Below are 56,911 nucleotides of genomic sequence, written 5' to 3'. Positions count from 1 at the left end.
TGGCGCTCGTATCCCCCCAGGACATCGGCTGCGGACCGCTCACCCGTCCCTTCGGTGCCGGCATGCCGGAAAGCTCCTTCCTGCTGATGCACACGGCGCGGTTCCGTCGTTGCCGGAGGCTCCACTGGCGACGCAAGGGGCGCTGGCCGCGGCCCCGCTTTGACGTCGACTTCCACGCCCCCCACATCACCCACCACCTGCCCCAGGAGCTCCAGAGGCAAAAGCTCACCTGGGTGCCCATGGACGTCTACGTCTCCAACCGGGCCAGCGAGCCGCTGTTCACGCCCGCCTCCCCACCGGCGGTCTGGAGCGAGGAGCTGGCCTACCTGCGCTACGGCCTCGGCAACTTCTACGGCCTCGACGGCACGATCACCCACTACCACAACTGGTACGACCGGATCGCCGCCCGGGAGAAGAGCGAAACGGCGCCGACCCCGGGCCGCAAGGATTTCCCGGTGGACTTCATCCGCTCCTACACGCACCGCCTGCTGGAGGACTACGGCTCCGGCAGGCTGGAGCTGCCCACCGACCTCAGCACCACCCGCACCCCCCGAGCGCTTTAGCCCCATCCCTTCCTCCATGACCGGTCCCTCCTCGCCACGGCCGATCGCCGCCCACTTCCTGCTGGTGCCGGAGCTGCTGCATTCGCCCCCCAATGAGGCGATCATCTCCGCCCTGCTGGAGAACGGCTACGATATCCATGTCTTCGCCCCCGGGCCCTGCGGCAGCACCGCCCCCTACGGCGAAAGGGTCAGCACCCATCCGGTGGCCTATTCGATGCGCTGGCTGCTGGGCCAGGCCTGGCGCCCGCGCTGGCGCCGCTACAGCTGCTTTTCGGGCACCACGGAGGATCCGATCGCCGTGGTGGGGGTGCTGGCCCGCCTGCACCGCCGCCCCTGCTTCGTGCTGGGCGATGAGATCCGCGCCGGCAGCTACCGCGGTCCCCGCTCGAAACGCTGGAAGCAGCTCTGCCTGGACGCCTACCGGCGGGCGCGCTTCACGATCGTCAACGACACCCACCGGGTGCCGCTGGTGCGCGACTACGCCGGCCTGCCGCCGGCCCAGGCGGTGCTGGTCTACCCGGGCTGCTTCCGCAATCCTCCGGAGCGGGATCTGGCCCTGCGCCAGCAGCTGCGCCAGAGCTGGGGCCTGGCGCCGGACGCCCTCACCCTGGCCATCTCCGGGGGGTTCAACCTCACCGCCGGCGCCGACTGGCTGCTCGACGCCCTGCACGAGGATCCGGCCCTCTGCGCCGTGATCCAGCCCCTGGGGGTGGATCCCCTGGCCCTTTACCTGCTGCGGCGCCTGAGCCTGGGGGGCCGGCTCCACATCGAGACGGGCCGGCTGTCCTGGCAGGAGGCCTGGCGATCGGCCGTCGGCTACGACATCGGTCTGGCCGTCTACACCAATCCGGCGCCCCAGTTCCAGGCCATGGGCGTCAGCTCGAATCGGCTGTGCATGTACCTGGCCATGGGCGTGCCGGTGATCTGCAGCCGCCAGCCCAGCTTCCAGTTCGTGGAGGACTTCGGCTGTGGCGTGATGGTGGACGATGGCGCCGGCTTCCTGGCGGCGGCCCATCACCTCGGAGCCGACCTGGACGCCCGGCGTGAGGACTGTGCCCGCTGTTTTCACGATCACATCCGCCCCAAGGAGCGCTACCGCGCCCTTGTCGAGGCGATCGGCGCCCTGGGGCGCCCCTGAGGGAGCACCCACCACCGCCGCCATGAACCGCTCCTCCCTCAACCTGCGCCTCTACCTCGCCGCCCGGGCCGTGGTGCATGGCGGCCGTCGCCGCATCCCCAGAGTCCTGCTGCCGCCGCGGCGGCCCCTGGGGGATCGCTTCACGATCGCGATCACCACCTTCGAGGCCCGCTACGAGAGCTACTTCCGCCCCCTCTGCCTCGCGTTGCGACGCAGCTTCCCGGAGGTGCCGATCCTGGTGGCCGTCAACGGCCACGGCAATCAGGCCAGCCAGGGCCGTTATCTGGAGAGGATCTGCGCTGAGCTGGCCAACGGCGAACCGCCCCATCGCCGCTTCCTGCTGCACGATCGGGTGGTGGGGCTCTGCCAGCTCTGGAACGAGCTGCTCCAGGCCAGCCCGACGGCCACCACCCTGGTGCTCAACGACGATCTGCGCATCGACCCCTTCCTGCGGCGCTGGGCCGAAGCCATGGACTGGGAGTCGGTGGACCTCAGCCTGCTGAACAACACCTGGTCCCACTTCGCCATCGGCCGCCGCTGCTGGGAGCGGATCGGCGCCTTCGACCAGAGCTTCAGCGGCATCGGCTTCGAGGACATGGACTACACCGCCCGGGCCTGCCTCGCGGGGGTGCGGATCGGCGGAGTGGCCTGTCCCTATCTGCACCATGCGAACGACCAGCCCGCCACCACCTCCTTCGACGGTCAGTCGGAACGGGTCTGGGGCAAGTACACCTCCGCCAACCAGGAGAGCTTCTTCCGCAAATGGGAGGGCTGCCCGGCCCCGGAGGGCACCTACATCCGCCAGCTGGGCCACCACGTGCGCGCCGTCGCCCCCCTGACGCCCCTGCCCGTGCCGCCCCTGAACGCCGGTGGGCCTGGGATCGTGTACCTGGACCGAACGCCATGAAGGTGCTGGTGCTCGCCCCCTCCGCCTACCTGCTCGGTGGCGTTCAGGACTGGCTGGCCAACCTGGTACCGGGGCTGCGGGCCGGCGGACTCGACGTGACCGTGGCGGTGCCCGACGGCGACCATCACCGCCATGGCCCCTACGCCCGGGCCTATCCGGCCCTGGCGGCCCAACCGCTCACCAACCCCAGCGGCAGCGCCGAGGGCAGGATCCGTGCCATCGCGACGCTGCTGGAAAGGCTGGATCCCCAGCTCGTGCTCGGGGTCAATCTGGTCGATCTCTACCCCGCGGTTCAGCGGGCCCGGCGGCGCAGGAGGTTCCACGGACGGGTGGTGATGACACTCCACGCCCTGCAGACGGAGTACTTCGACGACCTGCGGCGCCACGGCGCCGGCATCGATGCGGTGATCGCCACCAATCAGCTGGCCTGCCGGCTGGCGAGCGAGCGGGGCGGCATGACCCCCTCCCGGGTGCTCTACGCCCCCTACGGCGTGCCGGTGCAGCCCTGGCGGCCCCCCGACGGCGATCCGGCCACCACCTTGAAGCTCGCCTGGGTGGGCCGGTTGGAACAGGCCCAGAAACGGGTGCACGATCTGCCGCTGCTGCTGAGGGAGCTGCAGACCCTGGCCATCAACGTGGAGCTCAGCATCGCTGGTGACGGCGAGGAGCGCCCGGCCCTGGAGCGGTCCCTGGCGCCCTGGATCGAGGGCCGCAAGGTGCGATTGCTTGGCCACGTCGACCAGCACAGGCTGGCGGACGAGATCTACGGCCATCACCATGCCCTGGTGATCACCTCCGCCTGGGAGACGGGCCCCATCGTGGCCTGGCAGGCCATGGCCAGCGGCATGGCGGTGGTGAGCAGCCGCTATGTGGGGTCGGGCCTGGAGGGGGCCCTGGAGCACGACGTCACGGCCCTGCTGTTCCCCTGCGGCGATGGGGCCGCCGCCGCCACCCAGCTGGCTCGGCTGCGTCAGCCGCAGCTGCTGGAACGGTTGTCCAGGGCCGGTCATGCCCTGGTGGCCGGGCGCTACAGCGAGGGGGCCTCCCTGGAGGCCTGGCGGCAGGCGCTCGTGCAGGCGATGGCGCTCCCTCCGCTGGCGGCGGGCCCACCGGAACCGACGCCGGCCCCGGCCGGGCGGCTGGATCGCTGGCTGGGTCAGCGCCGCGGCGAGGATCTGCGCCAGCTGTTGGGGCAACGCTTCCGCCATGGCAGCGCCGGCAGCGAATGGCCCCATTCCGGTGGGGCGGGCGATGGGGCGGCGGAAGCGGAACTGCTGGCGGCGGCGGGCCGCCTCGATCATCCCGATGATCCCCATGGCTGAAGCAGCAGGAGCCTCCCGGAAGGAGCGGCTGGGCGTCTGGCTGAAGGAGCGGCTGCGCTACGAGTGGTTGCTGCGCCGGCCCGCACCGGCCCAGCTGGCGATCGCCAACCGCAACGAGCGGCTGGAGGCGGCCCCCGATGGCGAAGGCCAGGCCTGTCTGTGGCGCTTCACCTCCCGCCTGCATGCGCCACGCCTGCAGCCGGAGCTGGGCAGGCGCCTGCTGGAGCGCTGCCTGGCCGCCGCGCCGGTCCGGCGCCGCAGCGCCCCCCCCTGGGACGAGGGCCCCCCGGAGCTGAGTGTGCTGATCGGCCACCGGGGCAGCGAGCGGCTGCCCCTGCTGCTGGCCACGCTGGAGTCCCTCGCCGCCCAGGAGGACGTGCGGCTGGAGTGCCTGGTGATCGAGCAGGACAGCGAGCCCCGCATCGCCGACCGACTCCCCTCCTGGGTGCGCCACATCCATGGCCCCCTGCCCGACCCCGCCGCCCCCTACAACCGCTCCCACACCTTCAACCTCGGCGCCCGCGAGGCCCGCGCCCCGGTGCTGCTCCTGCACGACAACGACATGCTCGTGCCGGCCGGCTACGCCCGCCGCCTGCTGGAGCGGATCGCCCGTGGCTACGCGGTGGTGAACCCGAAGCGGTTCGTTTTCTATCTCGATGCGATCCACAGCGCCTCGGTGCTCGCCGGTTCGGACAACTACGCGGAGCAGCCCGCCGAAGCGATCGTGCAGAACCTGGAGGCCGGGGGCTCGATGGCGATCACCGCCGAGGCCTATGCCGCCATCGGCGGCATGGACGAGGGCTTTGTCGGCTGGGGCGGCGAAGACAACGAGTTCTGGGACCGCTGTCTCACCCGGCCCACCTGGATCTGGGGCTACGAGCCGATCGTGCACCTCTGGCACCGCGGCCAGCCCCTCAAGCACCGAAATGACAACCCCAACCTGGAGCGGGCCCGGGCGGTGATGCGCCGGCCTGCCCTGGAGCGCATCGCCGCCCTGCGGCCCACGCCGGTGCCCGGGCTGGTGAGCACGATCATCCCGGTGCACAACCGCTCCGCCCTGCTGCGCGAAGCCGTGGACAGCGTGCTCGCCCAGGACCACCGTCCGATCGAGATCGTCATCGTCGACGACGGCTCCAGCGACGACACCGGCGCCGTGGCCGATGGCCTGGCCACCGCCCATCCGGCGCTCATCCGGGTGATTCACCAACCCAATGGCGGGCCCGGCGCCGCCCGCCAGCGGGGGCTCGACCACAGCCGCGGCGAATTCATCCAGTACCTCGACAGCGACGACCTGCTGCTGCCCGGCAAGTTCTGCGCCCAGGTGGCGGCCCTGGAGGGGTCTGCCGGAGCCCAGATCGCCTATGGCCCCGGCCTGGAGGAGGACCATTCCCGGCGGCCCGTCGAACGGCGCGGCCCGATGCGGGCCACCGGCCAGCACCTGGAGCGGCTGTTTCCCCGGCTGCTGCTGGAGCGCTGGTGGACCACCAGCTGTCCGCTGTATCGGCGCGAGCTGATCGATCGCATCGGCCCCTGGCAGCCCTGGATCAACGAGGAGGACTGGGAGTACGACGGCAGGGCCGGCGCCACCGATGCTCCCCTGGTGTGGGTGCCGGTGCCGGTTTCGGTGCGGCGGATCCATATGGGAGACGATCACCTCAGCGACCGGGGCCACCTCGACCCCCGCAAGCTGGGGGACCGGGCCAGGGCGCAGGAGTCCCTGCTGAGCAGCGCCCTGGCCGCCGGCGTCGACCGCCGCAGCCCCGAAATGGCACGGTTCTCCCGCTCCGCCTTCCTGCTCAGCCGCCAGTGCGGTGCCGCCGGAGCGGAGCAGGCCTCCCACCGGCTGTTCCAGCTCGCCCGACGGACCGGGGCCTGGCAGCGACGCCGGCGGCTGGAATTCGTCGGCTACAGGCTGCTCGCCGCCGCCCTGGGATGGGGCCGGGCGGCACGCCTGACCATGGGGGTCCGGACACGGCTGCTGGCCAGGACCCCGCCCAGGGAGGAACATGACCTGAGGTGATGCAGCAGCCTGTGGAGCATGAATCCGTCACGGCACCGCTGGTGTCGGTGGTGATGGGGGTTCGCAATGGCGGAGCCAGCCTCGCCGCCACCCTCGATTCCCTCACCAGCCAGGAGGGGGTGAATCTGGAGATCGTGGTGATCAACGACGGCTCCAGCGACGACACCGGCGTCCTGCTCGCCGCCCGTGCCGCCGCCGAGCCGCGCCTGCGGGTGCTGGAGCGGCAGGGCCGCGGTCTCACCCGCTCCCTGATCGAAGGCTGCCAGGTGGCCCGCGGCCGTTTCATCGCCCGTCAGGATGCCGGCGACATCTCCCTGCCGGGCCGGCTGCTGCGGCAGGTGCGCTGCCTGGAGGAGAACCCGGACGCCAGCCTCTGCTCCACCCATGTGCGGCTGGTGGTGCCGGAAGGGGCCACGGTCCGGGTGAACGCACTGAAGCCAGAGGAGCTTGCCGATGGACTCACCGGTCCCGCCGCCCACGGCTCAGTGATGCTGCGCCGCAGCGCCTACGAGCTCGCCGGAGGTTACCGGCCGATGTTCTACTTCGCCCAGGACATCGATTTGTGGAGCCGGATGGTGGAGGTCGGCAGCCACCTCGTGGTGCCAGAGGTGCTCTACGAGGCCACCCTCTCCCCCGGATCGATCAGCGGGTCGCGGCGCCAGGAGCAGGCGGCTTTCCACGCCCTGATCGTGGCGGCCACCCAGGCGCGCCGCAGCGGCCAACCGGAGGCGTCCGTCCTGGCCGAGGCGGAGGCCCTGAGCGACCGCTGCCGCAGCTCCAGGGCCCAACCCCGCCGGCAAGCCGATGGGGCCTACTTCATCGGTGCCTGCCTCAGCGCCGAGCGTCCTGACCTGGCCCGCCTCTATATGCGCCAGGCCCTCGCCCTCAACCCTTGGCACCTCAAGGCCCGGCTCAAGCTGGCCGCCTTGCCATGACCCTCAGCGTCGCGATTCCCACCTACGGCCGCGATCAGGTGCTGGTCGACAGCGTCGCCGCCCTGTTGGCCCTGGATCCACCCCCTTTCGAGCTGCTCGTCGTCGACCAGACGCCCCGCCACGATCCCGACTGCGAAGCAAGGCTGGGCGCCTGGCAGGCGGAGGGACGGATCAAGTGGCTGCGGCTGCCGGCCCCCTCGATCACCGGCGCCATGAACGTGGCCCTGCAGGAGGCCCGCGGCGAGCGGGTGCTGTTCCTCGACGACGACATCCTGCCGGACCCGGAGCTGCTCAACGCCCACGAACGGGCGGGCGGAGCCGACCCCAACGCGATGCTCGCCGGCCGGGTGCTGCAGCCCTGGCACCAGGGCCAGAGCGATCCGGAGGACGGGCCATTCCTGTTCAACAGCCTGCGGCCCCGCTCCGTGGAGGAGTTCATGGGGGGCAACGTGGCCATTCCCCGGCGGCTGGCCCTGGAGCTGGGGGGGTTCGACCAGAACTTCGTGCGGGTGGCCTACCGCTTCGAGGCTGAATTCGCCTTTCGCTGGCGCCAGGCCGGCCATCCGATCCAGTACGTGCCCGGCGCCCTGATCCACCACCTCAGGGCCGAGCGGGGCGGCACCCGGAGCTACGGCAAGCACCTCACAACGGTGAAGCCCGACCACGCCGTGGGGCGCTACTACTTTCAACTGCGCACCCAGCCCCTGCCGGCGGCGCTGGCAGGTTGCCTGCGGGGCTGGCTGGGATCGGTGCGGAGTCGTCACCATCTGCGCCATCCCTGGTGGATCCCCCCCACCCTGGTCGCCGAAGGACGCGGCCTGCTCTGGGCCCTGCGCCTGCAGAGGAAAGGGCCGGCCCTGCTGCCGACGCGCCGGAGCCGGCTGCTGATCGCCGGCAGCCATCCGATCCAGTACCAGACACCCCTGTTTCAGGCCCTCAGCACCGCCCCCGGCGTACGCAGCGACGTGCTCTATCTCACCCTTCCGGACGCCCGGACCCAGGGGCTGGGATTCGGGGTTTCCTTCGAGTGGGACGTGCCGCTGCTGGAGGGTTACGCCTGGCACGAAGCCACCAGCGGCCGGGGCCGCGGCATCACGTCCGGCTACCGGGGCGTCTGGCTGGCCCGCCCCCTGGGGGAGCTGGGGTTCGGTCCCGGCCGGGAGCGGCCCGATGCCCTGCTGCTGACCGGCTGGCACTTCCTGGGGATGGTGCAGCTGTTCAGCGCCGCCCGCCTGCAGGGCCTGCCGGTGCTGCTGCGCATGGATTCCAACGCCTTCCGCCCCAGACCCTGGCCCCTGACACTCGCCTACTGGTTCCTGTTCCGGGGGGTCTCGGTCGGCCTTCCCGTCGGCACGGCCAATGCCCGCTGGTACCGCCAGTTCGGTGTCCCCCAGAAGCGACTGGTGCCCTCCCCCCACTTTGTGGACAACGCCTACTTCAGCGAGCGGGCCGGCGCCCTGCGCCCCCGCCGGGAAGAGCTGCGCCAGCGCTGGTCCATCCCCCGGGAGGCCTTCTGCTTTCTGTTCGCCGGCAAGCTCCAGCCCAAGAAGCGCCCGTTCGACCTGCTCGAAGCGCTGCGGTTGCTGCTGGTGGATCCCCTGGCCCCGCCGGTGCATCTGCTGCTGGTGGGCACCGGTCCCCTCGAGGAGGGCTGCCGAGCACTGGCCGCCCAGCACCGCCTGCCGGTGAGCTTCGCCGGCTTCCTGAATCAATCCGAAATGCCGTCGGCCTATGCGGTGGCCGACAGCCTCGTGCTGCCCTCCGACCACGGCGAGACCTGGGGCCTGGTGGTGAACGAGGCCATGGCCTGCGGGCTGCCGGCGATCGTGAGCGACCAGGTGGGATGCGCCGAGGATCTGGTGATCGAGGGCCGCACGGGCCTGGTGAGCCCCGTCGGCCAGCCAGCGGCCCTGGCCGCCGCCCTCGGGCGGATGGCCGCCGATCCCGCCGCCGCCGCCCGCATGGGGGCAGCGGCCAAAGAGCTCGTCCAGGACCATTTCAGCGTGCGGAACGCCGCCGAGGGGATCCTGGCGGGGCTAGCCCTGCTGGAGCAGCGCTGAGATGGCCAGGACCCTGATCCTCTCCCTGCAACCCCCGGGGGGGGGCGGCGTCCAGGCCCGCCGCTACGCCAAGTTGCTGCCCCATCTGCCTGCGGCGGGCTGGGAGTTCCATGTCGTCGGTCCCGACCCCCGGCTGGATGCCGTCACACCGGAGCCCTTCGCCGGCCAGGAGCAGTTCTGCCACTACAGCCGGTGGGTCTCCCGTTCCCGTCGCTGCGCCATCCGCAAGAACCGCCGCAGGGCGGGCACCCCGCTCCATCTGTGGTTCGGCCTGCGCCAGCTGATCCACCTGAGGCTGGAGGGGCTGGACGGCCACAACCCCCAGACGCACGCCCTCGAGGGCCTCAGGGCCATGGCCCTGGAGACGGCAGCAACGATCCCCTTTGATCTGGTGGCCGGGATCTGCCCGGATTTCCTGGTGCTGGAAATCGCCATGGAGGTGGCCGGACAACTCGGCAAACCCTTCGTCGCCATCTATGACGATCCCTACGGCCACCGGGAGAAAGGCCTCTTTCATCCGGCCCACCCCGAGCGCCAGCGGGCCGTGCTGGCCGCGGCGGCGGGGGCCGTGTTCGCCTCGCCTCTCACCCTGGAGCGCTATCGGCAGCAGGGGCTGCTCGGATCCACACCAGCCCGCTTCCTGCCCGACTGCTTCGAGGAGGGCGCCCAGCCCCCCCCACTGACCGCCCCCCCACTGACCGCCACCAGGACAGCTCCGGCGGCCCCCGTGGAGCCGATGGCGGAGACCGGCGCCCCACTGACGCTCTTTCACCCCGGCAACCTGGGCCCCTGGCGGCCGATTGAGCCCCTGCTCGAGGCCGTGCGGCGATGGCAGCTCGAGGGGAATGGGGCGTTGCGAATCCTCCTCTACGGCTATCTCTACGAAGCGGCCAGAACCACCATCCGCAGCGACCCCTACCTGCGCAACGTCATCAGGGTCGAGGCCGCGGTGAGCAACGAACGCTCCCACCAGTTGGCCGAGGCCGCCGATGCCCTGCTGGTGCTGATCGGGCCACGCCACACGGACAACCTGCCCTCGAAATTCTTCGAATACCTCCCCCACGCCACGCCGGTGCTGGTGGCAGGACCGGCGGGCAACCCGCTCCAGGGCATCCTCGAGGACCTGCACAAAGGCCTCTACTGCGACATCGAGAGCAGCACGGCCATCTTCGACGCCCTGGTGGCGTTGCAACGCCAGGCCGGCGGGTACCGGGAACGTCACCCCCACAACCGGGACAGCATCGGCGCCTACGCCGCCCCCCAGGTGGCCAGGGCCTGGGGGGTGGCCTTCGATCGCTTCCTGGCTGATCGCCGCACGCCATGAGGGTCCTGCACGTCATCCCCTCCATCAGTCCGCTGCGGGGGGGGCCCAGTCGGTCCGTGATCGACATGGTGGCGACCCTGCGCCTCCAGGACGTGGACGCCGCCATCCTCACCACCAACGACCATGGCCCTGGCCTGCATCCGGATCTTGTCACCGGGCGCTGGCAGTGGCACCAGGGGGTGCCGGTGCTGGCCTTTCCGCGCTGGAGTCCGCCGGTGGCCGCCCTGCGGGAGTTCGCCTTCAGCCCCGCGCTCAGCCTGTGGCTGGCCAGGAATCTGAAGCGGTACGAGCTGCTCCACATCCATGCCCTGTTCTCCTATCCCTGCACCAGCGCCATGGCCCAGGCCCGCTGGGCCGGTGTTCCCTACATCCTGCGCAGCATCGGCCAGCTGAGCCCGTGGAGCCTGGCCCAGAGCCCCGGCCGCAAACGCCTGATGCTGAGGCTGATCGAGCGACGCAATCTGCAACGGGCGGCCCTCCTGCACTTCACCACCAAGGCCGAACGGGACGAAGCCGCCTGCCTTGGCCTGGTGCCGCCAAGCCTGGTGCTGCCCCTGGGGGTGCGCGGCCCTGACCTCCCGGCCCAGCCGGCGGATCACCTGGGCCCTACGGCTCCGGTTCATTTCCTGTTCCTGTCGCGGCTGCACCCGAAGAAGCAGCTGGAGAACCTGCTGGACGCCCTGGCCCTCCTGCAGCGGCGGCGGCCCCAAGCCAGCTGGGATCTGGCCATCGCCGGCGACGGAGAGCCCCGTTATGTCGCCGCCCTGCAGGAACGCGCCAGGGGGCTGGGCCTTGGGGAGCGCTGCTGCTGGTTGGGGTTCGTGGCGGGGGAAGCCAAGTGGCGGGCCCTGGAGGCGGCCGACTGGTATGTCCTGCCATCGGCGGCGGAGAATTTCGGCATCGCGGCCGTCGAAGCTCTCGCGGCCGGCACCCCCGTGATCCTGTCCCCCGAGGTGGCTGTGGCGGCCGACGTGGCCCGTGCAGGCGCCGGCCTGGTCAGCGCCAGCGACCCGGAAGCCCTGGCGCTGACCCTGGCCACTGCCCTGGAGCGTCCTTCCCTGTCAAGGCGAGCTGCAGCGCTTAACCTGGCGGAAAAGGCTTTTTCCTGGAGCACGATCGCCCTTCAGCTGCGTGACGCCTACCGCCAGGTGCTGACCTCTTCCGCCGGCCGATGACCATCCTGCTGCTGATCGTGCTCTTCGGAGCCCTTGCCGCCGTGCTGCTGGACGGCGACTGGCGCGCCGGCCTGATGGTCACGCTGATCATCGGCTTCGTACAAGATCCCCTGCGCAAGATCACGCCTGATCAGCCCAGCTACATGGTCGGCCTGGTGCTGATCGGGTTCGCGCTCTGCGGCGTGGTGCTCCTGGAGCGTGCAGGGCGCTTCAACCTGCGGGCGATGTTCTGGACCGTGCCGCAATTCGATGGCTGGGTGACGGTCTACTTCAGCCTGATCGCGCTCCAGAGCCTCAACAGCTTCGCCCGCTTCTCCGACATCCAGCTCACCGCAATCGGAGCCGCCTTCTATCTGGCGCCGGCCCTCGGGCTCTGGGTGGGCTTCCAGGTGGGATGCAACCTGCCCTTACTGAAACGTCTGCTGACGCTCTATCTGGTCGGCTCGGCGGTGATAGCGGTCACCGTGTATCTCAGCTTCCAGGGCATCGACCATCCCACCCTCAAGGAGGTGGGCGAGGGACTGTTGATCACCTTCCGCTATGGATTCTCGGCCCAGGGGGCCTCGGGGTTCTGGCGCACCAGTGAAATCGCCTCCTGGCAGCTTTCGGCCGCCGCCTGCATCGCCGCGTCGATGGCCATCGCCAGCCAGAAACCCACCACCCAGTTCAGCTTGTTGTTGATGGCGGCTGGCTTTGCCTTCCTTACTCTCCTCACCGGGCGCCGCAAGGCCCAGGTTCTGATCATGGCCTTCGTGGCCATCTATCTGCTGCTGTTCAGCCGCCGGGCCAGCCCCGCCTCCAAGGAGCGGGTGATCACCAGTGTGCTCGGCGTGGCAGGCATCTCCTATCCCCTCTATGCCTTCATTCTTTCGGAGAATCTCGGCGAGAACTTCGGCGAATACACCAACCGCTCGCTCACCATCCAGCAGGATCTGGTCGAGCGCTTCGACACCCAGGGCATCGGCGCCACCCTCAGGGCCATCCAGGTCTCGGATGGCATCGGCATGGGGGTGGGTGCCGGCGCCAGCACGGGCGGCCTCATCCAGAATGCCTCCCGCAACGCCATTCAGAGCATCGGTTTTGTCTCCGAGGGTGGCGGGGGGCGCCTGATCCTGGAACTCGGCATTCCAGGCATGGTGATCCTTGGGGTGATCCTGGCGCTGCTGGGCTTGGTGCTGCTGCGCAACTTCCGGCTGCTCAAGCAGCTGCCCCAGTCCACCTCCGCCCTGCTGATGGGCCTCATGTCCTTTGCCCTGGCCAACGTGCCGGCGTTCTTCTCCGCCGCCCAGCTCTACGGCGACCCCTTCGTGCTGATTCTGATGAGTCTTTGTCTGGGGTCGTTTCTGGCCATTCCCAGCCTGGTGTCCCAACAACAGCAGCAGTGGGCCCTCTGGCAACACCAGCAGCAGCGCCAGCTCCTGCTGGAGCAACGCTCCCAACCCCTGGCATGAGCCTGCCCGAGGCTACACGAGATCAGCTGACCGCCCTGATCCTGACCTACAACGAAGAGGCCAACATTGCCCGCACCCTGGATCACCTGCGCTGGCTGGATTCCATCCTGGTGATCGACAGTGGCAGCAACGACGCCACCCTTTCGATCCTCGCCAACCACGCCAGCGTCCGGGTGCTGCATCGCCCCTTCGACAGCTTTGCTGACCAGTGCAATTTCGGCCTGGATCAGATCGACACCCCCTGGATCCTCAGCCTGGATGCCGACTACCTGATCCCGCCGTCACTGGCGAGCGAGATCCAGACAGTGATCCGGGATCCCCAGAACGCGCCGGTGGCAGGCTTCTCCATCCCCTTCCGCTACTGCATCGGTGGCAGCCCCCTGCGCAGCGGGCTGCTGCCGCTGCGGATCAGCCTCTATCGCCGTGGCCTGGGCCGCTACCGCAACGACGGCCATGGGCACCGCATCATCCTGTCGGGCCCCGTCAAACAACTGCGGCAGCCGATCTTCCACGACGACCGCAAACCTCTGCAGCGCTGGCTGGCATCCCAGGGGACCTACCTGGCGATCGAGGCGGCCAAGCTGCGCGCCACTCCGTCACGCGAGCTGTCGCTGGCAGATCGCCTGCGCAAGCACACACCGCTGGCCCCCTTTGCCGCGCTGCTGTTCTGCCTGCTTTGGAAGGGCGGCGTGCTGGAAGGCTGGCGCGGCTGGGCCTATGCCCAGCAACGCATGTATGCCGAACTGCTGCTGCATCTGATGCTTCTGGAAGATCACCCCAGCCTGTCAACACCGCCTTGACAGGACACGCGATTCCGCAGGATCTGGATGTTGCCTTATGGTCCGCCCTGACTGACGGAGGCGTTCCCGCTCCTCCGCTCAGCCATATCCTTCGCGATCGAAAGGCTCCCCCGCCCGCCCAGTCCCCGACGTTCCCCCCGCCTCCAACTTTTCGATGCCTTCGATCCTGATCACCGGCGGCGCCGGTTTCATCGGCGTCAACGCCGCCCAGCACTTCGCCTCCCTGGGGTGGGAGGTGGCGATTCTCGACAATCTGTCCCGTCGGGGCACGGAGGACAATCTCCGCTGGCTGCTCAGCCAGCATCCCGCCATCGCCTTCCATCGCGTCGACATCCGCCAGGCGGACGCCCTGGCCGAGGTCGTGGCCAGCCTGCGCCCCTCGATGCTGCTGCACCTGGCGGCCCAGGTGGCGGTCACCACCTCCTACACCAACCCCCGGGAGGATTTCGAGATCAACGCCCTCGGCACCTTCAACGTGATGGAGGCGGTCAGGCTCCATTCCCCTGAGAGTTTCGTGCTCTACGCCTCCACCAACAAGGTGTATGGCGGCATGGAAACCGTGGCGGTGGAATTGACACCCCATGGCTACCGCTTCCGGGATCTGCCCGCCGGTGTTCCCGAAAGCCAGCCCCTCGACTTCCACTCCCCCTATGGCTGCTCCAAGGGGGTCGCTGATCAGTACACGATCGATTACGCCCGCATCTACGACCTGCACACCTGCGCCTTCCGCCAGTCGTGCATCTACGGCACGCGCCAGTTCGGCATCGAAGACCAGGGCTGGGTGGCCTGGTTCAGCATCGCCGCCCTGCTAGAGCGGCCGATCACCCTCTACGGCGACGGCTGGCAGACCCGGGACGTGCTCGACGTGCGGGACCTGGCCCGGGCCTACGCCGCCGCCTGGGACCATCGCGACACGATCAGCGGCCAGGCCTTCAACATCGGCGGGGGCCCCGTCAACACGCTCTGCCTGCGCGACCTGCTGCGCTTCCTCGAAGAAGAGCTGGCGATCACGCTCAGCCCCCTGAGCGGCCAGTCCCGGCCCGGCGACCAGCCTGTGTTCATCTGCGATGTCACGAAGGCCGCCGAACAGCTGGGCTGGGCACCGGAGATCAGTGTTGATGCAGGCGTGCGCCATCTGATCCGCTGGGTCCGCGACAACCGGGACCTGTTCGGCTGGTTGAAACAATGAGCCTGCCGCGGGCCCTGATCAGCACCATCGAGCCGGTGGATGGGGGCGTTCCCGCCATGACCGCCTGCGTCGCCAGGATGCTGGAGGAGCTCGGCATTGAACCCGTCTTCGCCTGGTATGCCCCCTGGAGCACCCATCCGAAGCTGTCGGTTCCCCTCCATGCCGTCCCCAGCGGCCGGCGGCCCGGCCAGCTGCAGCGCCGCGTCTACGGCGACCACGAAGGCCATGGCCTGGGGGTCTGGCTGCCGGAGCTGGAGTTCACCCACTACCTGCCCAGGCGCGCCTGGCGGCAGTTGATCGCCGGCTGCGACCTGCACCTGTCGGTCACCGGCAATCCCCTCTGCGCCATCCCCTATGCCCGCCTGGGGATCCCCTTTCTGGCCTGGGTGGCCACCCCCTGGCAGGACGACCGGGTCGACCGCGTCAAACGCTTCTCCAGGCCGCGGCGGCTGCTCGACCAGGGCCTCAACGGCCCGGTGCTGAAGCGGCTGGAACGCCAGGTGCTCCAGGCCCCCCGGGGGCGCATTCTGGCGTTGAGCGGCTACACGGCCAAGGCCCTGGAGTCCATCGCCCGCCGCCCCATGGACGGGGTGATGCGCATGCCGGTGAATCCCGCCATCTTCTTTCCTGCCCCTGAAAGGCTTGTGCCCTGGCGCATCGGCTTCGCCGGCCGTTACGCCGACCCGCGCAAACAGATCACCCTGCTGCTGGAGGCCGTGGCCAGGCTCGCGGCGCAGGGTCATCCGGTGCAGCTCGTGCTGGCGGGCGAGCAGGATGTCCATCGGCTGCAGGGGCCCCTGGCGGCGATGGGACTCGAAGGACGGGTGCAGTGCCACCCCTGCCTTGGCCCCAGCGCCCTGGCGGAGGTGTTGCAGGGTCTGGATCTGTTCGTGATCCCTTCCCACCAGGAGGGCCTCTGCATTGCGGCCCTCGAGGCGATGGCCTGCGGGGTCCCTGTCGTCAGCACCCGCTGCGGGGGGCCGGAGGATTACGTGATCGACGGCCTCACGGGCCAGCTGGTGGCCAGTGAGCCCACCGCCATGGCGGCGGCGATCGCAGCGATCGGCTCCGATCGGGGCCTGCGCGAGCGCCTCTCCGCCGGGGCGCTGGCCTGGGTGCGGGAGCAGGCCAGCCCGGAGGCGGCCCGACGCACCTTCCTGGCCCACCTGGAGGCCTAGAGACGATGTGCGGCATCGCGGGCCAGCTGGGCCGGGAACCGGGCGACTTCGCCGCCAGGGTCGGCCCTCGGCTCGCCCACCGGGGACCCGATGACTCCGGCGTCTGGCAGGACGCCGGCGCCTGCCTGGTGCACCGGCGCCTGGCGATTCTGGATCTCTCTCCCCTGGGCCACCAGCCGATGGCCTCCCGGTGCGGCCGCTGGCAGCTGGTGTTCAACGGTGAGATCTACAACCACGCCGAACTGCGCCGCCGGTTGGAAGCGGAGGGGCAGCACTTCCGGGGCAGCGGCGACACCGAGGTGCTGCTGGCCTGGCTGGTCCGCTGGGGTCGGGACGGGCTGGCGGCGTTGCGCGGCATGTTCGCCTTCTGCCTGTACGACAGCCGGGAGCGCAGCGCCCTGCTCGCCCGCGATCCCCACGGCATCAAGCCCCTCTACCTGCGCAGCGGACCGGAGGGCTCCCTCGCCTTCGCCTCGGAGCTGCGGGCGCTGTTGGCAGCTGATCCCGGTCACCCCAGCCTGGATCGCCAGTCCCTGGCCCGGTTCCTGGCCACCGGATCGGTGAGCGAGCCCGCCACCCTGGTGGAGGGCGTGCAGCGCCTGCCCTGCGGCCACGCCGCCAGCTGGCGCCAGGGTGAGCTGGCCGTGCATCCCTGGGGGGCCCTGCCGGAGTGTCTCGCAGGGGCCGCCATCGACAACGGCATGACGACGGCCGAGGCCGTGGCCCTCACCCGCTCGGCGCTCGAGGACTCGGTGGCGGCCCACATGGTGAGCGATGTGCCGGTGGGGCTGTTCCTCAGCGCCGGGCTTGATTCCGCTTCCCTGCTGGCGCTGGCCCCCCGGGGCCTGCACACCTTCACCATCGGCTTCGCGGCGGCAGGGGCCGGCGGCTTCGATGAATCCGGGCCGGCGGCCCGCATCGCCGCCCACTTCGGGGCCCATCACACGCCCCTGAACCTCACGGCCGACCAGGCCCGCCAGTGGCTGCCGTCCTTCCTGGCCAGCCAGGACCAGCCCTCGATTGACGGGTACAACACCTGGTGCGTGGCCCGCCTGGCCACGGAGCACGGGCTGAAGGTGGCCCTCTCCGGGCTCGGCGGGGATGAGCTGTTCGGTGGCTACCCCAGCTTCCGGATGGTGCCGAAGCTGCGGCGCTGGCGGAGCCTGATCGGCCCCGCCGGCCCGCCGGCGGCCTGGATTCTGCGCCGCCTGCCCCAGGGCCGCCGCGCCAGGATGCAGCGGATCACCGGGTTGCTGGAAGCCCCCGCCGACCTCGGCCGGGCCTACGGATGTTTCCGGGGTCTGTTCTCGCCCACCGAAATCGATCGCCTGCTGACGCACTGGGGGCTCAGCGCCTCTGGGGACTCACCGGCGGCCGTCGAGTCCTGCGGGGATGGGGCGCCGGCGGGACGGGAAGGGGTGGCCTGGCTTGAGGGCACCCGCTACCTGCGCAACCAGCTGCTGCCGGACAGTGACGTGATGGCCATGGCCGCCGGACTGGAACTGCGCCTGCCCCTGGTGGATGCGCAACTACAGCGCAAGCTGGCGCCGATCCCCGCCGGCCTGCGGCTGGCGGAGGGCAAGCAGCTACTGGAGAGCAGCGTGCCGGAGCTCCCCGACTGGTTCCTGAACCGCCCCAAGCAGGGATTCCGATTCCCGTTCCAGCTGTGGCTCGACGACCCGGCCTCACCCCTGGCCCTGCGGCTGCCCTCGACACCCCGGGGGATCGACCTGGCCCCCTGGTACAGGCGCTGGAGCCTGATGGTGCTGCAGCACTGGCTGGAGGTGCACCTCGGGGTGAGCCTGTCCGCGGCCCCGCGTCGATGAACGCCACACCGCGGCGCTTCCCAGGGTTACCCCAGGACATGTCCCCTAGGATCAGGCGGCGACTGGACACCCAAGCCGCCCGACCACCGGCTCCTCTGTTTCGTCCATCCGTTAGGGGCTATCGAGGCCGATCCGACCCTGAGAGCCACTCTCCCGGCTCCATGACCTTGAAACGGTGCGTGGAGCCTCGGACCCTTCCGAGGCTGGCCGATGCCACCAGCGCCCCCCCCCCCCCGCCAACCGGTTCTCCAGCTTCATGACGCTCATCCTGGGCATCAATGCCTTCCACGCCGATGCGGCCGCCGCCCTGGTGAAGGATGGCGTGATCGTTGCCGCCGCCGAGGAGGAGCGCTTCCGCCGCATCAAGCACTGGGCCGGCTTCCCCACCGAGGCCATGGCCTGGTGTCTGGCCGATGCCGGCGTGGGGCCTGCCGACCTCGACCACATCGCCATCAACTCCCAGCCGGGTGCCCACCGCTGGCGCAAGGTGGCCTACACCCTGGCCCGCCGCCCCGATCCCCGCTTCCTGGTTGCCCGCTGGCGCAACAAGCGCGAAAGGGCAGGCCTGGCCCAGCAGCTGGCCCTGGCCTTCCCAGGCGCGGAGATCGGGGCCCGACTGCACTTCGTGGAGCACCACCGGGCCCACCTGGCCTCGGCCTTCTTCGCCTCCCCCTTCCAGGAGGCCGCCGTGATCTCGGTGGATGGCTTCGGCGACTTCGCCAGCGGCGCCTGGGGCCATGGCCAGGGCAACCAGCTCAGCCTCGATGGCCAGATCTGGTTCCCCCATTCCCTTGGCGCCTTCTACACGGCGATCACCCAGTACCTGGGCTTCCCCAACTACGGCGACGAGTACAAGGTGATGGGGCTGGCGCCCTACGGCCAGCCCACCCGCATGGAGGCCATGCGCCGTATCGTGCGGCTCCAGGACGACGGCACCTACCGCCTGGATCTGCGCTACTTCCTCCACGCCACCCAGAAGCTGCCGCACCAGTGGAGCAACGGAGCCCCGGTGGTGGGCGGCCACTGGAGCCCGGAGCTGGAGTCCCTGCTCGGCCCTGCCCGGCAGGCGGATGAGCCGCTCCAGCAGCAGCACATGGACATCGCCCGCTCGGCCCAGACGATGTACGAGGAAGCGTTCTTCCACCTGCTGCGGGCCCTGCACCGAAGCCACCCCAGCGACCAGCTCTGCATCGCCGGGGGCTGCGGTGCCAACTCGGTGGCTAACGGCAAGGTGACCCTGGCCACCCCGTTCCAGCGGGTGTATGTCCAGGCGGCCGCGGGTGACGCTGGAGGCGCCCTCGGTGCGGCCCTCGATGTGTGGCACGGGCTGGGCCGGTCCCGTTCCGCGCCGATGCGCCATGCCTACCTGGGCAGCCAGCCGGCACCTGGAGAGGTGGAGGAGTTGCTCGCCAGTCCAACCACCCGCGCGGCCCTGGAGCAGGCCCAGTGCAGCCTGGAGCGTCCGGAGGAGGCTGCCCTCTGCCAGCAGGTCGCAGCGGCGATCGCCGAGGGGCTGGTGATCGGCTGGTTCGATGGCCGCATGGAGTGGGGCCCTCGGGCCCTGGGCCACCGTTCGATCCTCGGCGACCCCCGCCGTGCCGACATGAAGGACATCCTCAACCTCAAGATCAAGCGGAGGGAATCGTTCCGTCCTTTCGCCCCGTCGGTGCTGAAGGAGGCCGTGGGCGACTGGTTCAGCCTCGATGGGGAGGTGCCCTTCATGATGCAGGTGTATCCGATCCGTGAGGAGCAGCGGGCCCGCATCCCGGCCGTCACCCATGTGGATGGCAGCGGCCGTCTCCAGACCGTGAACGCCGCCGACAATGGCCGCTATTACCACCTGATCCGGGCCTTCGCCGACCGGACCGGCGTGCCGATGGTGCTGAACACCTCGTTCAACGAAAACGAGCCGATCGTCTGCACCCCCGCCCAGGCCCTCGACTGCTTCCTGCGCACCCGCATGGACCTGCTGGTGCTGGGTGACGTGCTGATCCGCCGGCAGGGGTGAGCTCCACTGCTGCCGCAGGTGCCGCCCTGCCCCCCGGAGCCGCCAACGGGCTCAGCCTGATCGTTCCAACCCTCGATTCCCACCTGCTGTTGCCCCGGCTGGCCACCTCCCTGCAGCGCCAGAGCTGGCCCCACTGGCGCGTGCTGTTCATCGATGGCCCCAGCAGGCCGGAACACCGGGCCTGGCTGGACGCTGTCTGCCACCGGGACAAGCGCTTCACCTGGCAGCCCCAGGACCCGGCGTTTCCAGGCATCTTCGGCGCCATGAACCAGGGCTTCCTCGCCGCGCCCCCGGACCACTGGCTGCTGTTCTGGGGCAGTGATGACTGGGCACCCGGCCCTACCGTGCTGGAGGAGGCGCTCAAAGCGACCCGGCCGGACAGGCCAGGGGGCGACCCGCCGGATCTGGTGGTCTGCCGCGGCCGCTACGCCGGGACCGGCAAGGACGGGGCGATCCGGCTGGGACGCTCAACCACCTTTTCCAGCTGTGGGGCCTACCGCCTCAGCCTGTTTCTGGGCTCCACCCCACCCCACCAGGCCACCCTGATCGGGCCGGGGGCCCGCCGCCGCGTTGATCAGTTCGCCGCACCCTTCCGCCTCTCCGCCGACCTCGACTACTTCCTCCGCCTGAGCGCCTGCGCTGACCTCTCGGCGCGGGGGGTGGATGTGGAGCTGGTGCACATGGGCGAGGCGGGTGTCAGCGGCCAGCAGACCCGCCGACGGCTTCAGGAGGTGAGGCTGGCCTATGGCCGGGCTTTCGGCTGGCGCTGGTGGATCCCCTTCAGCCTGCGCTACGTCCGGAGGGTCTGGAGTCGCCTTCCCGGGCCGAGGCAGGCGCGAAACCCCAACAGACAGGACCGATAAGCTGGCTCAAGCTTGCGCATCGATTCCCTTGCCCGAGGAGGAGAGGCCACCAGGTGCTGACCTGCAACCACGGCGGGAACGGGTCAGGAAAAAAAACCAACGGCAGAGGCAGGGCTCGTGGCTCCAGCGCCTCTGGTCGAACCGGAACACCCGTCTGGGCATCGTGGCCCTGGGCGTTTCGGCTGGCCTCGCCTGGTTCTTCGCCCCCGCCTGGCTGGGAAAGCGGGCAGCCTCCCCTCGGCCCTCACGGGAGGTCGTCCGCACACTCCCCGGGGGCGACGGGACGGGAACCCAGGTGATCTCCGCCTTCATCGAGGATCCCTGGCGCAGCCAGTCGGCCCTGCTGCTCTGGCGGGAGCGGCCAGGCGCACTGCTGGTGCTGCAGGGAAACGCCGAGTACCAGGCCATCACCTACAACCATCTCCGCAACCGACGGCTCTGGCCCCGGGACACCTCGAAACTGCTGCGCCTGCTTCGCGGCTGCGACACGGTCGGACAGGTGACCGCCCTTGCGCAACGGCTGGAGACCAGGCCCGGGCAGGGCCGTCTCACCTTCGTGACCGCTGAAACCCACATGGCCCGTACACTCGCCATCGCCCGGATCGTCTATGCCGGCACCGGCTGGCAGGTGGAAGGCTCCGACGCCCAGACCGGGGATCTGCGGCCCGAATCCCAGCTGCGGCTCTGGCGCGACCAACTGCGCGCCTCCCTCTGGAGACTGACGGGGTGGGATGGTCGTCTCGACGGCAACGACTGCGTCTGATCCCCCCTTGACCCTCCCCTCAGCTGTCCCGATCACGCTCTTCGGAGCCACCAGCCCGAGCGGTCAAGCCCTGATCGAGCTGGCCAGGGGGCGCCCGCTCATGGTGGCCGGCCGACGTCAACCTCTGGTGCCGGCCTGGGGCGGCGATCCACCGCCTTTTCTTCCCTGTGATCTGGAGCAAGCCGGCGGGACGGGCCCGGCACCGCTGGGGTTGCTGATCAGCTTTGCCCCCATCTGGTCCTTCGCACCCTGGCTGGCCGGCTTGGCCGCCAGGGACCCTGCTGGCGTCGGCGCCCTGCAGGGGGTGGTCGCCTGCTCCTCCTCCTCGGTGATCACCAAACGGTTCGCCGCCAATGGCTTCGACCGGGATCTGGTGCAGCGGCTGCGGCGGGCGGAGGAGCAGCTGACGCTGACCTGCGCGGCCCACGGCCTGCCGCTGCGCATCCTGGCGCCCACCCTCATCTATGGCCAGGCCGGCCTCCTCGGCGATCGCAACCTGAGCCAGCTGCGCCGATTGCTGCGCCGCCTGCCCCTGCTGCCCCTGCCCGGCCAGGGGGGTCTGCGGCAGCCCATCCACTGCCGCCAGCTGGCCGCCGTGGCCCTCCACCTGGCCGACCGCCTGCCCCTGGCCGGAGACCATCCATCCGAGCCGGTGCACCTGCCCCTCGGCGGCGATGACACCCTCCCCTACGCCACCATGCTGCGCCGCCTGCAGGACGCGACCGAGCCCGGCGATGCGGCCCGACGCTGCCGGCTCCTGGCCCTGCCGCCACGCCTGTTCCAGACCCTGGCCGCACCGCTGCTGCTGCTCTCGCCAAAACGGTTTGAGGCGGTGCTGCGCATGGGTGCCGACCTGGCCGGTTTCACCCCGGCCCATCGCCTTCTGGGGGGACCGCCCGAGCCCTTCCCCGTGCTGCCGCTGGTGCCATGACCGCCCTGCATGGCCCGGCTGTTCTGCTGCTGGGCGGGGGCCTGGGGGCGCTGCTCCTGCACCTGCTGCTGCCGCTGCTGCGGCGCGCTCTGGTGGATCAGCCCAACGCCCGCAGCTCCCACCAGCGGCCCACCCCCCGGGGCGGGGGCCTGGCCTTTGTTCTGGTCGGCAGCGGCCTGGCCCCCCTCGCTGGCGGAGGCTGGCCGGCCTGGATTCCGCTGCTCTGCCTGCCACTGGCCCTGGTGGGCCTGCTGGATGACCGCCTCAAGCTGTCGGCAGCAGGGCGCTACGGCATCCAGATCGCCACAGCCGTCGCCCTGGTGGCGATCACCCCCCTGCCCCTGGTGTGGTGGCTGATGCCCGTGGCCTGGTTCGCTGTCACGGCGGTGATCAATTTCGTCAACTTCAGCGATGGCCTCGATGGACTCGTCGCCGGCTGCGCCTCCGTGCTGCTGAGCGTTGCGGCGCTGGCGATGGCCCCCACCGGCGGCAACGGCGTGCTTCCCCTGATCGGGGCCCTGCTGAGCTTCCTGGCCTGGAACTGGAGTCCGGCCCGGGTGTTCATGGGGGATGTGGGCAGCACGTTCCTCGGGGCGGTCATCGCCGGCATGGTCCTGCAGCAGGCCACCCCGGCCATGGCCCTGGGTCTGCTGCTGGCTGGCTTTCCCCTGCTGGGAGACCCCTGTCTCTGCGTTCTGCGCCGCTGGAAGGCCGGACAGCCCATCTTCCAGGCCCATCGGCTGCACCTCTACCAGCGCCTGCATCAGGCCGGCTGGCCCCACAGCCAGGTGGCACTCCTCTACATCGGCGCCACCGCCCTGCTGGGCGGGGCCCTCCTCGTCCAGGGCCTGGCCCTGGAGCTCGGCCTGCTGCTGGTGCAACTGGCCATTGGCCTCTGGCTGGATCGCCACCACGCCGTCCCCTTCCCACCTTGAAATGGCCGTAAAGTGGGATCCAACAGTCCAAGCCAGGCCAAGCCCATGATCCATTCCTCCATCCATCATTGTTGGATAGGAATGGCGATGCCCGCGCTACTGACTAGCGTCAATACCATGCGTTCCATCACCGCCAAAACATCAGATCCTCCTTAACCACCACCCCGTCTTCAAGCTTCCTGGATCCGCCATTCAACTTGCCTTCAGGTCCTTCCACAATTGAAGTTTCCCTTCTGATTTGTTCCTAGGGTGCCTTCACCCTAAGGCCTTTACCTGATGCCCCGATTCCCGTCGATCTGAACGATTGATTCCCCAGTTCTCCGTTCTTCGTTATGTGCAAAGGCAGCTGCTTGCCCGAAGGCTGCTGCTGGTTGTCTTTGATGGTCTGATGATCATCGCGGCCTACCTCGGGGCCTTCATTCTGCGATTGCCAGACACCACGTCCCTCAGGGGGTTTCTGCCAGCCACGATTCTGCTGTTGCCCCTGGCCGTGATCACGGGCGTGCCCGTGCTCGTGGTCTCCGGCTGGTACCGGGGGCTTACCCGCTACGCCGGCAGCCATTCCCTCTACGGACTGGTGCCCCGCTCAGGTTCGATGGTGCTGATCCTTCTGCTGATCAGCACCCTGATAGGGGGCCCCCAGCCACCGCGATCCTTCTGGATTCTCTACTGGCTGCTGTTCACCGGAGGGGCCATCGCCAGCCGCATCATCCTGCGCGACGTCCTGGTCCATCACCTTGACCAGCGCGACAATCACTCCCAGGGGGGCTCCCAGGGTGAGGCCACCCTCATCTACGGGGCCGGGGCCGCCGGGATGGGTCTGCTGCTGGCCCTGCGCAACGACCGCCGATTCCGCATTGTTGGTTTCCTGGACGACGACGAGGGGATTGAGGGCCGCACACTCCAGAACATGGCCATCCACACCCCCCTGCGGCTGCCCGGGCTGATCGAACGCCACGGGGTGCGCAAGGTGTTGCTCGCCATGCCGGCCATGTCCAGACGCCGCAAGCGTCTGCTGGTCGACCAGCTCACCCACAGGGGTCTGGAAGTGCTATCGATCCCCTCACTCGCCCAGATGGCCAGTGGCCAGAGGATCGTTTCCGACCTGCAGGCCGTGGCGATCGAAGATCTCCTGGGACGGGAGCCCTCCAACCCCGACCCGGTGCTGCTCAAGGCCGGTGTCAAAGGGAAGGTGGTGATGGTGACGGGTGCCGGTGGATCAATCGGCAGCGAACTCTGTCGCCAGGTCGTGGCGCTCGGTGCCACCCGGCTGTTGCTGCTGGAACGCAATGAGTTCGCCCTCTACGCCATAGAGCGGGAGCTGAGCTCCAAGACGGGCGCAGTCGAACTCCATGCCGTCCTGGGCGATGCCTGCAACGCCTCCCGCCTCACCCTGCTCTGCCGGCAGCACGGTGTGGAAACCATCTTCCATGCCGCCGCCTACAAACACGTCCCCCTCGTGGAGGCCAATCTCTGCGCAGGCATTGCCAACAACATCGGCGCCACGGAGGCCGTGATCGCCGCCACCCGCGCCTCTGGGGTCAGCCGACTCACCCTGATCTCCTCTGACAAGGCCGTGCGACCCACCAATGTCATGGGGGCCAGCAAGCGGATCTGCGAGCTACTGATCCAGGCGGCCGCCGCCGAGGTCGAAACGGGCGGCCCGATCCTGTCCATGGTCAGATTCGGCAATGTGCTGGGCTCATCCGGCTCGGTGATCCCCCTGTTTCACCAGCAGATCACCACAGGCGGCCCCGTCACCGTGACCCACCCGGCCATTACCCGCTACTTCATGACCATTCCGGAGGCCGTCCAGCTGGTGCTCCAGTCCACGGGCATGGCCATCGGCGGCGATCTGTTCCTTCTCGACATGGGAGAGCCTGTCAGGATCGCCGACCTGGCCAGGCAGATGATCGAACTGTCGGGCTTGCGGGTTCGGGACGACCACAACAGTGATGGCGACATCGCCATCCGCTACACCGGTCTGCGGCCAGGGGAAAAGCTCTACGAAGAGTTGCTGATCGGCACCGACGACCAACCCACCCAGCACCCGCTGATCCGCAAGGCCACCGAACCCAGGCGCGAGAGCGCGCAACTGTTGCCCCTGATCCAGCAGCTGCATGAAGCCCTGGCCAACTGGGACGAGGCGACGACCGCTGTACTCCTGCGCCGACTGGTGCCGGAATACGATCCAGAACAAAGGCTGGGTGCCCCACCTCTGGTCGACCCCCTGGCCCGATGAGCAACATCGCCAAACGTCTGATCAATGCGCTGCTCCTGAAGCTTCCCCCGTCCTGGCGGGCTTCCATTCCTGCCGTTCCCCCTCCGACGCCCCGCAATCTCTGGCTGGCCCTGGCCGCGGCTGTGGCGATCCAGAACATCGCCGTTTTCCAGAGCAGTCAGAGCGAGCACATCACCGTGTTTGCCGTGCTGGTGTGGGGGGGAGCGGTGATCTGCATGGAGGATCAGTTTGAGAACCTCGAACCCCGTCCCGCCGCCTGGGGGTTGATCATCGGCACCGTGCTCCTGGTGTGGGTGCTGGCCCGCTCGGCGGTGATCGTGCACTGGGACGGCCTGCTGTTCGGCCTCGCGCCGATCGGTGGTCTCGCCCTGGGCCTGATGGCCGAGAAGCCCGCCAACCTGGGCCGTTTCCGCGATCCCCTGCTCTGCCTGATGCTGCTGCCTGGCTTCGCCCTGTTGATGCGAATGCTGCCGGAAGAGCCCATCAGCCTGCTCACCGCCCAGGTCTCCGGTCTGTGGCTGAGTGTCCTGGGGCTCGATGTGATCGTCAACGCCCGCAGCGTACTGCTGCCGGGGGGGGGCGTGAAGGTGCTCGGGCCTTGCAACGGCGTCGACCTGATGGCCCAGATCCTCTGCGTCGGCGTGATCTTCCTGTTGGCCTTCCCGATCCGTTCCTGGAGTAGTCGCTGCCTCCTCTTTGTGATTGCGCCGCTGATCGGGCTGATCAGCAACACCTTCCGCATCGCCCTGCTGGCCGTCTTCGCGGGCAATGGCCACTCCAAGGGAAGCTGGTGGTTCGATTTCTTCCACCAGAGCACGGGATCCCTCGTCTTTTCCGGCGTGGCCGTCCTGATGTTCGGCATGGTCTACATGCGCCTTCTGGAAAGGGAACTGCCGCCGCTTCCCGCCCCACCGCCCAAGGAGAGCAGAACGTGATCACCCCTCCCCTGCTGGTGCGGTGGTATGCCACGTTGGCCACCGTCAGTGCACTCCTTGCCGCCCAGGCGATCGTTTTTCCACGCTGGCAGGCGGCTCCCGTCCCCCTGCCCACCAAGCAGCTGGAAGCAGGGCTGCAGAAGGCTAAACTCCTGTCTCCAACGAATCGCCCGTCCTCCACGACCCCCTGGCCGGCAAAGCGCCGCTATGAACTGGCCACCTCCGCACCCGTCGTTTTCCCCCTCCAAGGAGGGTTTGAACTCACCCTGATGAATGGGAGCGTGCGCCAGCGACTCAACTTTCAGACCAGCACCATGGGACTAGCTCAGCCAAGCCTGAAGCTCAGCAAGCGTCGCCTCATCGACACGCCTGTCCCGACGGCGAGAGGCTTGGCTGAGGATCGACCGGTCTTCCAGACCTGCCTGGTGAGAGGACCTGGATTGGTTCGTGCCTTTGGGGTGACGAGTGAGCAACTCGCCGCCAATGCCGACCAGCTCTCCAGCGGCATCGATTCCGCTGTCGCGCGTGTGATCGGACTCGAGCCCAACCGCACCTATGCCTGCACCTTGATCAGTCTGCGCGGGTCCAAAGGGGAGCCACCCTCTGATCGCCTGTGGCGGCGTGTGCTCGACCTGGTGGAGCCGGTGCTTCGATCCCAGGGCTAGGCCTGGGGGAACCACCTGCCGGTCCGGCAACCGCCCCGCCAGCTTCACGATACCCATCTCACGACGCCTCCTTAGCCATCACCCTCACACCCACTACGCGCTGCCTTCTTGGGGCCGCCCAGCACCCTGAAAGGGCGTCGACGCCGCCTGAGGCCGGCACCAGCGCTCAGGTGATCGTCTAGTAGTGGGCATCCTGCGGCGGATTCTGCAGAGCCTCAGGGAGGCGGAAAGGCCAGCCCAGCCGGCGCTGGAGCGCTCCCTGCCCTGCAGCTGGGTTCTCAGCAATCGGCTGGCGATCGGTCCGATGCCACGCAGCGACAGACACTGGCAACAGCTGGAGCAGGCCGGTTTCCGCAGCCGCTTCAGCTGTTGCTACCCGGAGGAAGAAACCGGACTGATCCTGCCGCCCGGGTGGTCGAGCGACCGGATCTCCCTTCCCGACCATCGGCGGCAGGAGCCGATGCAGGCAGGCAGGCTGGCCCTGGCCTTGGCAAGGGCCGAAGCCCTGGTGAACGAGGCCTCTCCCGTCTACCTGCATTGCATGGCGGGGTACGAACGCTCACCCCTGCTCGCCGTGGGACTCACGGCCCGCCTGCGCGGCATCGACCTGCTCGCCGCCCTGGCCTGGGTTCGACGCTGCCACCCCATGGCCATGCCCATCTACGACCACCTGGCGATGCTGGATGGACTCCTGTCCTCCAGTCCAGGGAAGACGGATGTCCGTCAGGGGTGAATCGGCGCCTCAGCCCCTGTTCCCGAATCGCTTCCTCAACCAACTGATCGGGCTATCCCCACCGGATGCATCGTCGTCCTGGCGATGGCGGCGGGATGGGACGCTTTCGGCAGGAGACACGGAGCCGCTGCCGGTGCTGGGGAGGTTGCCCCCGTTGGAGGGGGATGGCCCGGAGGGTTGCCCCTCTTCGTCCCGATAATACGTCTTGACGTCGGATTCTCCCTCGTTGTACCGGGCACTCACATAAGAATTCGTGGCGGCGCCTTTCATGTAGCTGTCGCGATAGCGCTGGACATAACTGCCGAATCTGCCAGAGGAGGGCTCGGTTGCACTCTTCGCGTACCCGGACTCCGACGCATAGGCGTAGTGATAGTAGTAACCGTATTCGTAGCCGTAATCGTTGAGGCGGCTCGGTAAATTCACCTGGTTGCAGATGATGCCCAGCACATCGACACCGGAAGCCCTGATGCGGCGGCTGGCCTGGGGGGCCAGTTGGCGGCTCACCTTGCCCAGTCCGACAAGGAACAAGATGCCATCCAGCTTCTCCCCGAGGAGAATCGGGTCAGCCAGCATCAGGCAGGGGGGTGCATCCACGATGACGATGTCGTAGCCGGGGAGGGCACGAATGTCCTCTATGACATCCTTGCAGCGGCTGGAGTTTAGCAGCTTGGCGGGATCTGGCGGCTTCGGACCCGCAGGAAGCATATCCATGTTCTCGGCAACGGAGTGAATGAACTCCGTAGGCTTTCGAGAGGAATCGGACAGCAGGGTGGACAGGCCATCCCCCTGCTCCACGCCCAGATACCTGGCCTGCATCGGCAGACGCATGTCAGAATCGACGACGAGCACCTTCAGGCCAAGGTCGGCGAGAGTTCGGGCAAAAACGGAGACAGCGGTGGATTTACCCTCCCCCTGGGTGGAGGAAGTGACCCCGACCAAGCGGATGTTGCTGTCGGCGCGAAGCAGCCGGAAGGTGGTGAACAGACTGCGCAGGGATTCCTTGATCGCAAACCTCTCGCTGGAGGACATCTTGGAGATGCTGGTGGCGATGTCGACACCGGGATCCAGGGGGAGATAGGGGATCAGGCCCAACACGGGCAGCTGGAGTTCCTTTTCCACCTCCATGGGGGTATGAAAGACGTTGTCCGTCTTCTCCCTGAGGATCGCTGCACCAAGCCCGGCCAGCAGGCCGATCATGATGGCGCGCAGCAGATTGCGTTGGATGTTGGGCTCCACCGGGCTGCCGCCGAAATCTGGAGGGCCGATCACTTCCCAGGGTGTGATCGAACGGGCCATCTCGAGCCGGTAGCGCTCCCTGGCCTGGATGTAGGAGGAGTATTGCTCCCTGGCGATGGACAGACGCTGGTTGATGCTCTCGAACTCCGCCATCTTCTGCGGATTGTTCCGGAAGTTCTCACTGAGAAGCAGGATCTGACGGTTGATTTCATCCTGCTGGGCCACATTGGAAAGCAGCCTGGCCTTCACGGCATCCGCGGCTTGGCGCTGGACCACGGGCAGCAGTTGGTTGCGTCTCGCCAGCAGGGACTGAACAATCGGGGAGTTCTCCTTAAACGTCCCTTTGGCGGTGGCCAGTTCCTGCTCGAACTGGTTGAGCAGGTCAAGGGGGGTGGCGATTTCCCTGGCGGCCTCGGCGCCGGAAGAGGCCCGGCCAGGCACGAGAACGCTGTTGCGGCCGAGCTGCTGGAGGGCGGTAGGGGCTCCACTGGGGGTGAACTGGAGCTTGCCTGTCTGGATTGATGTCAGTTGACTGTCCAGTTGCACCTGCTCGTTCTGGAGGGTGCGCAGCTGGTTGACAAGCTCTTCCCGGGCTCCGAGGATCTGGCTTGCTGCGGTGGCGGGGTCGACGAAGTTGTTGCGTTCGCGGAACTTGAGCATCTCCAGGGAGAGCTTCTGAACCCGGGACTCGATCGCCGGGGCCTGTTCATCCAGGAATTGGACACCGGAGTTCATGGCAGCCTGACGCTGGGTGAGCGAAAAGGCGGTGTAATCCTTCGCCAGCTGACGCAGAATCACCTGGCCCTTGGTTGGATCGGGCCAGCGCAGGGAAACATTGAGAACGTTGTCAACTCTCGCGGACTCCTGGTCGATGGAGAGGTTGCTTTCGAGAGCGCTCAGCGGCACACCCTGACGCTGGGCGACGGGTCCGAGCAGCAGGGGACTGCGCATCAGGACGATGAGACTGGGCACGTCTATCCTGATTTCAGAACGGGCGATGCTTTCCACAGATCCGCCGCCACCGCCACCGCCGCCACCGGGAGTATCGAAGGGATTGCTGATCTGCATCTGGAACCCGCCCTGGTAGACGGGTGAAAAGATGCGCTGCCGCAAGGTGTTGATCGCCAGGACACCGGTAACAACGGCGAAGGTGACCAGGAAGACGGACTGGCGACGCTTGATGGTCCGCACAAGACCGCCTAACCCCACACCTCCTGACTGGCCCTCGCCAGTGGGGTTCTGGGGACTCTGGAGAGACGGGTCGAAAGACTGGGCAAAGCTGGGCCCAGAACCGGTCGTGGGGGGAAGGGACAGCGGGCGCTGCGTTCCACCCGTAAAGGTCTTAGAAGGAACTCCCGTCGTTGTCAAGTTATGAACTGCGTAGAGAGTCCAGGAATGATAATGGCAGCCGCCCGAGAATGTCCCCTTGACTTGGCCGTCTATGGTGGAAATCCGATTAATGACCGTCGTTGGCTTTTCATCCCAGATCATCTGTACCCCAGAGGACCGATGCTGGCTCAGGCCAGGCCGCTGAACGGTTGACCACCGCTCGAAGCCTTCCCCTTCGGCCCATCCGGCGACGCCTTTCCGCCCTGGGCCTTGTGGGTCTCACCGGTCTGGTGTTCGCCCCGGCCGGCCTGAGGGCTTCGGTACCCCCGGGGCTCTCCCCCCAGACCCCGTCGAGGGGATCCGGTGCTGTCAGCGCCACCCCCGGCACCGGCCCCTCCTCCTCGGCGCCACTTCCCCTCTCCGTGACGGAGGTCTACAACGATCTTTACGTACTCGGACCCGGGGACGCTCTGCAGCTCACCTTCACCGATCCCTCCGCCTCCCCCATCGGTGGTCCTGTCGTCATCCTTCCCGATGGCACCTCCACCCTGTCACTGCTCGGATCGGTCCAGCTCACCGGCCTCACCATCGGCCAGGCCACCCGCTGGCTCACCTCCCTGTATGCCAAGCAGCTCGTGCGTCCTGAGCTGATCCTCAGCCTCACCGGGCCGCGCCCCGTCAAGGTGACCATCATCGGCGAGGTGGGTCGCCCTGGCCTGTATCCCCTGTCCTCCTATTCCACCCCGGTTTCCGCCATCCAGACCGCCGGGGGAGTCACCCTGAATGCCGACATCCGCAAGGTGCTGCTGCGCCGGCTGGCTGGCCCGGATGGCAGCCAGAAACAGACCGTGCTGGATCTGGCCCAGGTGTTCCAGGCGGGCAACCAACGCCAGAACCCCATCCTCTTCGACGGTGACACCATCGTCATCGCCCGCACCGAGGAGTTGATCCCCGAGGAGATCCTCCAGATCGGAGCCACCAACCTGGCCCCGGCCACCATCACCGTCTCAGTGATCGGTGAAGTCAGGAGCCCCGGCACCCTCAGCCTGCCCGCCAACACCCCTCTTGCCGAAGCCATCTTCAGGGCCGGGGGAGCGGAAAACTGGCGTGCGAACAAGAACGACATCGAGCTTGTCCGCCTGAACCGCAATGGCACCAGCACGCGTGAGGTGTTCAGCTACAGGGACGGAATCGGCGTCTCCAAGGGCCTGAATCCACCCCTGCGGGACCGGGACACGATCATCGTGAACCGCACCTTCTATGCCGAGGCCCTCGACGTCATCAATCAGGTTGTCGTTCCCCTCAGTCAGGCCGCAAGCTCCTACTACTTATTCCGAGATACCTTCAACGGCAACAGAAACAGCAATTTCCGCTGACCGCCGCCGCATCAGCCACCCGTTTCTTACCCAAAAGCCGCCTCTACAGCCAGCCATGTACCGCGAACCCACCATCAGCCCCAAGGCCATCGCCTGGGCCCTGCTGAGCCAGTCGATCTGGCTGCCCCTGCTGGCCATTGATGCCCACGATCGCTGGCAGGCCAACGTCAACGACATGGCCATCCCCCCGCCAGCCGATCCCAAGGGCGCGGACGAGGCGGTCGCTTCGCTGCCAGAGGAATCCCCCCAGAAGGCCGAGAAAGCCTCCCCGTCGCCGCTTGAGGATCTGGGCGTCACCACTGGCCATGTGCTGAGTTCGGCCTCCAAGAAGATCGGCTCGCTGCTGGATGCCCCGCTGTCGCGCAGTCTCGATTTGAGCGGTCCCTCCAACTCCTCCCGAGCCAGACCCGATCCCGGTCGCCGCCCCGCCGTCGCCCTCAGGGCCACCCGCACCGCCAAAGCCCCTGCCGCCCCGGCCAACTTCACCATTGAGGGCCCTTCCCTCGGCACCACCGGCCTGGGCAGCGCCAAGCCCCTGCTGCAACGCAATTTCTCGAATTCCGAGTTGCTCGGTGGCGTGCTCACCATCCAGGACCTGGGTGCCCCTGCCATGCCACCGGTGGCCAGGGCCGAGCGGGCCCGATGGGCCAGCAGTGGAGACCCCATGGCGCCCCTGCCCCAGAGCCTGAGGGAGCCGATGCGCCAGGCCATCCGCACCCTGCCAGCCCCGACCCCCACCAAGACAGCCAAACTTCAGCAGGGCCGTGTCATCTACGTGCCCTCCACCCGTGTCAGCAAACCCACCCAGGTGCCGCTGGCCGTTCAGGCAGACGGCACCGTGGACGTGCTCAGCCGACCCGATGATCCCGCAGTGATCGAGGACATCAAGGAGTGGTCGAGCCGCCAGCCGGCCCAGGCCCCTGGAACGGTCACCCCCACGGTGGTGAATCTGCAGCCGATCCCGCCTGAAGTCCGCGCCACACCGGCCCCTGCCAAGGTGTCGCCGGTGGCGAGTGCCCCGATCGCACCCCCACCGGCTCCCGCAGCCCCCTCCGCAGTTTCCGCGGCAGAAGGTCCCGCCGCCGTCCCGTCGCCGGCAGCTGCCGGCGGTTCCTTGGTGGCTCCGCAGTGAGGCGTACGGGTCTCCACCACCGCGGCCTTGCCCTGATAGGCCTCACGTGTCTGGGCCTGGGGCTGCAACCGCTTCGGGCCCAGTCGCTTCCGGCGGGCCCAGCTCCCTGGGTAACGGTCGCGCCAGAGCCCGCCGCAGCCGGCTGGGAACCCGTGACAGACGCCGCCACCCTGCCTCCGGATTACCAGCCCGCACCTGCGAATCGCAACCCGGCCGAACTGGCGATCGTTCCACGCCAGGGCAAACCCATTGAGAATGTCGGCATCTACGGCATCGGTGGCGGCGTCAATTTCGGCAATGATCTGCCCAACAGCGGTGTGTTCACAGGCCGGGTGGGTTACAAACTCAACGAAACTCTCGCCGTCTCATTGCGTCCCAGCGTGATCTTCGGCAATAGGGATCTGCTTGGTCGTTACAACGGCCAGACCTCCTTCCAGTTGCCCCTCACCCTCGACCTCTTCCGTCGTTCTGTGGTGTCCCCTTACCTCGGCGGAGGCATCGCCACCAACACCTATTCGACGGGTGAGACCAACGCCATGCTCACCGGTGGCATCGACCTCAACATCACCCAGAACGTGACCCTGGGCTTCAATGTCAACTACGTCTTCCTGCCCGATGGTGTCACTTTCGATGCCCTGCAGGCGATGACTCTGCTGTACTTGAGGTTCTGAAGCCTCACCGGCTTCAGAACCTCAGTCGGCCACCGCTTCGATCGCGGCGGCGATGGCCTGGCGTTGCTCCAGGTCGTACCCCCAGCGCTCGAGGAACTCCCTGTCCTCGTCCACGGCCTGCCCGGTTCCACCCTGCTCCGCTGCCCCCAGCAGGGCTTCCAACCGCTTCTTCACCGCCACGGGCTCCAGGTGCCTGAGAAGTTCGGTGCTGCGCCGCTGCACCCGTTCCGAACCGGTCTGGTGCGCCTGATCCCCGCAGCGCTGGTGGTGCAGGACCATGGCCGTGCTCATGGCCAGATTGCGGGCCGTAAGGTCCACCACCCCCGCACCGGCCTGGCGCAGGGCGATCACCAGGGGCTCCGGCAGACGGTCGAGCAGGGGGGCCTCGCCGGTGAGGCTCACCACGAAGAAGCCACGCGCACCATCCCGGCTGGCCACCAGTTCCCCGACCCGATCGGCCAGCACCTCGTCGCTGAGCTCCCCAGCCTCCCAGAGGCCGATCCACTGCACCGCGATCTCCATCGCCTGGGGAAAGCTTGGCGCCAGGGGGGATTCGGTCAGAGGAGCAGCATCGGTCATGGCGAGAGGCGGGCGGCGAGGCCCATGGGCTGGCAGTGTTGAGGCTATGGACTTGAGCGCCCCGACCGCCAGCCCCGGCGATGCCCAGCCGGACGACGGCAACAGCGAAGCGGTTCCGTTCCGCTCCGGCTTCGTGGCCCTGATCGGCCGGCCCAATGTGGGCAAGTCCACCCTGCTCAATCAGCTGGTGGGCCAGAAGGTGGCGATCACCTCTCCCGTGGCCCAGACCACCCGCAACCGCTTGCGGGCCATCCTGACCACCCCCGCCGCCCAGCTGATCCTGCTGGATACGCCAGGCATCCACAAACCCCACCACTTGCTGGGGGAGCGGTTGGTCCAGAGCGCCCGGGGGGCCATCGGCGAGGTGGACGTGGTGCTGCTGCTGGTCGACACCAGCCAGCCCGCCGGGCGCGGCGACGGCTTCATCGTCGACCTGCTGCGCCACTGCAAGGTTCCGGTGCATGTGGCCCTCAACAAGAGCGACCGGGTGGGGGCCGATGCCGAGGATCTGGCCGCCACCTACCGGGAGATGCTCGCAGCGGCAGACGATCGCCCCGTCACCTGGCCCCTGCACCCCTGCAGCGCCCTCAACGGCGACGGTTGCCAGGCCCTGGTGGAGGCCCTGGCCGCTGACCTGCCTCCGGGCCCGCTGCTGTACCCGGCCGACACGGTCAGTGACCAGCCGGAGCAGCTGCTGCTGGCCGAGCTGATCCGTGAACAGGTGCTGACCCTCACCCGGGAGGAGGTGCCCCACTCGGTGGCCGTGCGGATCGAGCGGATCGTGGAGGACGAGGGCATCGTCAAAGGCAAGGAACGCACGGCGGTGCTGGCCACCGTGCTGGTGGAGCGCAGCAGCCAGAAGGGAATCCTGATCGGCAAAGGGGGCCAGATGCTCAAGGCGATCGGCCAGGGGGCGCGGCTGCAGATGCAGAAGGTGTTCGACGGTCCGGTCTATCTGGAGCTGTTCGTCAAGGTGGTGCCCAACTGGCGCAGCCATCCGGGCCGGCTGGCGGAGCTGGGCTACCGGGGCGACTGAGCTCACCGGCGAACCGCACGCGACGGCTGGGGGTTTGCGAAGATCCCAAGCGGGTCCACCGGCCCCGATCTCCCGCCGCCCCCGCCGTGACCAGCGCGACCGAGCCTCCCACCCCAGACCCGATCGCTCCTTTTCCGCCCGAGACGATCGCGGCCTTTCTGGCCTTTTGCGCCGGGGACTGGCTCGCCCTGCGCAGCCGGTTCAACCTGGAGGAGGCCAGCGCCGAGACTCCGCAGGCCGAAGAGGAGGAGGTCAGCTGGCACAGCTCCGAGCGCGGTGAACTGCAAGTGACCTACCTGACTCCGGAGGAAAGCGATGGGCCTGGTGGCCTGGAGACCACCCCACCCAGCGGCGGCCGCCATCGGCTGCTGTTCCAAGCCGACGGAGGCTTCCAGGGCCAGGCCCCGGATGGAGCCGTCAGCACGGGCCGCTGGCAGCTGTGGCCGGATGGCAGCCTGGAGCTAACCAGCGAGCGGGCCGGCCGTTCGGTGCGGGAACGGATCTGGTTCACCAAGGCGAATCTGCGCCTGCGCAGCAGCGTCGAGCATCACCCCGACGGGAGCCCGGGCCGGGCCAGCTTCAGCTCCGAAATCCGGCGGGTCAGCCGACCCGCCGGCTGAGGCCGCCCGCCATGCGCTTCGACGTGGTCAGCCTGGTGCCGGATGCCTTCACGCCCCTGCTGGGGCTGGGGGTGATCGGCCGGGCCTTCGCCGCCGGCATCGCCGAGGTCCACACCCACAACCCCCGCGACCACGCCACGGATCGCTACCGCAAGGTGGACGACGTTCCCTATGGCGGCGGCGCCGGCATGGTGCTCAAGCCCGAGCCCGTCTACGCCGCCTTCGAAGCCATCCCGGTGCTGCCTCAGCGCCGCGTGCTGCTGATGAGCCCCCAGGGCCAGCCGCTCCACCAGCGTGACCTGCGTCGCTGGGCCACGGAGCACGACCAGCTGGTGCTGCTCTGCGGCCACTACGAGGGCTTCGATGAGCGCATCCGCCCCCTGGCGGACGAGGAGGTGTCCCTGGGCGATTTCGTGCTCACCGGCGGCGAACTGCCCGCCCTGGTGGTGATCAGCGGCGTGGTGCGGCTGCTGCCGGGCACCGTGGGCTCGCCGGACTGCCTCGAAGCCGAGAGCCACAGCAGCCTGCTGCTGGAGCACCCCCACTACACCCGGCCGGCGGAGTTCCGCGGCATGGCGGTGCCGGAGGTGCTGCGCAGCGGCGACCACGGCGCCATCGCACGCTGGCGCCAGGAGCAGCAGGTGGCCCGCACCCGCGAGCGCCGCGCCGACCTGCTGGCCCAGTGGCAGGCGGAGCGGAACCTCTGAGGCCCGACCACACCCCCTGAGCAGCCACACTGGATCCGCCTCCATCGCCATCCATGCAGCTGCGCATCGGCAACGGCTACGACATCCACCGGCTCGTGCCCGGCCGTCCCCTGATCCTGGGCGGCGTGCGCCTGGAGCACCCCGAAGGCCTGGGGCTGGATGGCCACAGCGACGCCGATGTGCTCGTGCACGCCCTGATGGATGCCCTGCTGGGGGCCCTCAGCCTGGGGGACATCGGCACCCACTTTCCGCCGGAGGACGAGCGCTGGCGCGGCGCCGACAGCCTGGTGCTGCTCGAGAACGTGATGGTGCTGGTGGCGGAGCGGGGCTGGCAGGTGCTCAACATCGACACGGTGGTGGTGGCGGAACGTCCCCGGCTCAAGCCCCACATCGCCGCCATGCGCGAGGCGATCGCAGGCCGCCTGGGCCTGGCCCCCGAACAGGTGGGCGTCAAGGCGACCACCAACGAGGGGCTCGGGCCCACCGGACGGGAGGAGGGCATCGCCTGCCACGCCGTGGCGTTGCTGCATCAGCCATGAACCGTCGCCGCTGGAGCAGGTTGGCCAGCTGGCTGGGGGCTGTTGGCCTGGTGTTGGTCCTGCTGGCGGGCCTTCCAGCAAGGGCCAGCGCCCTGACCCCGCCGCTCGGCAGCCATGGCCGCGGAGAAACCACCACAGCCGTGGTGGAGCAGCTGAGGGTGAAGGTACCGTCCGGCGCCCGAAAGGCCTGGCTGCAGGCGGAGCAGGAGACCTGGGGCCCCTGGCTGCGACGACAGGAGGGCTTCCTCGGCCGCGATCTGCTTTGGGACGCTGAACGGGAGGAAGGCCTCCTGCTGATCCGCTGGCGCAGCCGCCGTCAGTGGCTGGCCATCCCCGTCAAGGAGATCGAAGCGGTGCAAGGCCAGTTCGAGGCTGCGGCGAGGAGGGCCCTGGCCCTTGATCTCCCGGACCCGGGGGCCGTGACCACAGCCAACCCCTTTCCTCTTGTGGACACCAGCGCTCTGGAGTGGGTGGGTCTGACGCCTTCGGCGGCAGCCGTGGAGGTTCGGTGAACGAAGACGCCCGGCTCGACCTGGGGCGCCGTCAACGGCTTGGCATGGTGGAGGCCGTATGGGGCGAGCACAAGAGTGCCGAGCAGATCACCGCCGTGATGCTGGGGCTGCGCCAAGCCGGGGAGCTGGCCCTGGTCACGCGGGTCAGCGCAGAGAAGGCCGTGGCGGTGGAGCGGCTGCTGACGGACGAGCTCGGCCCCGTAGGTGCTGACCCACGGCCGCAGCACCATCCCCTGGCCCGCTGCCTGACCTGGCCCGCACCCCCGCCCGCCAATCCGGCCTTCGGGCGGGTGGCGGTGCTCAGCGGCGGCAGCAGCGACCTGGCCGTGGCCTCGGAGGCCCGGCTGGCCCTGGCCTGCCATGGGGTGGCCAGCGACCTGGTGCTCGACGTGGGCGTGGCCGGGCTGCACCGACTGCTGGCGGAGCTCGAGGGGCTGCGCCGGGCCCGGGTGTTGATCGCCTGCGCCGGCATGGAGGGGGCCTTGCCCACCGTGCTGGCCGGTCTGCTGCCCCAGCCGGTGATCGGGGTGCCGGTGGCGGTCGGCTACGGGGTGAGCGCCGGGGGACAGGCGGCCCTCATGGGCATGCTGGCCAGCTGCGCCCCCGGACTCACCGTGGTGAACATCGACAATGGCTATGGCGCCGCCATGGCGGCCCTGCGAATCCTGCAGTTGGTGACAGGGACTGGGTCAGCCGCCCGGGAGGAGGGGACCTGAAGGGGGAGCCTCGATCTCCAGAACGGTCTGCAACCAGAGGGCGAGGGAGCGGGGCAGACGACCTTGCTCGTAGCGCTCGATGGCCTTGAGCAGGACCGGGGAGTTGATCCAGCTGATCCGATGGGGAGGCATCGGCGCCTGCGGCTTCTGGGACGCAGTGTGAGGTAGCCCACCCGGGCTGGCAAGGCGGGGGACTCAGAGATGCTGCAGGTCGGGGTAGGCGGTGATCACCTGTTCGGTGCTGAGCACCTCTCCAGCCCCTTCCGGCTGCCAGATCACCTCCAGAGCCAGCAGGTCATCGGCACCGATTGCACCAAGCTTCTGGAGCGAATCACGCAGATCTTCCGCGGAACGGGCCCCCTTGATCGCCAGCCTCTGGCGGCTGGCGATCAGCAGGGTGACAACAATGAAGTCGCTGGCCGCGTCGCTGGCCCCGGGGGCCACGGTCGCTGGCTCGCTGAATCGGCGCCCCGCCACATTGGCGGTCAGCTCCCGCTCCAGCTTGCTGCGCTCCTGCATGGAGAGGCGGTTGAAGGTGGATTCGGCACTGGAGAAGGGCACCTGGCCCACGTCGCCATTGGCGTAGACCCAGAGATCGGGGTGGCGCAGCAGGGAGAGGCTGGTTTCCTGCAGGACCCGCTGAAGGCCGGCGCTGCTGGAGGTATCGGAGGAGCCCGCCAGCCGGCGCAGGTCGTCCTGAAGGTCGCGGGCGGAGGCCAGCAGACCCACCTGGATCTGGGCGATCGCCACAGGACCGTCCGGGCGGGGGTTGTAGGCCAGGTCGGAACCGGAGCCGCCCAGGGCCGGGCCGCCGCCGCCCCCCCGCAGGGCATTGACCACGACACCCGCCACGGCCATCAGGATCAGGAAGCCGAACAGGCCGCCGCCGCCGAAGCCGAAGATCGGCACGATGAAGGGGAAGCCCATGCCCCCACCCCGGAAGCCTCCGCCACCGAAGTTCCCTCCAGATCCGCCACCGCTGAAACTGCGGGGCATCGAGGGAGCGGAGCGGAAGCTGCCGCCGCCGATGCGGCCGCCACTGGCCGCCTGGGCCGGCGCCGCAGCTGCCATCACCAGACCCGCCACCAGTACAGGGACGACCATCAGACCGGCGAGGCGCCGGAACAAGCTGGAACCCATGTCGAAGGACGTAGCGATGGCAGGAATCTAGGAACCCCCTCCCACGATGGTGACCACTTCCAGCACATCGGATTCCCCCACAGCTTGGGCGGCCCAACGCTCCCTGGGCAGGATCTCGCCATTGAATTCGACCACCACCAGCCGGGGCTGATACCCGAGGGACACCAACACCGCATCGAGGCAGAGGCCCGCCGGGCAGGGGCGCGTTTCGCCGTTGACCCGCAGTCGCAGGGCCGCCGGCTCGTTCGCGGCAGGTGAGCCCGTCACGCCCCAGCCTCCAGTCCCGCCAGCAGGGCAGCGGCGGCGGCCCCGGGATCCTCTGCCGCAGTGATGGCCCGCACCACCGCCACGCGCTCCGCCCCGGCCCGGCGCACGGCGGCCAGGTTGGCCAGGTCGATGCCGCCGATGGCGAAGAAGGGCAGGGGGCATTCCGCCGCCGCCTGGGTCACGTAGGCCAGCCCCACCGATTCGCGGCCGGGCTTGGTGGGCGTGGCGTTGACGGGCCCCACCCCGATGTAGTCACAACCGTCGGCGACCGCCTGGCGCAGGTCCTCGAGGTGGTGGGTGCTGCGGCCGATCAGGCGGTCGGGCCCCAGCAGGCGGCGGGCCACCGCCGGCGGCAGGTCGCCCTGGCCAAGGTGGACACCGTCGGCCCCCACCGCCAGGGCCAGGTCAATGCGGTCGTTGACCAGGAACAGGGCGCCGTGGCGATGGCAGAGCTGGCGCAGGGCGCTCGCCTGCGCGAAACGGTGCCGGTCATCCGGGGCCGCTCCGGGCAGGGCGTCGGCGCCATCGGACTTGGCGCGGTACTGCACCAGCCGCACCCCTGCCGCCAGGGCGGCTGCCACCAGCCCCTCCAGCCCCTCCACCGGAGTGGTGACCAGATAGAGGTGACAGCGTCGCAGCAGTGCCCGGCGTTCATCCCCACCACGGCCGGCCTGGAGCAGATCCACCTCCAGGTCGTAGAGGGCGTAGCGAATCGCGGCCGCTTCGGCCGCCAGCGCCGGGTCCTCGAGTCGGCCGAACTCCTCCAGCACCCGCAGGGCCTCCTGCACCCGAGCCGCATTGGCCGCCAGGACGCTGGCGCCGTTCTGGCGTTCAGCCTGGGCGGGATGGGCCAGGCCCGCCGCCGGGTCGCTGGCGGTGTGCCGTGCCAGCTTGTAGCGCTCCTGATGAAGGCACCCCAGGCGCTGGCGCAGGTCCTTGGTGCGGGCCACCAGGTCGGGACGGTCCAGGGCGAAGCGGGCCCAGTCCTCCAGCACCCGCAACCCCTCGCGGGCCCGATCGAGGTTGGCATCGAGCAACCGTTCGATGGCGGCGCGCTCTGGGGAGGTCGTCACTGATCGGAAGGATCTTGGCTACGGCCATTGACCTTAGGGGGCAGTGATCGTGGATTTGAATCAGGATTGTCAGCGCTGTGGGGACCCAGGCTGATCGCCAGCCGAATCGGCAGCAACGCTTGGGCCAGGAACAAGAGATCTCCGACAATGGTGAGAAGTCGGCCGATCACAACGGTTGTCAGGATGGTGTCCTTGGGCAGATGGGAAGAGAGGAGGGCCAGCAGGATCACCTCCCGGATTCCCAGGCCTGCCGGAGCTCCCGGCGTGACCAAACCTCCAAGCCAGGCCACCACAAAGCAGCCAATGATGATCGGAGCGAGCCAAAAAGAAAAGACATCTCCTTTGTCGTCTGAGAGGGAAATTCCGATCAACATGACCAGGAAAATAAGTCCAGAGATCAGAAGGAACAGGCTCTGCAAAGCAAAGCAGGCAAAGACATGACGACCAGCCAGCACACCGATCAAGGTGCCGATGCAAGCGAAGGCGAGAAGATACAGCACCAGTCCAAGCTTTGCCGCACCAGGTAGTCCGAGTCCCTTGGAGAACCAGTAAGGAAGGATCAGGGAACTGAATGTGGCACCTGCCAGGCAAATGGTGACGATTTCATAGGCTGCCGACTTCAGCAATGCTCCCTTTGGCAATCCGGCCGCCATACCGAGAGCCTGACGGCCCGCCAAGTGGAAGATATTTCCAGGGAAATACTTCGCAATCTGTGAACGCCCATAGATCTGCAGCGCCACAGCAGGAGAAGATCTCGCTGACAAACTGATCAGAATCTGCCGCCAGGACTCAGCCAGAAGTCTGCTGGCAATGCCATAGACAACAGCAAGGAAAAGGAAGACTGACCAAAGGAGTGGGCTGATCCGACGAAAGTCGAGACCAGCCGATGTCGAAGTGACGCGGTGAAATAGAAAGAATAGGCTCGCGATGACAAGGATTGCCCCCAGACCGTTTAGCAGTCGTTTCATGGACAAGGCCTAGCCCCGGAGGGACTCTGCGTAGCCGAAGGGAGACAACACAGGCGGCTCAGCGAGACCTGCACAGTGCCATGGTCCACGGCAAGGGTTGACGCACAGCGACCACCTCGAAATAGCGGGAAAGAAGACGCAAGAAACCTCGACTTGACCAGTGCTGGAGATGGCCTGGCGTATTTCCAAGGTCCATCACATATTTCAGGCGCATAAAGTTCAGCGCTCTCCACACTGGCTCGCGAGGAACACTAATGATCAAATAGCCATCAAGGATAGAGCGCAGAACATCCAGTGCGCGCTCAGGATCTTCCAAATGCTCCAGAACTTCGCAACAGACAATGAGATCAGCCCCATCGTCGGGCCTGGACAAGTCGTAGATACTGCGCTGGCGAAAGATATCTCCAGGTGCACCTACCAGACCGGCATTCTCCTTGGCCAGATCAATGACTGATTCCGAGAAATCACAACCGCGCACGGAGTACCCCATGGCCTGCCAACGAAGGGTCCAATACCCCTCACCACATCCCACCTCATGGATTGTGGCGGGGGAAACCTTGGCGACAAAGTCATCCAGAGCTGAGTGAAATCCACCCATCATGGAGCGGACAAGAAGATTGCTACTGGAATACTTATCGAACGTATTGCCGACAACAACCCCAGATTCGTTCAGCCCTTCAGACAGCTTTAGTTGCATGGCCCGAATCCACAGTAAGGAATGCAGCGTTTTGAGCTGAGCATACTCTAGGGCCATGGGGCCCTGAAAACCACTAAGGGCTTCAGCTTTACCGACGGGAATCCCGGTCAAGACGATTGATCTTGAAGCGGATGTCCTGCAGAAGAAAACGGTTGGCGGCAAGCAAATCGGCGACAAAGGCCACGAGGAAAGACTGAAATCCAATCACCAGAAGAACACTTGCCAAAATCAATGATTGAATGTTCCCGCTGCCGAAGCCAAGCAAGAATAAAAACAGGAACCGCAGTCCCAAAATCAAACCCAAAGTGAATAGACTCAGCCCAACAATTGAAAAGAACCTGAAGGGCCGATAAATGACGAAAATACGAACAATCGTCACGACGCTTCGCTGGATGTAAGAGGGAATACTCTTGACGAGCCGGGAAGGCCTCATATCCCGGTTGACCCGAATAGGGACCGACACAAGCTTCATTCCCTGCTGACCAGCCTGAATGATGGTCTCCAAGGTATAGGTATAATCGTTAAAAACAATCAGACGCTCTGCCGCAAATCGGCTGAAAGCACGGAAGCCGCTAGGCGCATCTGCCACACTTGTCCCGCTTGCAGCTCTGACCACCCAGCTGCCAATGCGCTGAAAGATTTTCTTGAGTGGCGAAAAGTGGGAAATGACGGATATTGGCCTGGAACCAATCACTATTTCTGCACGCCCTTCAATCACGGGAGTCGTCAAGCCAGGGATATCTCTTGCATCGTACTGATTATCAGCATCTGTATTCACGATGACGTCAGCGCCGAGGCGCAGACAAGACTCCAACCCCGTCATAAAGGCAGCCGCTAAGCCTTGGTTGAATTGGTGGTGAATCACATGATCAACTCCGCACCTTCTCGCAACAAGATCGGTACCATCCTTGCTGCCATCATCAATGATCAGCCACTCCACCACATCGAAACCCACCACCTCTCGAGGCAAGCATGACAGGGTGGCTGGAAGCGATTCAGCTTCGTTGTAGCAAGGAATCTGAATAATGAGTTTCATCGGCAGCTCTGGTCACTGGCTGAAAGTGACTGCTTTCGTCGTGCGTTCTGACTCATGATAGAGGACGTACGTTCAAAGGCTGTCTGCGTGATCACAAAGAATGCGGGCGCTCAGGCAGATCTAACGTCGTGGGAGCGGATTCGAAGAACTGAGGACGCTCTCCTTTGGCTGACTTAGAGATCAGAAGGGCAAGACAAGTCAGCATGAGCGGAATGGCCGCTGCGGGATAGCGAGGAATGTTATGGGTTACTGCGGCATAGAATGAAACCATGAGAACTGGCAGCAACGAAACGGCGATGTAGGTGAGATTCCTGCGCAACACACCGAGTGCGAACACGGCGTACAAGGCAAGAATGGAAAACAAGGCCAAGAGATCCTTGAGGATCACATAGACAGGACTGTTCTTGATGAGCAACCCTTGGTTTGGCTGCGACCAGATGCCTCTCCAAAAGAATGGTGCTGTCATCAAAGCATGGCGCTGTGGACTGGAAAGAATGAGTGACTTTGCTTGACGTTTGGCATGGTCGTCACCATCGCGTTGGGGATGGCTGCTGCCCTCAGCCTGAGCTTGCATGACATACCTGGAAAGTTCTGATGCAGCCTTTCTGTAATAGCTGATGGCAGCTTCAGGATTGCCTTCAGCCTGGGCCTTTAGGTCAGAAGATTTGAAGTTGGAGCCCTCACGATTCAAACGCTGAAAGCGTCCGCCAAGCTGGAAGTCTCCAGGCACTGCGCCGAGACCCAGTGGCGCTGAAAGTTTTTGGTAAAAGGAAGGACCCCAATAATACAAAGCGCCTCTAACCTCATCGAGTGTCATGTTATTTTTGATCGCCCTGGTCAAGAGAACATGGCCACCCCGCTGGGTCAGTTCAAAATGTCCCGTGACCAGCTTGTTTCTTACCATCCATGGCAAGGTGAGGAGCGAGAAGCCAGCCAACAACACAATGAAACGCTTGAGTCCAAGAATCAACGAATCCTGAACGACGAATAACCCTGCAAGCAGCATGGCCGCCATGGGAACCACATAGAGGAAACCCCCTTTAGTGAGCGCCAATGAACCCATACAAAGGCCGGCAACAAAAAACCACTTCAATCGCTTGGATTGCACAGCCATCAACAGCAACCAGGAACTCCAAATCAACAGCGCACCTGCCTGAAGCTCTGTGTAGAGCGTGTCGACAAAGAAAGGCAGACCAAAGAAGAACAGCGTCTGCAGCAGCAGCATCAACACAACAAAAAGGAAGCTGCCCGTAAGCGAAAAAGACAGCAGAGCCACACCAAGCAGGCCAAGGAAAACCCAAGGAATGTTGCCAAGTTTGACGAGTTGAGCTGCTTTCCCGGCAAGGAGTGTGCTGCCCTCAAGACCGGGGATAGTAGCGTTTAGCAGTCGAAGATGGGCCGACAAAACATAGGGAGGAAGGGGCTCTCTCTCATTTCCAGGGACAATCGGCAATCCCGTGGGAGAAGAAGAAAAGACCCCGTGTCGTGCAACATTCTCGGCAAAACGCAGATTCTGGACTCCATCCGAATGAATGTTGCCACCGGTGATCTGCGAAGCCGCAACAATCGTAAGCAAGACGATCAGGCCGAAAACACCAGCCATCTTCTTCCGGAACGAAAGCAGGCGAACATCGATGAAAGACATGGAAGCGCGACCTGCCAACTACCAGTTAGATTTCAACCCATGCAATGTATCATGAAAATACGGCACGCTCTTGAAAGCCCATGTATTGAGCTGCTGGCGATGATTTTCTCGCAGTGATTTCCTGGAAGTGATTTCCTGGAAGTGCTTTCCTGGCAGTGATTTCCCGATGCAGCCAGTGGGCCGCGTCGCTCAACCTATCGCCGACCAATGGCCTGGGGAAGGCTGTTGCACCACTCAGGTCTGATGTCCATGGGGGGCCACCTGCCCACCCGTAGCCAGCGACGATCACCAGCTGAAAACGCGAGGCGCACGATCATCGAGAACCACTTAGCCATTGAACGCTCTGAAAGGAGGGCCCTGATCCTGCGTGTGGGCGATCAGTCCCGAACCCAGGCCAGAAAAGGCTCCACGTCCCCATGTCAGTCAACCAAGCGTCATCGCGACGCCCGTGCAGCCCTGTTGGCTCGGGATTGGGCCCGAGCATGCCCCCCCCTGCGCATCGGTTGATCTGCCACGGAAGGCGACGGTCGCCATCCTCAGTCCCGTTCGTGGCGTGCGACGTCGAGCCCCTCGCACCGATCGCCCGAACGGCCCAGCCAACCATCTCCTGGAAGCTGGATGGGGTGATGGCGGCCGCAGAGCTGTGACGGTCCTACGGATGGGGCCCCGGCTGGCCATCCGGACGGCGGCTGTCAAGGTCGCTGGTTCGTGAGCTGCTGGAAATCAGCTGGCTGGCTTGGGCTGCATCGACCCCGATCTGGTCGATCAGAAGGTCAAGGCTCGCAAATCTCTGCTGCCGGCGCAGCAGCCTCAGGGGCTGGACGGTCAGCCGAGCGCCCGCCAGCTCCAGGTTTCGCTCCAGCAGGTGCACCTCCACCGCCGATGGCGCCAGGGGGTCCACCGTCGGCTGGGGGCCGAGGTTCATCACCGCCGCCATCGCCCCGTCTTCGCCGTCCCGCCAGGCCAGGGCCGCATAGACCCCTTCCAGCGGCAGGAACTTGCGACCATCCACCGCCAGATTGGCGGTGGGCCAGCCCAACTGGCGTCCCAGGCCGCGTCCCCGCACCACCGGACCGCTGAAGCGGTAGGGGCGCTCCAGCAGGCGCCCGGCCTCCTCGATGCCGCCGGCCGCCAGGGCGCGCCGGATGCGGCTGCTGCTCACCCGCTCGGCTCCGTCCCAGAGCATCGGCAGCACCCGCACGTCGATGCCGAGGGTGGCGCCGATGCGGGTCAGATCATCGACATCGCCGCTGCGGTTGACCCCGAAGCGGAAGTTGGTCCCCACGGCGATGCGGCGGGCCTGGAGCCGCTCGGCCAGCACCTCCCGGACGAAGCGCTCCGGGGTCAGCGCCGCCAGCTCCCGCGTGAAGGGCACCAGCACCAGTTGCGCGATGCCGAGGGGTTCGAGCAGCTCCAGCTTCTCCTCGGGCAGATCCAGTCGCAGCCGGGTCTCCCCGTGGAGCAGCTCGCGGGGGTGGGGCCAGAAACTGACCACCGTGGGCACCGCCGGCTCCTGCTCCGCCGGCTGCCCTTCGGTGACGGCGGCGATCACACGGCGATGCCCCCGGTGCAGCCCATCGAAGCTGCCCAGGGCAATGGCGGTGGGGCGCAGGGCGTGGAGGGGGTCGTGAAGCGGAATCAACGGCCTGGGCCCTCGCCGACAGGATCCTCCCATGCCAAGTTTGGGGCCTTCGCTCCTTTCCCGATGGTGGACCCGCTGGATCTGCAGCGCATGGCCGATGCCCTGCGCCGCATGGGCTGGGTGCGCTTCTGGGTCCAGCTCGCCCTCGGCGTGGTGGTGGTGGGGGTGCTGATCTTCAACAACATCGGCGGCCAGATGGCGGCCAATTCCTCCCGTGCCCTGGGGCTGGGCCCCGGCCTCTCCCTCACCACCCTCTCGTTCCTGGTTCTGCTCTGGAGTCTGTGGCAATCCTGGCTGGTGGTGCGCTGCGGCCGCGCCCTGGCCAGCCCGGCACGCCCCAGCAAGGGGGAAACCACGCGCCTGGTGAAACGCGGCCTGCTGGCCGACCTGGGGGGGCTCACCCTGGCGGCGGTGGGCTATCAGGCCCTGGCCGGCAGCCTGTTCGTGCAGGCCTCCCAGCAGGTGCCGGGCTTCTTCGGGGCCCAGATGCAGGGAACCCCGGGCAGCGGCGGCCGGGTGGTGGGGCTGCCGATCACCTCGATCGAAATGCTTTCGGTGCTCAGCAACACCCAGGTGCTGTTCGCCCACCTGATCGCCCTCATCCTCAGCTTGTGGCTGCTGCAGCGGATCTATCGCAAGACCTGATCGCCCAAGGCCTCCACGGCCGGCAATGACGCGACGGAGCCCCGCCAGAAGAGTTCGGGCTGCAGGGGCGTCAGGGATGGTCCGCCCTGCTGCACCCAGGCCACATCGGTGGGCCAGTCGGCTGGACCGGCGACGGTGCCCTCGAGATCGTCGACCACTTCGCCGGCCAGCCAGTAGTAGGTGCGCCCGCGGGGGTCGGTGCGCTTCTCGAACTGATCGATGTAGCGCCGCACCGCCGTGCGGCACCAGCGCAGGGGAGCGAGGGCCTCGGCGGGCCGTGGCGGCACGTTGAGATTGAGCAGCAGCCCCTCGGGCCAGCCCGCGGCGTGCATCCGCTCCGCCACATCGAGAGCCAGGCCCGCCGCCGCCTCGAAGCGACGCCAGTGGAAATCGGCGCTGCTCACCGCCAGGGCCGGCAGACCCTCGATCGTGCCCTCCATGGCCGCCGAGACGGTGCCTGAATAGAGCACGTCGGTGCCGAGATTGGGACCGTGGTTGATGCCGGAGAGCACCAGGTCGGGCGCCTGGTCCAGAAGCCGGAACAGGGCCAGCTTGACGCAGTCGGAGGGGGTGCCGCTGCAGGCCCAGGCGGTGACACCCGCAGCGAAGAGTTCGTCGGCCCGCTCCGCCCGCAGCGGGGTCTGGAGGGTGAGTCCGTGGCCGGTGGCGGAGCGTTCCCGGTCCGGACAGACCACGGTGACCGCGTGGCCGCGAGAGGCCGCCTCAGCGGCCAGGGCCTGGATACCATCGGCGAAGACCCCGTCGTCGTTGCTGATCAGGATCCGGAGCGGTGCCATCGGCCTCGACCGCGGGGACTGCCGGAAAGCTAGACGCAGCTGCCTACAGTCGCTTCCTCCCCCCGATCTGTCCCGTGAGCGCCACCGTCAGCCTGCAACAGCTCACCGACCAGCTGGAGCACCTGGAAGCGGAGGCCGCCGCCGCCATCGCCAGCGCCAGCAATGCCGCGGCCCTGGAGGAGCTGCGGGTGGGCCTGCTGGGCAAGAAGGGACGGCTCTCCGGGGTGCTCGGTGCCATGGGCCGGCTGCCCGGCGACGAGCGCCCCCTGGTGGGCCAGCGGGCCAACCTCCTCAAGGACCAGGTGCAGGAGCTGCTGGGCGCCAGGCTCGAGGCCGTCCGCAGCGCCGCCATGGCGGAGCGGCTGGAACGGGAGCGGATCGATGTGACGGCGGGCTGCAGCTACGTGCCGCCGGGCCACCGCCATCCGCTGCAGAGCACGATCGAGGAGATCGTCGACATCTTCGCCGGCCTCGGCTACCGGGTCTCGGAGGGGCCGGAGATCGAGACCGACCACTACAACTTCACCGCCCTCAACATCCCGGAGCACCACCCGGCCCGGGACATGCAGGACACCTTCTATCTCGGGGGCGACCGGCTGCTGCGTACCCACACCTCCCCCGTCCAGATCCGCCACCTGGAGGCCAATCCGCCGCCGGTGCGGGTGATTGCGCCGGGCCGGGTGTACCGCCGCGATGCGGTGGATGCCACCCATTCACCGGTGTTCCACCAGGTGGAGGTGCTCGCCCTCGACGAAGGCCTGGATTTCAGCCACCTGCGCGGCACCGTCACCACCTTCCTGCAGCAGTTCTTCGGCGATCTGCCCGTTCGCTTCCGGGCCAGTTACTTCCCCTTCACCGAGCCCTCCGCCGAGGTGGATGTGCAGTGGCGGGGCCGCTGGCTGGAGGTGATGGGCTGCGGCATGGTGGATCCGGCGGTGCTGGCGGGCCTGGGCCTCGACCCAGAGCGCTGGAGCGGCTTCGCCGCCGGTCTGGGGGTGGAGCGGTTCTGCATGGTGCGCCACGGGATCGATGACATCCGCAGACTGTTCAGCAGCGATCTGCGCTTCCTGGAGCAGTTCTGATCTCCACCCATAAACTTGATGGGCTCCCATGCCCGCGATCGGTGCCCCGGGTCGGACTGATCGTCAACGACGGCAAGGATCTGGCGATCAGCACCGCCGACCTGATCGAGAACCGGCTGAAGGCAGCGGGGCTTGAGGTGGCACGGGTGAGCAGTTCCGGCGGCGTGGTGGGTTTCGCCAATCCCGACCAGCACCTGCGCTCCCGGGGCTACGCCGCCTGCGTCCCCGCCAGTTTCGATGCGGAGATGGCCCTGGCGGTGGTACTGGGGGGAGACGGCACCGTGCTCTCCGCCGCCCGCCAGACCGCCCCGATCGGCGTGCCGATCCTGACGATCAACACCGGCCATCTGGGCTTTCTGGCCGAGGCCTACCTGAAGGATCTGGACAAGGCCCTGGCCCAGGTGGTGGCGGGGGAGTGGACCGTCGAGGAGCGCTCCATGCTCGTGGTGAGCGTGATGCGCGGCGAGCAGCGCCGCTGGGAGGTGCTGTGTCTCAACGAGATGGCCCTGCACCGGGAGCCGCTCACCAGCATGTGCCACTTCGAAATCGCCATCGGCCGCCATGCCCCCGTTGACATCGCCGCCGACGGGGTCATCCTCTCGTCCCCCACCGGCTCCACGGCCTATGCCCTGAGTGCTGGCGGTCCGGTGATCACCCCCGACTGTCCGGTGCTGCAGCTGACGCCGATCGCCGCCCACTCGCTCGCCTCCCGGGCCCTGGTCTTCAGCGACCAGGAGCCTGTGACGGTGTTTCCCGCCACCCCCGAGCGTTTGATGATGGTGGTGGATGGCAGCGCCGGCTGTTACGTCTGGCCCGAGGACCGGGTGCTGGTCCGGCGCAGCGAGCATCCGGTGCGCTTCGTGCGGCTGGCGGACCACGAGTTCTTCCAGGTGCTGCGCAACAAGCTGGGCTGGGGCCTGCCGCACGTGGCCAAACCCTCCGGCAACCACGCCGACGCCCCGCTGTGACCGCCCCCCCGCCGCCGACCGCGGTGCTGCTGGTGGGAGCGGAGGCCGCCGGCCTCGCCCCGCGGCTGGAGGTCTCCGGCTACCGACCCCTGCTTCACGAGTCCGTGGAGGACATCCCCGCAGCGGTGATCCTGTCGCCTGGATGGGAGCAGCGGATCCCGGTGCTGCGCCGCAGGCTGGGGGCCCGCCCCCTGCTGCTGGGCATCACCAGCGACAGCGTGGAGAGCCGCAGCCATTGCCTGGAATGGGGCGCCGATGATTTCTGGCTGCCCAGCCTCGGCACCAGCGATCTGCTCACCCGGTTACGGCTTCACCTGGCCCTGGCCCAGCGGCAGGCCCCCACACCGGTGTCCGCCCTGCTGAAGCTGGCGGATCTGCGGATCGACCCCATGGTCCGCCAGGGATGGCGCGGGCAGCGCCAGCTCAGCCTGACGGCCCGGGAGTATCAGCTGCTGCTGCTGCTTCTGCGCCACCGGGAGTCGGTGGTGAGCCGGGAGAGCATCCTGGAAGCCATCTGGGCCGACGAGGGCGGGGGCTCCAGCAACGTGATCGAGGTGTACGTGCGCTACCTGCGCCAGAAGCTGGAACAGGAGGGTGAAGCCCGGCTGATCCACACCGTCCGCGGCCGTGGCTACTGCCTCAGTGAGGCTCGCCCCCCCACGGGGCCCCTGCCATGAGCCGCTCGATGCTCCGGCGTTGGGCCCTGGCCGGCGTGGTCCTGCTGGTGGGCTGCGGACCGGGCCTGACCGAGAGCCCGCCCCAGTTTCTGCCGATCACCGCCCAGTGGTGTCTGGAGGGGCCGGCGCCGCCCCGCTGCATCCAGCTGGAAGTGCCCCGGGGCGAGCGGCAGTACGCCATGGGGCTGCAGCTGCGGCCGCCCCTGCCCCAGCGGCGCGGCATGTGGTTCCCCTACGCCCCTCCGGAGGTGGCCCGGTTCTGGATGCACCGAACCCCGGAACCCCTCGACATGCTGTTCATCCGCGACGGTCGCGTGGTCGCCCTGGAAAAGGCTGTGCCCCCCTGCATGAACCTGCCCTGCCGCAGCTACGGCCCTGACACGGCGGTGGACGGGGTGCTGGAACTGGCGGCCGGACAGGCCGCCGTACTCGGCATCAGCGTGGGCACCCAGGTGCGGATCAAACCGCTGCCGGGCGCGTCCCCTTCAGCACCAGCACGGGATTGAGGGGAGCCAGGCGGGTGCCCTCCGCCAGGGGAGCGCCACGCCAGGCCTGAATCTGGGTGACGGCCACCCCCAGGCCGGCCTGCTCCAGCTGGGGCCTGAGCTGGGCCAAGGCTTCGACCGTGGCCAGGGGCAGCACCACCACCCCGCCGGACCGCAGCCGGCCCAGCACCGCCTGCAACACCTCGCGGCGGTCCCGGCCGCCACCACCGATCAGCACCCGATCAGGATCGGGCAGCTGCGCCAGGGCCGCCGGGGCTTCCGCTTCCAGCACCGCCGCGGGTCGCACCCCCAGCCGGGTCCCGTTGGCGCCAATCAGGGCCGCGGCCCCGGCCCGGCGCTCCACGGCCCACAGCTCCAGCCCAGGGCGCAACCGCAGCGCCTCCAGCCCCACCGATCCCACCCCGGCGCCGATGTCCCACAGCACGCCCGTCTCGGGCAGCTCCAGATCGGCCAGCAGCTGGATACGCACTTCCCGTTTGGTCATCAGGCCTGGCTGGTCGGCATGTTGCAGCCAGAGACCATCGGGGATACCGAACAGGGGCAGGGCCTGCGGCGCGGGCACGGCAGGCTCAACGGCGATCAGCAGCACCAGGTGCAGGGGATCGAGATCCGGCGGCAGGGGATCCGCGGGCCCCAGCCGCTGCAGACGCTCCGCCGGATGGCCAAGGCGCTCCCCCAGCCAGACCTGGTAAGCGGCCTCCAGCCCCGAAGCCCGCAGGATGCCCCGCACCTCGGCTGCCCCCCCCCGGGCCGGATCGGTCAGCACCACCAGGGCGGCGGGGCGCTGCTGCAGCCGGGCCGCCAGGGGCTCGGGATCGCGGCCATGCAGGCTGATCCAGGCGGCGTCCTGCCAGGGGCGGCCCAGGCGGGCGAAGGCCAGCTGCAGGGAGGTGGGGGCCGGATGGAAGCGGAGGCGTTCGGCGGGAAAGTGCTGGAGCAGCAGCCGGCCGATGCCGAACCAGAGGGGGTCGCCGCTGGCGAGCAGCACCACACGGTGGCCGGCGGCGAGGGCCCGCTCCAGCTGCGGCAACAGCTCTGCGGGCCGGTCGCTGGCCAGCAGGTCGGGTGCGGGGGCGTCGCCGCGCCAGTCCTCGAGTTCCGCCAGCAGCCGCCGGGGCGCCGCCACCAGATCGGCCCGACGGAGCCGGTCCTGCCAGTGGCGAGAAAGACCCGCCAGGCCGGCGGCATCGGTGCCCAGCACCTCCAGCAGCGAACCCTCCAGCCTTGCCCCGCGCCACGTCTGGCCATGATGCTCCCGGACGTGCCGGCCCCACCCCCTGCCCATGAGCGATCGACGCCAGCGGATCCACACCCTGGTGGTGGCCCTGCTGGCCCACCAGAGTGACCTTGAGCTGCTCGATGACGACCGGTCCGGCCCGGGCGGCCATCCCCTGGCGGGCGGCGGGGATGCCGGAAGCTGGCTGGAGCGAAACCGGCGCGTGGTGCAGCGCTACCAATCCCTGGTGCGCAGCGCCGTGACCCTCGATGCCCTGATCGAGCAGGAACTGGGCAGTGATCAGCTGGGCAGTGATCAGCTCGGTGGCGGCGCCACGCCCGGCTGAGCCTCCAGGAAGGCCATCAGGCGGGGATAGAGCAGCAGGGCGCCCGCGTTGGTGAGGTGGGTCTCGTCGCTGTAGAGCAGGGTCCCGGCCCGGACACTGGAGCAGACCGCCTGGGTCGGCGGGCAGATGCTGTCGAAGGGGCTGAACAGGCGCGTGGCGCCGAGGTCGCGGATGGTGCGCTCCTGCAGGCGCAGGGCGGGCCCGATCGCGGCCAGCTCCTGCGTGCGGGGGCGCAGCACCGGCCGGCACTGGGGGCCCAGGGACCAGGCGGGACGGAACCATTCCGCCTGGCAGAGGGTGAGCGGACCGCCGATCTTGTCCTGGGGGAAGCTGGGCAGGGGGCCGAACACCACCAATTCCCCACCACGGCGCCGTACCGCAGCATCGAAGCGGCGCAGCGCCGCGGCGTAGGAGACCTCGGCACTGCGGCGAGCCGGCCTGCGGGCCCCCTCCAGGTAACCGGCCAGATTGGACACCAGCAGGACCCGGTCGCCAGGCCGCAGGCGGGCCAGCACGCGGCGCTCCTCGTTGTCGGCGTAGGCGCTGCAGCGGCGGTAGCGGGACGGCACCGGGGCGTCCTCCCCCCAGCGGGAGAAGAAGGGCACCGGGCAGCCGCCCCGGGCCATGAAGGCCACGTTGAAGCGGCCGCTGGCCAGCAGCTTCTCCCCCAGGGGAATCAGCACATGGGTGTGGCTGTCGCCCAGAAAGAAGAGGGTGGGGAGGTCCTTACCCTTCGGCCCCAGGGCCAGGCAGGGGTCGGGCCCGTCGCCGCTGGCCACCGGATCGGTGGGCTCCTGGAAGCAGTGGACCGTGTCGACGGTCGTGCCGCCGATGCGCTTCATGTTGGCCGTGCCGCCGACGGCGTGGCGGCGTTCGCCTAGGAAGATCCGGCCCAGCAGGGGCCCTTGGAGAGCCACACTGAAGATCGCGACCAGCACGGTCATGGCCGGGTAGGCCATGCCGGGGCGACCCAGACTGGGGATGGCGGGGTGGCCATAACGGAACAGGCACTCCAGCCGGTAGGAGAGTGCCGTGCACAGGGTGATCAGCACCAGGACAGGCAGCAGGGTGAAGGCGTTGAACCCCACGGTCCAGCGGGCCAGCACAATCACCGGCCAGTGCCAGAGATAGAGCGAGTAGGACACCATGCCGATGGCCAGACAGACGGGGTGGCAGAGCCAGCGCCCGATGCCCGCGGCGGGCCGGAGCAGCAGCAGCAGCACCGTGGTCAGCGCCGTGATGCCCAGGGTGGTGCCCAGCCGCCAGGCCTCCGGCAGCAGCAGCAGGGCCAGCAACGCCACCAGGGCCACGGTGGCCAGGGGCTGGCGCCAGCGGGGCAGCGCCAGCCTCTGGCCCAGGTCGCGGGCGCTGCCGCTGCCGCGATGCAGCAGGTAGGCGCCGCAGCCCGCCGTCAGTTCCCAGAACCGGGCGGTGGTGAGGAAGAAGGCCCGCTCGGCGTTGCCTCCCAGGCTCAGGCCCAGATAGAGCGCCAGGGACAGGGCCAGCACCAGCAGGCTGCCGATCTTGAGCCGCCGCAGGGCGCCCTCGCCGGCCCCGGCCACCCCCAGACCGCAGAGCAGCAGCAGCGCTGGCCAGACGAGATAGAACTGCTCCTCCACACCCAGCGACCAGGTGTGCATGAAGGCGTTGAAGTGGTTGTCGGTGGCGAAATAGTTCGATCCCTGCCGCAGCAGGTAGAGATTGGAGACCCCGAACAGGGCGGCGATGCCGGTCCGCATCACCGGCGCGAAGAAGTCATCGAGCGGCGAAACGACCATCGAGAACAGGGCCGAGACGACGGCGATGTTCACCACCAGCGCCGGCATCAGGCGCCGGATGCGGCGTCCATAGAACCGGCGCAGGAACTGCCAGCGGCTGCCGTCCCGCCGGGCCAGCAGGGAGGACGTCACCACGTAGCCCGAGATGACAAAGAAGATGTCCACCCCGAGAAATCCACCCGGCAGCCAGTCGGGATCGAGGTGGTTGATCAGCACCGCGATGACGGCCACGGCCCTCAGACCATCGATCTCGGGCCGATAGGCCCTTGAGCGCTGCGGCGGCAAGATGCCCACGCCGAAAAGTCGCACCAGAGAATTCACGCCGCCCCGACGATTACAGGCAGGGTAATGGCGGTATGGATGGGCCCTCGCTGAGGGGCCAGTTCTGACAAGCTGGGCCCACTTCGTCTGGCCCCATGGCGCCCTTCGGCCTCTCCGCCCTCCAGAACCTGCGGCGCGGCAGGAGCCCCTGGCAGCCCCCCGAGGCCAGCTGGTCGTGGCCCTTCGGCCAGGGCTGGGACAAGCCCTACACGGTGCGCTACGCCAGCAACCTGGACGACGGCCCCAACCACGGCATGCCCCTGGGGGGTTTCGGCGCCGGTTGCCTGGGGCGGGGTCTGGACGGCGCCTTCAACCTCTGGCACCTCGACGGAGGGGAGCACTGGTTCGGGGTGCTGCCCGACTGCCAGTTCGCCCTGTTCGAGCACGACGGCCGGGGCACACGGGCCCATGCCCTGGCCACGGCGCCCGAGGCCGATGATTCCCGTCCGGGGAGTGGCCGGCCCCTCACCGCCTGGAGCTGGTATCCCGCCGCCACAGCGGCGGAGCCGAGCGGCACCGTGGCGATGCGCTACCCGGTCAGCTCCCACCACTACGCCTCGGTGTTCAGCGCCGACGTGCGCTGCGAGGCCTTCAGCCCGATCCTGCCGGGCGACTACCGGCGCACCAGCTACCCCGTAGCCGTCTTCGCCTGGACCCTGAGCAACCCCACCAGCCAGCCGCTGGCGCTGTCGTTGCTGCTGAGCTGGCGCAACACCGTGGGCTGGTTCACCAACACCGATCCGGCGGCGGAGGTCCACTTCCGTGATGACGGCAGCCCGGAGCACAACTACGTGCCGGCGATCGGCCGCGGCAAGGGGCAGCGCAACCGCTGGGTCGACGCGGCCGGCCTGAAGGGGCTCCTGCTGGAAGGCGAACGGTCGCAACCCCTGGCCGAAGGGGAGGGCCAGTGGTGTCTGGCCGTGCCCGATGAGACGGCACTGAACCATCCGGGGGCGGAGGTGTTCCGCTGCAGCCGCTGGGATCCCAGCGGTGACGGGGCGGAACTCTGGGAACCCTTCAGCCGCGACGGTTCCATCCCCGACAGCGACAACGACCGCCGCAGCAGCGGCGACGATCCCCTCAGCGCCGCCCTGGCGGTGCGCTTCAAGCTGGAGCCGGGCGCCTCGCTCGAGATCCCGGTGGTGATCAGCTGGGACCTGCCCGTGACGGCCTTCGCCACCGGCACCCGCGCCCTGCGCCGCTACACCGACTTCTTCTCCGCCGAAGGTGACAACGCCGCCGCCATCGCCGCCGAGGCCCTGCGCGACTGGCGCGACTGGCAGGCCGCGATCGAGGCCTGGCAGGCGCCCGTGGTGCAACGCCACGACCTGGCCGAGCCGTTGCGGATGGCCCTGCTCAACGAGCTCTACGACCTGGCCAGTGGCGGCAGTCTCTGGACCGCCGCCAGTAACGATGATCCGGTGGGGCGCTTCGGGGTGCTCGAGTGCCTCGACTACGCCTGGTACGAAAGCCTCGACGTTCGGCTCTACGGCTCCTTCGCCCTGCTGCAGCTCTGGCCCGAGCTCGACAAGGCGGTGCTGCGCAGCTTCGCCCGCGCCATCCCCGCCGCCGATCCGACGCCGCGGCCGATCGGCTGGTACTTCACCCAGGGGCGGGGCCGGGTGGAAGCGGCCCGCAAGGTGGCGGGGGCCACCCCCCACGACCTCGGCGCCCCCAACGAACGGCCCTTC

53 protein-coding genes (2 of these 53 cut by a window edge) are annotated in these 56,911 nt (G+C 67.9%); 39 read left to right on the top strand and 14 right to left on the bottom strand.

Features of this window, described 5'->3' with window-relative positions:
- The 23 genes from KBZ12_RS03615 to KBZ12_RS03505 form a co-directional block, all read left to right on the top strand.
- Positions 1-563: the 3' portion of a glycosyltransferase gene (locus KBZ12_RS03615; RefSeq protein ID WP_254956378.1), read on the top strand. 322 nt of this gene lie to the left of the window's left edge; 563 of the gene's 885 nt are visible here — the last part of the coding sequence; its start codon lies off the left edge, out of view; its stop codon occupies positions 561-563.
- Between the two features lie 16 nt (positions 564-579).
- Complete coding sequence (locus tag KBZ12_RS03610; RefSeq protein WP_254956377.1) at positions 580-1,701, top strand: hypothetical protein; 1,122 nt, start codon at positions 580-582, stop codon at positions 1,699-1,701.
- A gap of 22 nt (positions 1,702-1,723) precedes the next feature.
- Positions 1,724-2,608, top strand: a complete 885-nt coding sequence (locus tag KBZ12_RS03605) for a glycosyltransferase family 2 protein (RefSeq protein WP_254956376.1) — start codon at positions 1,724-1,726, stop codon at positions 2,606-2,608.
- The gene (locus tag KBZ12_RS03600) at positions 2,605-3,930 is read left to right on the top strand and encodes a glycosyltransferase family 4 protein (RefSeq protein WP_261359773.1); all 1,326 of its coding nucleotides are present in this window, start codon (positions 2,605-2,607) and stop codon (positions 3,928-3,930) included. The genes KBZ12_RS03605 and KBZ12_RS03600 overlap by 4 nt, the downstream gene beginning before the upstream one ends.
- Positions 3,923-5,950 carry a glycosyltransferase gene (locus tag KBZ12_RS03595; RefSeq protein WP_254956375.1) on the top strand — a complete coding sequence of 676 codons (2,028 nt, stop codon included), beginning with the start codon at positions 3,923-3,925 and terminating at the stop codon, positions 5,948-5,950. The genes KBZ12_RS03600 and KBZ12_RS03595 overlap by 8 nt, the downstream gene beginning before the upstream one ends.
- Positions 5,950-6,885: a glycosyltransferase family 2 protein gene (locus KBZ12_RS03590; RefSeq protein WP_254956373.1), complete on the top strand. Its 936-nt coding sequence runs from the start codon at positions 5,950-5,952 to the stop codon at positions 6,883-6,885. Before KBZ12_RS03595 ends, KBZ12_RS03590 begins: the two co-directional genes overlap by 1 nt.
- Positions 6,882-8,945 (top strand): glycosyltransferase, encoded by a 2,064-nt coding sequence (locus KBZ12_RS03585; RefSeq protein WP_254956371.1) that lies wholly within the window; start codon positions 6,882-6,884, stop codon positions 8,943-8,945. Before KBZ12_RS03590 ends, KBZ12_RS03585 begins: the two co-directional genes overlap by 4 nt.
- Position 8,946: 1 nt before the next feature.
- Positions 8,947-10,269 carry a hypothetical protein gene (locus KBZ12_RS03580; protein WP_254956370.1) on the top strand — a complete coding sequence of 441 codons (1,323 nt, stop codon included), beginning with the start codon at positions 8,947-8,949 and terminating at the stop codon, positions 10,267-10,269.
- Positions 10,266-11,444: a glycosyltransferase gene (locus tag KBZ12_RS03575; protein ID WP_254956369.1), complete on the top strand. Its 1,179-nt coding sequence runs from the start codon at positions 10,266-10,268 to the stop codon at positions 11,442-11,444. The genes KBZ12_RS03580 and KBZ12_RS03575 overlap by 4 nt, the downstream gene beginning before the upstream one ends.
- The gene (locus tag KBZ12_RS03570) at positions 11,441-12,895 is read left to right on the top strand and encodes a hypothetical protein (protein WP_254956368.1); all 1,455 of its coding nucleotides are present in this window, start codon (positions 11,441-11,443) and stop codon (positions 12,893-12,895) included. Before KBZ12_RS03575 ends, KBZ12_RS03570 begins: the two co-directional genes overlap by 4 nt.
- The gene (locus tag KBZ12_RS03565; protein WP_254956367.1) at positions 12,892-13,695 is read left to right on the top strand and encodes a glycosyltransferase family 2 protein; all 804 of its coding nucleotides are present in this window, start codon (positions 12,892-12,894) and stop codon (positions 13,693-13,695) included. The genes KBZ12_RS03570 and KBZ12_RS03565 overlap by 4 nt, the downstream gene beginning before the upstream one ends.
- Before the next feature lie 154 nt (positions 13,696-13,849).
- On the top strand, positions 13,850-14,884 hold the full coding sequence (locus KBZ12_RS03560; protein WP_254956366.1) for a GDP-mannose 4,6-dehydratase: 1,035 nt from the start codon (positions 13,850-13,852) through the stop codon (positions 14,882-14,884).
- Entirely contained in the window at positions 14,881-16,062 is a 1,182-nt protein-coding gene (locus KBZ12_RS03555; RefSeq protein ID WP_254956365.1) for a glycosyltransferase, read from the top strand. Before KBZ12_RS03560 ends, KBZ12_RS03555 begins: the two co-directional genes overlap by 4 nt.
- Before the next feature lie 5 nt (positions 16,063-16,067).
- Positions 16,068-17,888, top strand: a complete 1,821-nt coding sequence (gene asnB / locus KBZ12_RS03550) for an asparagine synthase (glutamine-hydrolyzing) (RefSeq protein ID WP_254956364.1) — start codon at positions 16,068-16,070, stop codon at positions 17,886-17,888.
- Positions 17,889-18,144: 256 nt separating this feature from the next.
- A complete protein-coding gene (locus tag KBZ12_RS03545; protein ID WP_254956363.1) occupies positions 18,145-19,896 on the top strand; it encodes a carbamoyltransferase C-terminal domain-containing protein in 1,752 nt (583 codons plus the stop codon).
- Positions 19,893-20,759, top strand: a complete 867-nt coding sequence (locus KBZ12_RS03540) for a glycosyltransferase (protein WP_254956362.1) — start codon at positions 19,893-19,895, stop codon at positions 20,757-20,759. The genes KBZ12_RS03545 and KBZ12_RS03540 overlap by 4 nt, the downstream gene beginning before the upstream one ends.
- Positions 20,760-20,922: 163 nt before the next feature.
- Complete coding sequence (locus KBZ12_RS03535; RefSeq protein ID WP_254956361.1) at positions 20,923-21,522, top strand: hypothetical protein; 600 nt, start codon at positions 20,923-20,925, stop codon at positions 21,520-21,522.
- 7 nt (positions 21,523-21,529) lie between these two features.
- Positions 21,530-22,453, top strand: a complete 924-nt coding sequence (locus KBZ12_RS03530) for a hypothetical protein (protein WP_254956360.1) — start codon at positions 21,530-21,532, stop codon at positions 22,451-22,453.
- Complete coding sequence (locus KBZ12_RS03525; RefSeq protein ID WP_254956359.1) at positions 22,450-23,388, top strand: glycosyltransferase family 4 protein; 939 nt, start codon at positions 22,450-22,452, stop codon at positions 23,386-23,388. The genes KBZ12_RS03530 and KBZ12_RS03525 overlap by 4 nt, the downstream gene beginning before the upstream one ends.
- 388 nt (positions 23,389-23,776) lie before the next feature.
- Positions 23,777-25,630, top strand: coding sequence for a nucleoside-diphosphate sugar epimerase/dehydratase (locus KBZ12_RS03520; RefSeq protein WP_254956358.1), 1,854 nt, complete (start codon positions 23,777-23,779; stop codon positions 25,628-25,630).
- Positions 25,627-26,565: an exosortase/archaeosortase family protein gene (locus tag KBZ12_RS03515; protein ID WP_254956357.1), complete on the top strand. Its 939-nt coding sequence runs from the start codon at positions 25,627-25,629 to the stop codon at positions 26,563-26,565. The genes KBZ12_RS03520 and KBZ12_RS03515 overlap by 4 nt, the downstream gene beginning before the upstream one ends.
- Entirely contained in the window at positions 26,562-27,230 is a 669-nt protein-coding gene (locus tag KBZ12_RS03510; protein WP_254956356.1) for a hypothetical protein, read from the top strand. Before KBZ12_RS03515 ends, KBZ12_RS03510 begins: the two co-directional genes overlap by 4 nt.
- A 184-nt stretch (positions 27,231-27,414) precedes the next feature.
- The gene (locus tag KBZ12_RS03505; protein WP_254956355.1) at positions 27,415-27,963 is read left to right on the top strand and encodes a hypothetical protein; all 549 of its coding nucleotides are present in this window, start codon (positions 27,415-27,417) and stop codon (positions 27,961-27,963) included.
- 9 nt (positions 27,964-27,972) lie between these two features.
- Here the strand turns inward: KBZ12_RS03505 and KBZ12_RS03500 are convergent, their stop codons facing one another.
- On the bottom strand, positions 27,973-30,690 hold the full coding sequence (locus KBZ12_RS03500; protein WP_254956353.1) for a polysaccharide biosynthesis tyrosine autokinase: 2,718 nt from the start codon (positions 30,688-30,690) through the stop codon (positions 27,973-27,975).
- A gap of 110 nt (positions 30,691-30,800) precedes the next feature.
- Here KBZ12_RS03500 and KBZ12_RS03495 point away from each other — a divergent pair, with 110 nt between their 5' ends.
- The 3 genes from KBZ12_RS03495 (at position 30,801) to KBZ12_RS03485 (ending at position 33,707) form a co-directional block, all read left to right on the top strand.
- Complete coding sequence (locus tag KBZ12_RS03495; protein ID WP_254956352.1) at positions 30,801-31,904, top strand: polysaccharide biosynthesis/export family protein; 1,104 nt, start codon at positions 30,801-30,803, stop codon at positions 31,902-31,904.
- Positions 31,905-31,959: 55 nt separating this feature from the next.
- Positions 31,960-33,036, top strand: coding sequence for a hypothetical protein (locus tag KBZ12_RS03490; RefSeq protein WP_254956351.1), 1,077 nt, complete (start codon positions 31,960-31,962; stop codon positions 33,034-33,036).
- Positions 33,037-33,188: 152 nt separating this feature from the next.
- A complete protein-coding gene (locus KBZ12_RS03485) occupies positions 33,189-33,707 on the top strand; it encodes a hypothetical protein (RefSeq protein ID WP_254956349.1) in 519 nt (172 codons plus the stop codon).
- Between the two features lie 21 nt (positions 33,708-33,728).
- On the opposite strand, the gene KBZ12_RS03480 is transcribed toward KBZ12_RS03485, so the two are convergent.
- Positions 33,729-34,286: a hypothetical protein gene (locus KBZ12_RS03480; RefSeq protein WP_254956348.1), complete on the bottom strand. Its 558-nt coding sequence runs from the start codon at positions 34,284-34,286 to the stop codon at positions 33,729-33,731.
- 46 nt (positions 34,287-34,332) lie between these two features.
- Here KBZ12_RS03480 and era point away from each other — a divergent pair, with 46 nt between their 5' ends.
- The 6 genes from era (at position 34,333) to larB (ending at position 38,416) form a co-directional block, all read left to right on the top strand.
- Positions 34,333-35,322: a GTPase Era gene (era, locus tag KBZ12_RS03475; protein WP_254956347.1), complete on the top strand. Its 990-nt coding sequence runs from the start codon at positions 34,333-34,335 to the stop codon at positions 35,320-35,322.
- 86 nt (positions 35,323-35,408) lie between these two features.
- Positions 35,409-35,942: a phycobiliprotein lyase gene (locus tag KBZ12_RS03470; protein ID WP_254956346.1), complete on the top strand. Its 534-nt coding sequence runs from the start codon at positions 35,409-35,411 to the stop codon at positions 35,940-35,942.
- A gap of 11 nt (positions 35,943-35,953) precedes the next feature.
- Positions 35,954-36,649, top strand: coding sequence for a tRNA (guanosine(37)-N1)-methyltransferase TrmD (gene trmD / locus KBZ12_RS03465; RefSeq protein ID WP_254956345.1), 696 nt, complete (start codon positions 35,954-35,956; stop codon positions 36,647-36,649).
- A gap of 53 nt (positions 36,650-36,702) precedes the next feature.
- Complete coding sequence (gene ispF / locus KBZ12_RS03460) at positions 36,703-37,188, top strand: 2-C-methyl-D-erythritol 2,4-cyclodiphosphate synthase (RefSeq protein WP_254956344.1); 486 nt, start codon at positions 36,703-36,705, stop codon at positions 37,186-37,188.
- Entirely contained in the window at positions 37,185-37,700 is a 516-nt protein-coding gene (locus tag KBZ12_RS03455; RefSeq protein ID WP_254956342.1) for a TIGR03792 family protein, read from the top strand. Before ispF ends, KBZ12_RS03455 begins: the two co-directional genes overlap by 4 nt.
- Complete coding sequence (gene larB / locus KBZ12_RS03450; RefSeq protein ID WP_254956341.1) at positions 37,697-38,416, top strand: nickel pincer cofactor biosynthesis protein LarB; 720 nt, start codon at positions 37,697-37,699, stop codon at positions 38,414-38,416. The genes KBZ12_RS03455 and larB overlap by 4 nt, the downstream gene beginning before the upstream one ends.
- On the opposite strand, the gene KBZ12_RS03445 is transcribed toward larB, so the two are convergent.
- From KBZ12_RS03445 to KBZ12_RS03405, 9 genes are all read right to left on the bottom strand, one after another.
- Positions 38,390-38,548 (bottom strand): hypothetical protein, encoded by a 159-nt coding sequence (locus tag KBZ12_RS03445; RefSeq protein ID WP_254956339.1) that lies wholly within the window; start codon positions 38,546-38,548, stop codon positions 38,390-38,392. The genes larB and KBZ12_RS03445 overlap by 27 nt on opposite strands.
- Before the next feature lie 63 nt (positions 38,549-38,611).
- Positions 38,612-39,556 (bottom strand): DUF1517 domain-containing protein, encoded by a 945-nt coding sequence (locus KBZ12_RS03440; protein ID WP_254956338.1) that lies wholly within the window; start codon positions 39,554-39,556, stop codon positions 38,612-38,614.
- 27 nt (positions 39,557-39,583) lie between these two features.
- The gene (gene thiS, locus KBZ12_RS03435; RefSeq protein WP_254956337.1) at positions 39,584-39,823 is read right to left on the bottom strand and encodes a sulfur carrier protein ThiS; all 240 of its coding nucleotides are present in this window, start codon (positions 39,821-39,823) and stop codon (positions 39,584-39,586) included.
- Positions 39,820-40,896: a thiamine phosphate synthase gene (locus KBZ12_RS03430; RefSeq protein ID WP_254956335.1), complete on the bottom strand. Its 1,077-nt coding sequence runs from the start codon at positions 40,894-40,896 to the stop codon at positions 39,820-39,822. The genes thiS and KBZ12_RS03430 overlap by 4 nt, the downstream gene beginning before the upstream one ends.
- Entirely contained in the window at positions 40,893-41,864 is a 972-nt protein-coding gene (locus KBZ12_RS03425) for a hypothetical protein (protein WP_254956333.1), read from the bottom strand. Before KBZ12_RS03425 ends, KBZ12_RS03430 begins: the two co-directional genes overlap by 4 nt.
- 58 nt (positions 41,865-41,922) lie before the next feature.
- Positions 41,923-42,672, bottom strand: a complete 750-nt coding sequence (locus KBZ12_RS03420) for a bifunctional 2-polyprenyl-6-hydroxyphenol methylase/3-demethylubiquinol 3-O-methyltransferase UbiG (protein ID WP_254956331.1) — start codon at positions 42,670-42,672, stop codon at positions 41,923-41,925.
- Entirely contained in the window at positions 42,650-43,597 is a 948-nt protein-coding gene (locus tag KBZ12_RS03415; protein WP_254956329.1) for a glycosyltransferase family 2 protein, read from the bottom strand. Before KBZ12_RS03415 ends, KBZ12_RS03420 begins: the two co-directional genes overlap by 23 nt.
- 91 nt (positions 43,598-43,688) lie before the next feature.
- Entirely contained in the window at positions 43,689-45,242 is a 1,554-nt protein-coding gene (locus KBZ12_RS03410; protein ID WP_254956328.1) for a hypothetical protein, read from the bottom strand.
- Between the two features lie 652 nt (positions 45,243-45,894).
- On the bottom strand, positions 45,895-46,884 hold the full coding sequence (locus KBZ12_RS03405) for a bifunctional riboflavin kinase/FAD synthetase (protein ID WP_254956327.1): 990 nt from the start codon (positions 46,882-46,884) through the stop codon (positions 45,895-45,897).
- A gap of 63 nt (positions 46,885-46,947) precedes the next feature.
- On the opposite strand from KBZ12_RS03405, the gene KBZ12_RS03400 reads away from it, so the two are divergent.
- Positions 46,948-47,529, top strand: coding sequence for a DUF3611 family protein (locus tag KBZ12_RS03400; RefSeq protein WP_254956326.1), 582 nt, complete (start codon positions 46,948-46,950; stop codon positions 47,527-47,529).
- Here KBZ12_RS03400 and surE read toward each other — a convergent pair.
- Positions 47,514-48,326 carry a 5'/3'-nucleotidase SurE gene (surE, locus tag KBZ12_RS03395; protein ID WP_254956324.1) on the bottom strand — a complete coding sequence of 271 codons (813 nt, stop codon included), beginning with the start codon at positions 48,324-48,326 and terminating at the stop codon, positions 47,514-47,516. The genes KBZ12_RS03400 and surE overlap by 16 nt on opposite strands.
- A 74-nt stretch (positions 48,327-48,400) precedes the next feature.
- On the opposite strand from surE, the gene pheS reads away from it, so the two are divergent.
- From pheS to KBZ12_RS03375, 4 genes are read left to right on the top strand one after another with little or no spacing between them, the layout of a single operon-like run.
- The gene (gene pheS, locus KBZ12_RS03390; protein ID WP_254956323.1) at positions 48,401-49,408 is read left to right on the top strand and encodes a phenylalanine--tRNA ligase subunit alpha; all 1,008 of its coding nucleotides are present in this window, start codon (positions 48,401-48,403) and stop codon (positions 49,406-49,408) included.
- Positions 49,409-49,449: 41 nt separating this feature from the next.
- Positions 49,450-50,376 carry an NAD(+) kinase gene (locus KBZ12_RS03385; RefSeq protein WP_254956322.1) on the top strand — a complete coding sequence of 309 codons (927 nt, stop codon included), beginning with the start codon at positions 49,450-49,452 and terminating at the stop codon, positions 50,374-50,376.
- A complete protein-coding gene (locus KBZ12_RS03380) occupies positions 50,373-51,053 on the top strand; it encodes a response regulator transcription factor (protein WP_254956321.1) in 681 nt (226 codons plus the stop codon). Before KBZ12_RS03385 ends, KBZ12_RS03380 begins: the two co-directional genes overlap by 4 nt.
- A complete protein-coding gene (locus tag KBZ12_RS03375) occupies positions 51,050-51,559 on the top strand; it encodes a DUF192 domain-containing protein (RefSeq protein ID WP_254956320.1) in 510 nt (169 codons plus the stop codon). The genes KBZ12_RS03380 and KBZ12_RS03375 overlap by 4 nt, the downstream gene beginning before the upstream one ends.
- Here KBZ12_RS03375 and cbiE read toward each other — a convergent pair.
- Positions 51,513-52,769 carry a precorrin-6y C5,15-methyltransferase (decarboxylating) subunit CbiE gene (cbiE, locus tag KBZ12_RS03370; protein WP_254956500.1) on the bottom strand — a complete coding sequence of 419 codons (1,257 nt, stop codon included), beginning with the start codon at positions 52,767-52,769 and terminating at the stop codon, positions 51,513-51,515. The genes KBZ12_RS03375 and cbiE overlap by 47 nt on opposite strands.
- Positions 52,770-52,842: 73 nt before the next feature.
- Between cbiE and KBZ12_RS03365 the strand changes: the two genes are divergently transcribed.
- A complete protein-coding gene (locus KBZ12_RS03365; protein ID WP_254956319.1) occupies positions 52,843-53,121 on the top strand; it encodes a hypothetical protein in 279 nt (92 codons plus the stop codon).
- Here the strand turns inward: KBZ12_RS03365 and KBZ12_RS03360 are convergent.
- Positions 53,091-55,208, bottom strand: coding sequence for an acyltransferase family protein (locus tag KBZ12_RS03360; RefSeq protein WP_254956317.1), 2,118 nt, complete (start codon positions 55,206-55,208; stop codon positions 53,091-53,093). The genes KBZ12_RS03365 and KBZ12_RS03360 overlap by 31 nt on opposite strands.
- A gap of 107 nt (positions 55,209-55,315) precedes the next feature.
- Here KBZ12_RS03360 and KBZ12_RS03355 point away from each other — a divergent pair, with 107 nt between their 5' ends.
- Positions 55,316-56,911, top strand: partial view of a GH116 family glycosyl hydrolase gene (locus KBZ12_RS03355; protein ID WP_254956316.1) — the 5' portion only. The gene runs 912 nt beyond the window's last position; only the first 1,596 of its 2,508 coding nucleotides appear in the window; the start codon lies at positions 55,316-55,318; the stop codon falls past the right edge of the window.

Source organism: Cyanobium sp. Cruz CV13-4-11 (genome assembly GCF_024346055.1).
GTDB lineage: Bacteria > Cyanobacteriota > Cyanobacteriia > PCC-6307 > Cyanobiaceae > Cyanobium.
This window is presented reverse-complemented; position numbering and strand designations above follow the sequence as displayed.

Coding starts and splice junctions, on each gene's coding strand:
- KBZ12_RS03610 (WP_254956377.1), top strand. CDS start 580: ATGACCGGTCCCTCCTCGCCACGGCCGATCGCCGCCCACTTCCTGCTG.
- KBZ12_RS03605 (WP_254956376.1), top strand. CDS start 1,724: ATGAACCGCTCCTCCCTCAACCTGCGCCTCTACCTCGCCGCCCGGGCC.
- KBZ12_RS03600 (WP_261359773.1), top strand. CDS start 2,605: ATGAAGGTGCTGGTGCTCGCCCCCTCCGCCTACCTGCTCGGTGGCGTT.
- KBZ12_RS03595 (WP_254956375.1), top strand. CDS start 3,923: ATGGCTGAAGCAGCAGGAGCCTCCCGGAAGGAGCGGCTGGGCGTCTGG.
- KBZ12_RS03590 (WP_254956373.1), top strand. CDS start 5,950: ATGCAGCAGCCTGTGGAGCATGAATCCGTCACGGCACCGCTGGTGTCG.
- KBZ12_RS03585 (WP_254956371.1), top strand. CDS start 6,882: ATGACCCTCAGCGTCGCGATTCCCACCTACGGCCGCGATCAGGTGCTG.
- KBZ12_RS03580 (WP_254956370.1), top strand. CDS start 8,947: ATGGCCAGGACCCTGATCCTCTCCCTGCAACCCCCGGGGGGGGGCGGC.
- KBZ12_RS03575 (WP_254956369.1), top strand. CDS start 10,266: ATGAGGGTCCTGCACGTCATCCCCTCCATCAGTCCGCTGCGGGGGGGG.
- KBZ12_RS03570 (WP_254956368.1), top strand. CDS start 11,441: ATGACCATCCTGCTGCTGATCGTGCTCTTCGGAGCCCTTGCCGCCGTG.
- KBZ12_RS03565 (WP_254956367.1), top strand. CDS start 12,892: ATGAGCCTGCCCGAGGCTACACGAGATCAGCTGACCGCCCTGATCCTG.
- KBZ12_RS03560 (WP_254956366.1), top strand. CDS start 13,850: ATGCCTTCGATCCTGATCACCGGCGGCGCCGGTTTCATCGGCGTCAAC.
- KBZ12_RS03555 (WP_254956365.1), top strand. CDS start 14,881: ATGAGCCTGCCGCGGGCCCTGATCAGCACCATCGAGCCGGTGGATGGG.
- asnB (WP_254956364.1), top strand. CDS start 16,068: ATGTGCGGCATCGCGGGCCAGCTGGGCCGGGAACCGGGCGACTTCGCC.
- KBZ12_RS03545 (WP_254956363.1), top strand. CDS start 18,145: ATGACGCTCATCCTGGGCATCAATGCCTTCCACGCCGATGCGGCCGCC.
- KBZ12_RS03525 (WP_254956359.1), top strand. CDS start 22,450: ATGACCGCCCTGCATGGCCCGGCTGTTCTGCTGCTGGGCGGGGGCCTG.
- KBZ12_RS03520 (WP_254956358.1), top strand. CDS start 23,777: ATGATCATCGCGGCCTACCTCGGGGCCTTCATTCTGCGATTGCCAGAC.
- KBZ12_RS03515 (WP_254956357.1), top strand. CDS start 25,627: ATGAGCAACATCGCCAAACGTCTGATCAATGCGCTGCTCCTGAAGCTT.
- KBZ12_RS03500 (WP_254956353.1), bottom strand. CDS start 30,690: ATGATCTGGGATGAAAAGCCAACGACGGTCATTAATCGGATTTCCACC.
- KBZ12_RS03490 (WP_254956351.1), top strand. CDS start 31,960: ATGTACCGCGAACCCACCATCAGCCCCAAGGCCATCGCCTGGGCCCTG.
- KBZ12_RS03480 (WP_254956348.1), bottom strand. CDS start 34,286: ATGACCGATGCTGCTCCTCTGACCGAATCCCCCCTGGCGCCAAGCTTT.
- era (WP_254956347.1), top strand. CDS start 34,333: ATGGACTTGAGCGCCCCGACCGCCAGCCCCGGCGATGCCCAGCCGGAC.
- trmD (WP_254956345.1), top strand. CDS start 35,954: ATGCGCTTCGACGTGGTCAGCCTGGTGCCGGATGCCTTCACGCCCCTG.
- ispF (WP_254956344.1), top strand. CDS start 36,703: ATGCAGCTGCGCATCGGCAACGGCTACGACATCCACCGGCTCGTGCCC.
- KBZ12_RS03455 (WP_254956342.1), top strand. CDS start 37,185: ATGAACCGTCGCCGCTGGAGCAGGTTGGCCAGCTGGCTGGGGGCTGTT.
- KBZ12_RS03445 (WP_254956339.1), bottom strand. CDS start 38,548: ATGCCTCCCCATCGGATCAGCTGGATCAACTCCCCGGTCCTGCTCAAG.
- KBZ12_RS03440 (WP_254956338.1), bottom strand. CDS start 39,556: ATGGGTTCCAGCTTGTTCCGGCGCCTCGCCGGTCTGATGGTCGTCCCT.
- KBZ12_RS03425 (WP_254956333.1), bottom strand. CDS start 41,864: ATGAAACGACTGCTAAACGGTCTGGGGGCAATCCTTGTCATCGCGAGC.
- KBZ12_RS03415 (WP_254956329.1), bottom strand. CDS start 43,597: ATGAAACTCATTATTCAGATTCCTTGCTACAACGAAGCTGAATCGCTT.
- KBZ12_RS03410 (WP_254956328.1), bottom strand. CDS start 45,242: ATGTCTTTCATCGATGTTCGCCTGCTTTCGTTCCGGAAGAAGATGGCT.
- KBZ12_RS03400 (WP_254956326.1), top strand. CDS start 46,948: ATGGTGGACCCGCTGGATCTGCAGCGCATGGCCGATGCCCTGCGCCGC.
- surE (WP_254956324.1), bottom strand. CDS start 48,326: ATGGCACCGCTCCGGATCCTGATCAGCAACGACGACGGGGTCTTCGCC.
- KBZ12_RS03375 (WP_254956320.1), top strand. CDS start 51,050: ATGAGCCGCTCGATGCTCCGGCGTTGGGCCCTGGCCGGCGTGGTCCTG.
- KBZ12_RS03365 (WP_254956319.1), top strand. CDS start 52,843: ATGAGCGATCGACGCCAGCGGATCCACACCCTGGTGGTGGCCCTGCTG.